At 53.5% G+C, this 55,411-nt stretch carries 59 protein-coding genes, 2 pseudogenes and 1 riboswitch (2 of these 62 running past the window's edge); of the genes and pseudogenes, 13 read left to right on the plus strand and 48 right to left on the minus strand.

What is annotated here, in order from left to right; genetic code table 11:
• The 8 genes in view from GE543_RS06745 to GE543_RS06780 are tightly spaced (at most 21 nt apart) and all read left to right on the plus strand, a layout consistent with a single transcriptional unit that may run on beyond the window.
• Nucleotides 1-1,080 carry the 3' portion of an ABC transporter substrate-binding protein gene (locus tag GE543_RS06745; protein ID WP_153221037.1) on the plus strand. It extends 522 nt beyond the left edge of the window, so the window shows 1,080 of its 1,602 coding nt (coding positions 523-1,602); the start codon falls outside the window, past its left edge; the stop codon is at nucleotides 1,078-1,080.
• Complete coding sequence (locus GE543_RS06750; protein WP_218571918.1) at nucleotides 1,077-2,105, plus strand: ABC transporter permease; 1,029 nt, start codon at nucleotides 1,077-1,079, stop codon at nucleotides 2,103-2,105. Before GE543_RS06745 ends, GE543_RS06750 begins: the two co-directional genes overlap by 4 nt.
• A gap of 1 nt (nucleotide 2,106) precedes the next feature.
• A complete protein-coding gene (locus tag GE543_RS06755) occupies nucleotides 2,107-2,958 on the plus strand; it encodes an ABC transporter permease (RefSeq protein ID WP_153221039.1) in 852 nt (283 codons plus the stop codon).
• Complete coding sequence (locus GE543_RS06760; protein WP_153221040.1) at nucleotides 2,955-3,920, plus strand: ABC transporter ATP-binding protein; 966 nt, start codon at nucleotides 2,955-2,957, stop codon at nucleotides 3,918-3,920. Before GE543_RS06755 ends, GE543_RS06760 begins: the two co-directional genes overlap by 4 nt.
• An 11-nt stretch (nucleotides 3,921-3,931) precedes the next feature.
• Complete coding sequence (locus GE543_RS06765; protein ID WP_178118552.1) at nucleotides 3,932-4,795, plus strand: ABC transporter ATP-binding protein; 864 nt, start codon at nucleotides 3,932-3,934, stop codon at nucleotides 4,793-4,795.
• Nucleotides 4,792-5,094, plus strand: coding sequence for a 2Fe-2S iron-sulfur cluster binding domain-containing protein (locus GE543_RS27770; RefSeq protein WP_081004065.1), 303 nt, complete (start codon nucleotides 4,792-4,794; stop codon nucleotides 5,092-5,094). Before GE543_RS06765 ends, GE543_RS27770 begins: the two co-directional genes overlap by 4 nt.
• On the plus strand, nucleotides 5,091-5,711 hold the full coding sequence (locus GE543_RS06775) for a nitroreductase family protein (RefSeq protein WP_153221042.1): 621 nt from the start codon (nucleotides 5,091-5,093) through the stop codon (nucleotides 5,709-5,711). The genes GE543_RS27770 and GE543_RS06775 overlap by 4 nt, the downstream gene beginning before the upstream one ends.
• Before the next feature lie 21 nt (nucleotides 5,712-5,732).
• Nucleotides 5,733-6,356, plus strand: a complete 624-nt coding sequence (locus GE543_RS06780; RefSeq protein WP_054078800.1) for a LysE family translocator — start codon at nucleotides 5,733-5,735, stop codon at nucleotides 6,354-6,356.
• Here the strand turns inward: GE543_RS06780 and GE543_RS06785 are convergent.
• The 12 genes from GE543_RS06785 to GE543_RS06840 all read right to left on the minus strand — a co-directional run bounded on the left by GE543_RS06785 (nucleotide 6,334) and on the right by GE543_RS06840 (nucleotide 16,519).
• On the minus strand, nucleotides 6,334-7,233 hold the full coding sequence (locus GE543_RS06785; RefSeq protein WP_153221043.1) for a LysR family transcriptional regulator: 900 nt from the start codon (nucleotides 7,231-7,233) through the stop codon (nucleotides 6,334-6,336). The genes GE543_RS06780 and GE543_RS06785 overlap by 23 nt on opposite strands.
• A 412-nt stretch (nucleotides 7,234-7,645) precedes the next feature.
• Nucleotides 7,646-8,332, minus strand: a complete 687-nt coding sequence (locus GE543_RS06790; protein ID WP_153221044.1) for a thioredoxin domain-containing protein — start codon at nucleotides 8,330-8,332, stop codon at nucleotides 7,646-7,648.
• Nucleotides 8,329-8,628 carry a hypothetical protein gene (locus GE543_RS06795; RefSeq protein WP_054994242.1) on the minus strand — a complete coding sequence of 100 codons (300 nt, stop codon included), beginning with the start codon at nucleotides 8,626-8,628 and terminating at the stop codon, nucleotides 8,329-8,331. The genes GE543_RS06790 and GE543_RS06795 overlap by 4 nt, the downstream gene beginning before the upstream one ends.
• Nucleotides 8,625-11,633, minus strand: coding sequence for a conjugative transfer ATPase (locus GE543_RS06800; RefSeq protein ID WP_153221045.1), 3,009 nt, complete (start codon nucleotides 11,631-11,633; stop codon nucleotides 8,625-8,627). The genes GE543_RS06795 and GE543_RS06800 overlap by 4 nt, the downstream gene beginning before the upstream one ends.
• Nucleotides 11,633-12,088 (minus strand): TIGR03751 family conjugal transfer lipoprotein, encoded by a 456-nt coding sequence (locus GE543_RS06805; RefSeq protein ID WP_153221046.1) that lies wholly within the window; start codon nucleotides 12,086-12,088, stop codon nucleotides 11,633-11,635. The genes GE543_RS06800 and GE543_RS06805 overlap by 1 nt, the downstream gene beginning before the upstream one ends.
• The gene (locus GE543_RS06810) at nucleotides 12,066-13,550 is read right to left on the minus strand and encodes a TIGR03752 family integrating conjugative element protein (protein WP_153221047.1); all 1,485 of its coding nucleotides are present in this window, start codon (nucleotides 13,548-13,550) and stop codon (nucleotides 12,066-12,068) included. Before GE543_RS06810 ends, GE543_RS06805 begins: the two co-directional genes overlap by 23 nt.
• A complete protein-coding gene (locus GE543_RS06815; RefSeq protein ID WP_153221048.1) occupies nucleotides 13,540-14,463 on the minus strand; it encodes a TIGR03749 family integrating conjugative element protein in 924 nt (307 codons plus the stop codon). Before GE543_RS06815 ends, GE543_RS06810 begins: the two co-directional genes overlap by 11 nt.
• Nucleotides 14,460-15,128 (minus strand): PFL_4703 family integrating conjugative element protein, encoded by a 669-nt coding sequence (locus GE543_RS06820; protein WP_024960171.1) that lies wholly within the window; start codon nucleotides 15,126-15,128, stop codon nucleotides 14,460-14,462. The genes GE543_RS06815 and GE543_RS06820 overlap by 4 nt, the downstream gene beginning before the upstream one ends.
• Nucleotides 15,125-15,517 carry a TIGR03750 family conjugal transfer protein gene (locus tag GE543_RS06825; protein ID WP_153221049.1) on the minus strand — a complete coding sequence of 131 codons (393 nt, stop codon included), beginning with the start codon at nucleotides 15,515-15,517 and terminating at the stop codon, nucleotides 15,125-15,127. The genes GE543_RS06820 and GE543_RS06825 overlap by 4 nt, the downstream gene beginning before the upstream one ends.
• 15 nt (nucleotides 15,518-15,532) lie before the next feature.
• The gene (locus GE543_RS06830; RefSeq protein ID WP_074952401.1) at nucleotides 15,533-15,901 is read right to left on the minus strand and encodes a TIGR03745 family integrating conjugative element membrane protein; all 369 of its coding nucleotides are present in this window, start codon (nucleotides 15,899-15,901) and stop codon (nucleotides 15,533-15,535) included.
• Nucleotides 15,902-15,920: 19 nt separating this feature from the next.
• The gene (locus GE543_RS06835; protein WP_153221050.1) at nucleotides 15,921-16,160 is read right to left on the minus strand and encodes a TIGR03758 family integrating conjugative element protein; all 240 of its coding nucleotides are present in this window, start codon (nucleotides 16,158-16,160) and stop codon (nucleotides 15,921-15,923) included.
• Nucleotides 16,157-16,519, minus strand: coding sequence for an RAQPRD family integrative conjugative element protein (locus GE543_RS06840; protein WP_371927107.1), 363 nt, complete (start codon nucleotides 16,517-16,519; stop codon nucleotides 16,157-16,159). Before GE543_RS06840 ends, GE543_RS06835 begins: the two co-directional genes overlap by 4 nt.
• Before the next feature lie 293 nt (nucleotides 16,520-16,812).
• On the opposite strand from GE543_RS06840, the gene GE543_RS06845 reads away from it, so the two are divergent.
• Complete coding sequence (locus GE543_RS06845; protein ID WP_198706144.1) at nucleotides 16,813-17,757, plus strand: HNH endonuclease; 945 nt, start codon at nucleotides 16,813-16,815, stop codon at nucleotides 17,755-17,757.
• Between the two features lie 32 nt (nucleotides 17,758-17,789).
• Nucleotides 17,790-19,361 (plus strand): hypothetical protein, encoded by a 1,572-nt coding sequence (locus GE543_RS06850; protein WP_371927110.1) that lies wholly within the window; start codon nucleotides 17,790-17,792, stop codon nucleotides 19,359-19,361.
• Nucleotides 19,362-19,396: 35 nt separating this feature from the next.
• Here the strand turns inward: GE543_RS06850 and GE543_RS06855 are convergent, their stop codons facing one another.
• Genes GE543_RS06855 through GE543_RS06890 form a run of 8 tightly spaced genes read right to left on the minus strand, consistent with a single transcriptional unit; the run spans nucleotide 19,397 to nucleotide 26,676 of the window.
• Entirely contained in the window at nucleotides 19,397-19,723 is a 327-nt protein-coding gene (locus GE543_RS06855) for a DUF4177 domain-containing protein (RefSeq protein ID WP_003425105.1), read from the minus strand.
• Between the two features lie 9 nt (nucleotides 19,724-19,732).
• Entirely contained in the window at nucleotides 19,733-21,196 is a 1,464-nt protein-coding gene (locus GE543_RS06860; protein ID WP_016567469.1) for a UvrD-helicase domain-containing protein, read from the minus strand.
• 9 nt (nucleotides 21,197-21,205) lie between these two features.
• A complete protein-coding gene (locus tag GE543_RS06865; protein ID WP_003425101.1) occupies nucleotides 21,206-21,955 on the minus strand; it encodes a TIGR03747 family integrating conjugative element membrane protein in 750 nt (249 codons plus the stop codon).
• A gap of 39 nt (nucleotides 21,956-21,994) precedes the next feature.
• Nucleotides 21,995-24,154 (minus strand): type IV conjugative transfer system coupling protein TraD, encoded by a 2,160-nt coding sequence (gene traD, locus GE543_RS06870; RefSeq protein WP_060400882.1) that lies wholly within the window; start codon nucleotides 24,152-24,154, stop codon nucleotides 21,995-21,997.
• Between the two features lie 11 nt (nucleotides 24,155-24,165).
• On the minus strand, nucleotides 24,166-24,672 hold the full coding sequence (locus tag GE543_RS06875; RefSeq protein WP_116894643.1) for an integrating conjugative element protein: 507 nt from the start codon (nucleotides 24,670-24,672) through the stop codon (nucleotides 24,166-24,168).
• Complete coding sequence (locus GE543_RS06880; protein WP_016567471.1) at nucleotides 24,669-25,226, minus strand: transglycosylase SLT domain-containing protein; 558 nt, start codon at nucleotides 25,224-25,226, stop codon at nucleotides 24,669-24,671. Before GE543_RS06880 ends, GE543_RS06875 begins: the two co-directional genes overlap by 4 nt.
• Entirely contained in the window at nucleotides 25,211-25,957 is a 747-nt protein-coding gene (locus GE543_RS06885; RefSeq protein WP_153221051.1) for a TIGR03759 family integrating conjugative element protein, read from the minus strand. Before GE543_RS06885 ends, GE543_RS06880 begins: the two co-directional genes overlap by 16 nt.
• Before the next feature lie 8 nt (nucleotides 25,958-25,965).
• Nucleotides 25,966-26,676, minus strand: a complete 711-nt coding sequence (locus GE543_RS06890; protein WP_153221052.1) for a hypothetical protein — start codon at nucleotides 26,674-26,676, stop codon at nucleotides 25,966-25,968.
• 318 nt (nucleotides 26,677-26,994) lie between these two features.
• Between GE543_RS06890 and GE543_RS06900 the strand changes: the two genes are divergently transcribed.
• Nucleotides 26,995-27,606 (plus strand): hypothetical protein, encoded by a 612-nt coding sequence (locus GE543_RS06900; protein WP_178118554.1) that lies wholly within the window; start codon nucleotides 26,995-26,997, stop codon nucleotides 27,604-27,606.
• Between the two features lie 43 nt (nucleotides 27,607-27,649).
• Here the strand turns inward: GE543_RS06900 and GE543_RS06905 are convergent, their stop codons facing one another.
• The 15 genes and pseudogenes from GE543_RS06905 to GE543_RS06975 all read right to left on the minus strand — a co-directional run bounded on the left by GE543_RS06905 (nucleotide 27,650) and on the right by GE543_RS06975 (nucleotide 42,768).
• Nucleotides 27,650-29,395 (minus strand): hypothetical protein, encoded by a 1,746-nt coding sequence (locus tag GE543_RS06905; protein ID WP_153221055.1) that lies wholly within the window; start codon nucleotides 29,393-29,395, stop codon nucleotides 27,650-27,652.
• Nucleotides 29,396-29,513: 118 nt separating this feature from the next.
• Nucleotides 29,514-31,772 carry a DEAD/DEAH box helicase gene (locus GE543_RS06910; protein WP_153221056.1) on the minus strand — a complete coding sequence of 753 codons (2,259 nt, stop codon included), beginning with the start codon at nucleotides 31,770-31,772 and terminating at the stop codon, nucleotides 29,514-29,516.
• A gap of 106 nt (nucleotides 31,773-31,878) precedes the next feature.
• Nucleotides 31,879-33,330 (minus strand): DUF6094 domain-containing protein, encoded by a 1,452-nt coding sequence (locus tag GE543_RS06915; protein WP_003317513.1) that lies wholly within the window; start codon nucleotides 33,328-33,330, stop codon nucleotides 31,879-31,881.
• A 29-nt stretch (nucleotides 33,331-33,359) separates the two neighbouring features.
• Entirely contained in the window at nucleotides 33,360-33,959 is a 600-nt protein-coding gene (locus GE543_RS06920; protein ID WP_029573114.1) for a hypothetical protein, read from the minus strand.
• A gap of 66 nt (nucleotides 33,960-34,025) precedes the next feature.
• Complete coding sequence (locus GE543_RS06925; protein ID WP_003425083.1) at nucleotides 34,026-34,550, minus strand: hypothetical protein; 525 nt, start codon at nucleotides 34,548-34,550, stop codon at nucleotides 34,026-34,028.
• Nucleotides 34,551-34,638: 88 nt separating this feature from the next.
• On the minus strand, nucleotides 34,639-35,250 hold the full coding sequence (locus tag GE543_RS06930; protein WP_003317516.1) for a DUF3275 family protein: 612 nt from the start codon (nucleotides 35,248-35,250) through the stop codon (nucleotides 34,639-34,641).
• 95 nt (nucleotides 35,251-35,345) lie between these two features.
• Nucleotides 35,346-35,681: a hypothetical protein gene (locus GE543_RS06935; RefSeq protein WP_054991125.1), complete on the minus strand. Its 336-nt coding sequence runs from the start codon at nucleotides 35,679-35,681 to the stop codon at nucleotides 35,346-35,348.
• Nucleotides 35,682-36,157: 476 nt separating this feature from the next.
• Nucleotides 36,158-36,313 carry a hypothetical protein gene (locus tag GE543_RS27080; protein ID WP_003317518.1) on the minus strand — a complete coding sequence of 52 codons (156 nt, stop codon included), beginning with the start codon at nucleotides 36,311-36,313 and terminating at the stop codon, nucleotides 36,158-36,160.
• A 70-nt stretch (nucleotides 36,314-36,383) separates the two neighbouring features.
• The gene (locus GE543_RS06945; protein WP_004409789.1) at nucleotides 36,384-36,956 is read right to left on the minus strand and encodes an STY4534 family ICE replication protein; all 573 of its coding nucleotides are present in this window, start codon (nucleotides 36,954-36,956) and stop codon (nucleotides 36,384-36,386) included.
• A 96-nt stretch (nucleotides 36,957-37,052) separates the two neighbouring features.
• Nucleotides 37,053-37,282: pseudogene (locus GE543_RS27085) on the minus strand (hypothetical protein).
• Nucleotides 37,283-37,586: 304 nt separating this feature from the next.
• A complete protein-coding gene (locus GE543_RS06955; protein WP_178118563.1) occupies nucleotides 37,587-37,829 on the minus strand; it encodes a hypothetical protein in 243 nt (80 codons plus the stop codon).
• A 307-nt stretch (nucleotides 37,830-38,136) separates the two neighbouring features.
• Nucleotides 38,137-38,685 carry a hypothetical protein gene (locus GE543_RS06960; protein WP_003425071.1) on the minus strand — a complete coding sequence of 183 codons (549 nt, stop codon included), beginning with the start codon at nucleotides 38,683-38,685 and terminating at the stop codon, nucleotides 38,137-38,139.
• A gap of 348 nt (nucleotides 38,686-39,033) precedes the next feature.
• On the minus strand, nucleotides 39,034-39,300 hold the full coding sequence (locus GE543_RS06965; RefSeq protein WP_017699420.1) for a hypothetical protein: 267 nt from the start codon (nucleotides 39,298-39,300) through the stop codon (nucleotides 39,034-39,036).
• Between the two features lie 819 nt (nucleotides 39,301-40,119).
• A complete protein-coding gene (locus GE543_RS06970; RefSeq protein WP_153221057.1) occupies nucleotides 40,120-42,141 on the minus strand; it encodes a DNA topoisomerase III in 2,022 nt (673 codons plus the stop codon).
• A gap of 132 nt (nucleotides 42,142-42,273) precedes the next feature.
• Nucleotides 42,274-42,768 carry a hypothetical protein gene (locus GE543_RS06975; protein WP_103392879.1) on the minus strand — a complete coding sequence of 165 codons (495 nt, stop codon included), beginning with the start codon at nucleotides 42,766-42,768 and terminating at the stop codon, nucleotides 42,274-42,276.
• A 266-nt stretch (nucleotides 42,769-43,034) separates the two neighbouring features.
• Between GE543_RS06975 and GE543_RS06980 the strand changes: the two genes are divergently transcribed.
• The gene (locus GE543_RS06980) at nucleotides 43,035-43,997 is read left to right on the plus strand and encodes a tyrosine-type recombinase/integrase (protein ID WP_003425065.1); all 963 of its coding nucleotides are present in this window, start codon (nucleotides 43,035-43,037) and stop codon (nucleotides 43,995-43,997) included.
• A 714-nt stretch (nucleotides 43,998-44,711) separates the two neighbouring features.
• On the opposite strand, the gene GE543_RS06990 is transcribed toward GE543_RS06980, so the two are convergent.
• The 3 genes from GE543_RS06990 to GE543_RS07000 all read right to left on the minus strand — a co-directional run bounded on the left by GE543_RS06990 (nucleotide 44,712) and on the right by GE543_RS07000 (nucleotide 47,468).
• Nucleotides 44,712-45,092 (minus strand): hypothetical protein, encoded by a 381-nt coding sequence (locus tag GE543_RS06990; protein ID WP_003317528.1) that lies wholly within the window; start codon nucleotides 45,090-45,092, stop codon nucleotides 44,712-44,714.
• Nucleotides 45,093-45,421: 329 nt separating this feature from the next.
• Nucleotides 45,422-46,414: a beta-propeller fold lactonase family protein gene (locus GE543_RS06995; RefSeq protein ID WP_003317529.1), complete on the minus strand. Its 993-nt coding sequence runs from the start codon at nucleotides 46,412-46,414 to the stop codon at nucleotides 45,422-45,424.
• Between the two features lie 157 nt (nucleotides 46,415-46,571).
• Nucleotides 46,572-47,468, minus strand: a complete 897-nt coding sequence (locus GE543_RS07000) for a LysR family transcriptional regulator (RefSeq protein WP_003317531.1) — start codon at nucleotides 47,466-47,468, stop codon at nucleotides 46,572-46,574.
• A 117-nt stretch (nucleotides 47,469-47,585) separates the two neighbouring features.
• Here GE543_RS07000 and GE543_RS07005 point away from each other — a divergent pair, with 117 nt between their 5' ends.
• Nucleotides 47,586-48,755, plus strand: coding sequence for a TDT family transporter (locus GE543_RS07005; protein WP_010428856.1), 1,170 nt, complete (start codon nucleotides 47,586-47,588; stop codon nucleotides 48,753-48,755).
• Nucleotides 48,756-48,763: 8 nt separating this feature from the next.
• On the opposite strand, the gene GE543_RS07010 is transcribed toward GE543_RS07005, so the two are convergent.
• From GE543_RS07010 to GE543_RS07055, 10 genes and pseudogenes are all read right to left on the minus strand, one after another.
• Complete coding sequence (locus GE543_RS07010; RefSeq protein ID WP_003317532.1) at nucleotides 48,764-49,366, minus strand: uracil-DNA glycosylase; 603 nt, start codon at nucleotides 49,364-49,366, stop codon at nucleotides 48,764-48,766.
• Nucleotides 49,366-49,911 (minus strand): inorganic diphosphatase, encoded by a 546-nt coding sequence (ppa, locus tag GE543_RS07015; protein WP_003317533.1) that lies wholly within the window; start codon nucleotides 49,909-49,911, stop codon nucleotides 49,366-49,368. Before ppa ends, GE543_RS07010 begins: the two co-directional genes overlap by 1 nt.
• Nucleotides 49,912-50,026: 115 nt before the next feature.
• Entirely contained in the window at nucleotides 50,027-51,310 is a 1,284-nt protein-coding gene (gene eno, locus GE543_RS07020) for a phosphopyruvate hydratase (protein ID WP_003317534.1), read from the minus strand.
• Between the two features lie 73 nt (nucleotides 51,311-51,383).
• A complete protein-coding gene (locus tag GE543_RS27090; protein ID WP_003317535.1) occupies nucleotides 51,384-51,725 on the minus strand; it encodes a hypothetical protein in 342 nt (113 codons plus the stop codon).
• Nucleotides 51,726-51,819: 94 nt separating this feature from the next.
• Nucleotides 51,820-52,086, minus strand: a complete 267-nt coding sequence (locus GE543_RS07030) for a hypothetical protein (RefSeq protein ID WP_003317536.1) — start codon at nucleotides 52,084-52,086, stop codon at nucleotides 51,820-51,822.
• A 42-nt stretch (nucleotides 52,087-52,128) separates the two neighbouring features.
• The gene (locus GE543_RS07035) at nucleotides 52,129-52,452 is read right to left on the minus strand and encodes a DUF190 domain-containing protein (RefSeq protein ID WP_003425060.1); all 324 of its coding nucleotides are present in this window, start codon (nucleotides 52,450-52,452) and stop codon (nucleotides 52,129-52,131) included.
• An 80-nt stretch (nucleotides 52,453-52,532) separates the two neighbouring features.
• Nucleotides 52,533-52,898: a hypothetical protein gene (locus GE543_RS07040; protein ID WP_003317538.1), complete on the minus strand. Its 366-nt coding sequence runs from the start codon at nucleotides 52,896-52,898 to the stop codon at nucleotides 52,533-52,535.
• Nucleotides 52,895-54,241 (minus strand): voltage-gated chloride channel family protein, encoded by a 1,347-nt coding sequence (locus GE543_RS07045; RefSeq protein WP_011267047.1) that lies wholly within the window; start codon nucleotides 54,239-54,241, stop codon nucleotides 52,895-52,897. The genes GE543_RS07040 and GE543_RS07045 overlap by 4 nt, the downstream gene beginning before the upstream one ends.
• Before the next feature lie 80 nt (nucleotides 54,242-54,321).
• Nucleotides 54,322-54,394: riboswitch (Fluoride riboswitch) on the minus strand.
• A 95-nt stretch (nucleotides 54,395-54,489) separates the two neighbouring features.
• Complete coding sequence (locus tag GE543_RS07050) at nucleotides 54,490-54,813, minus strand: DUF190 domain-containing protein (RefSeq protein WP_003425054.1); 324 nt, start codon at nucleotides 54,811-54,813, stop codon at nucleotides 54,490-54,492.
• Between the two features lie 115 nt (nucleotides 54,814-54,928).
• Nucleotides 54,929-55,411: pseudogene (locus tag GE543_RS07055) on the minus strand (arsenic resistance protein); its annotated part runs 156 nt beyond the window's last position; the annotation flags it as partial.

Raw genomic sequence — 55,411 nt, forward strand, 5'->3', positions numbered from 1 at the left:
GCGATGCCTTTCATGTCCATTCTGTCTGCTGAATACGGTGAACAGTTAATGGTGCGCGGTACACCTGATGAGATAGACCAGTTGCCGATCGGCACAGGTCCTTATCTCTATCGTAGCTACCAGAAAGACAGTGTCCTACGTTTCGCCTCGCACCCTGGCTATTGGGGAGTGCCAGCTAAGATAGACAACCTCGTGTTTGCGATCACTCCCGACCCTAGTGTTCGTCTTCAGAAGATGAAGACTGGTGAGTGTCAAATCGCTGTTTCGCCGGCACCGGCCGACCTTGACGCAATACGCAAAGATAAACGCCTGGTTCTCGATGAGGCTGAGGGAATGAATGTCGGCTACTTGGCGATGAATGTACAAAAGGCCCCGTTTAACGACGTAAAAGTGAGGCGCGCCATTGCCCATGCGCTGAATAAACAGAACTACATCAATGCGGTTTATCAAGGGACAGGTGAAGTTGCTATTAACCCCTATCCGTCCAGCCTGTGGTCATATACCCGTAATGTCTCCACTTATAATTATGATCCTGCTATGGCGCGTAAGCTATTGACCGAAGCCGGCTATCCCGATGGATTTAAGACCACGTTATGGACCTTACCCGTTAGCCGTCCTTACAACCCTAATGGGCGCAAAATGGGAGAGATGATGCAAGCAGACCTAGCTCGTGTGGGTATACGGGTGGAGCTTGCTACCTTCGATTGGGGTACCTACCTGGACAAGGTCAAACGCGGTGAGCATCAGATGGTCCAGTTAGGTTGGTCCGGAGATAATGGCGATCCCGACAACTTCCTCTATACCCTGCTAAGTTGTGATTCAGTCACTCGGGGGTCAAATAACTCGCGCTACTGCTCGGCAGAGTTTGATCGCTTGATCAGCCAGGCACGTGTCGAGTCGGACCAAGCGTTGCGCGCTAGCCTCTACCAACAGGCGTTAGGACTATTGAGCCAGGACGTACCGGTAATTCCTATCGCACACTCGAAGGTGTACAGGGTGCTAAGCCCTAAGCTGGCAGGGTATAAGATGAATCCATTCGACATGGATTACTTCTCCCAGCTGTCGTTGCGTGATCAATGAGGTGGTGGATGGCTCGTGTGCAAGGGCTATTCGGGGTGTTGCCCACTTTACTCGGCATCAGTCTAATCGCTTTCTTCGTGATACGCCTTGCGCCCGGCGATCCGGTTCTACTGATGATTGGCGAACGCGGTGCAGACCAAGCTCAGTACGCACAGATGGTCGAGCGCCTCGGACTCGATGAGGCGCTACCGCTGCAGTATTTGCACTTCATTGGGAACGCGTTGCTTGGCGACTTGGGTACATCCGTGGTCAGCGGTCGCACGGTGCTTTCTGAAATCTTATCGAGGTGGCCAGCGACTATGGAACTAGGGTTCGCTGCGATAGCGATTGCTCTAATAGTCGGTGTGCCAGCGGGAGTGCTCGCTGCGGTCAAGCGCGATACCTGGTTCGATCGATTGGTAACGGTGATTTCTCTGATCGGTTATTCGATGCCGATTTTCTGGCTGGGATTGGTGCTCATCCTGATGGTTTCAGTCTTGTTAGGCTGGACCCCTGTATCCGGCCGTCTTGGAATCGAGTATGAGGTTCCTGTTAGGACCGGCTTCCTGTTAATCGACACTGTATTTCCCGATGTTTTTCGGACCTATGGTCTGGCTGCGTTCTTCAGCGCGATGCATCACCTCATTTTGCCGTCTTTAACCATGGCGGCGGTACCGTTGGCCGTGTTCGCTAGGATTACTCGCAGCAGCATGCTTTACGTTCTCGGCGAAGACTATATCCGAACCGCTCGCGCCAAGGGCTTGGCCGAGCGACAGGTGATCTGGAAGCATGCGTTAAAGAATGCTTTGTTGCCGATCATCACAGTAGGTGGTCTGTTCTTCATCAGCGCTGCTATAGCCGGCGCGATTCTTACCGAGTCTATCTTCGGGTGGCCAGGTATAGGCAGCTACGTTGTCAGTAGTGTTAACGCCCGTGATTATCCAGTAATCCAAGGCTGCATCCTATTAATAGGGGTGCTAGTGGTCGTGACAAACCGGGCAGTTGACCGGCTCTATCGCATGGCCAATCCGAAAATGAGGAGCTGAGATGCGCAACGTCTTGCCATTGTTTCCCTTTTCTCTAAGTAGTTCTGGATCCCTTGGTCTGCTTACGATCTTAATAATTATTGCGTTCTGCCTCTTCGGTCCGGTTCTGTTTGGGCTAGAACCCTATGAGATGAGCGACGACCTACTTTCAGTTCCGAACTGGCTAGGTGGCAATGGCGGCGTCCTGGGTACCGACGACTTGGGACGCGACCAGCTTGCACGGCTGGTATATGGTGCGCGCAGCTCGCTGGCCATAGGTGTAGTAGTGGTGCTTATTTCCTGCACTGTCGGTTCGCTGCTCGGCCTCTACGCCGCCTGCTTTGGCGGTGCGGTTGATCGAGCTATTACGCGCCTTGTCGACGTGATTATGTCGTTGCCTAGCATCTTGCTAGCAATCGTAATCGTTGCGGTACTTGGGCCTGGGCTTGTAAATGCGATGTTCGCCGTGGCTCTTGTCTCCATGCCTCGTTTCGTAAGAATCGTTCGTGCAGTAGCGCTGGCGGAAATGCAGAAGCAGTACATCTCGGCCGCACGAACTTGTGGTGCATCGACGCAACAAATTATCTGGAGTGAGGTGCTGCCCAACTGTTGGGGAGCAATAATCGTCCAGGCGTCGCTGGGGTTCAGCGACGCGATCTTGGAGATTGCCGCCCTCGGTTTTCTGGGGCTTGGTGCACAGCCGCCCACCGCAGAATGGGGCGCAATGTTGGCCGACTCGCGCGCCTTCATTGCTTCCGAACCACAACTAATGTTATTCCCTGGGCTGTGTATCTTCCTGACTGTGATCAGTTTCAACCTGCTTGGCGATGCATTGCAGGATCTCCTTGATCCTCGGTTGGGGGGCAGACGATGATCCTTTCGGTGGAGAAGCTTTGCATTCGCCTGCCACTGGCAGGTCAGATGCGCTACATGGTTCGCGATCTCAGTTTCACAGTCGCCGCAGGCGAAACCTTGGGCATTGTAGGTGAATCCGGATGCGGGAAAAGCCTGACCAATCTCGCACTAATGGGACTATTGCCGACAGGGGCTGAAGTGTCGGCCGAGCGCCTCGATTTGTGCGGTCGAAATCTACTCGCATTGTCAGGAGCTAGCGACTGGAGGAAAGTACGCGGAAGTTGTGCAGCGATGATCTTCCAGAATCCGATGAGTTCTTTGAACCCCGTAATGACGATAGGCGCGCAATTGGCGGAGGCCTTGTGGCTGGCCGATCCGGACGCTTCTCGGGCTACAGTTCGCGAGACGTTGCTGTCGCTTCTTGACCAAGTCGGCATTCCACGTCCAGCGGCGCGCGCTGCGGCCTATCCCCACGAGCTTTCTGGCGGGATGGCGCAGCGAGTGATGATCGCAATGGCCCTAGCGCTAAAGCCAGCACTCCTAATTGCCGATGAACCGACTACCGCACTTGATTCCACTACCCAGTGGCAGATCATGGATCTGCTCTTGCGTCTTCGGGATGAGAAAGGTATGGCCATGATGCTTATATCCCATGATATTGGTTTGGTCAGTGCCTACGCCGATCACGTCCAGGTCATGTACGCCGGTGAACTCGTCGAACATGGTCCTGCTAACGAGTTGCTTGAGCAACCTAGGCATCCCTACACTCGTGGCCTGATTTCGTCTCAGCCTGGCCACGCGGGCAGAGCGCGCAAAACTCTCCTCCCTGCGATCGGTGGGCAAGTTCCTTCGCTTAATAGCGAAACAATTGGTTGCCGTTTTTCCAGTCGCTGTCCATCGGTTAGAGAGCAATGCGGCGTGGAACAAACGCTTCGTCGTCCGCCCGGTACTACGAACGTTATGGTCCGTTGCATTCATTGAGGAGAAGCAAAGTGCCTAGTCAAAATGTGCTGTCGTTCGAGGGGGTGACCAAAACTTTCGAAACCGCTTCTGCTACAGATGCAGTAAAAGCCGTGAGCGAAGTTTCTTTGCAAGTAAGGCGTGGTGAGACGCTGGCGATTGTCGGCGAGTCCGGCAGCGGAAAATCCACCCTAGTGCGTCTGCTGATGAAACTCGAATCGCCCAGCTCTGGGCGGATTTTTTTAGATCAAGGCGGCGTAGCCTGTGACATCGCTAAAATCGCTACGAGTGATTTCTATCGTAGGGTCCAGATGGTATTTCAGGACCCCTACGGTTCGCTGAACGGGCGTAGGCGCGTATGGGAGATAGTGAGCGCTGGAATGGCTTACTTGGGGTTGAAACGCACGCGCGCTGATCTTCGCGAAGCCGCAGAAGAGGCTTTGGCGTCGGTGGGGCTGCCTGCAGCATATCTGGACACCTATCCAGACCATCTGAGCGGTGGTCAACGGCAGCGGGTCTCCATAGCCAGGGCGCTAGCGGCGAGGCCCGAGATTTTAGTGCTGGACGAGCCGCTTTCCGCGTTGGACGTCTCGGTACAAGCACAGATCGTCAACCTGCTATTGGAATTGCAGGAACGTATGAAGTTGACTTATTTGTTCATTTCACACGACCTCGCCGTCGTCCGACACATCGCTGACACAGTCGCTGTTATGCGTTCTGGGCAGTTGATTGAGGTCGGACCAGTCGAAGATGTTATCGATCGCCCCGCACACTCTTACACCCAAGCTTTGGTAGGGGCCTCATTCGCTGTCCGATCAGTACGGTCTGAGCCTAGAGAGCAGGGGCTTTTTCCGGACGTAGAAGCTTCGTCTATGCAGATTAGAGGTATCGCATGAGTAAGACTTTGGCGCCTGCACTCGGGTATTTGACGTTACAAGTACGCTTCAACGGAGTGTGCCACTCAGGAGTCTGCGACCCCCAAAGAACTCTGCTGGAGAATATTGAGGCTATGGGGCTTCAGATCCGGAGCGCTTGCCGGCGCGGACGCTGTGGATCTTGCAAGGTACGGCTTGAGGTCGGGGGATTGCATCCGGAGCGGCATATTCTTGAAGACGGTTACGTCTTGTCCTGTTGCTCCCTTCTCACCAGCGACGCTTCAGTCGTGGTTGACTACACCTGTAAGGACTCTCAATGATCAATTTTCAAAGTATTCTCGGACGTCGCTCTCAGCCTCTGATCGGCGGCGAGATAGACCGCGACGAGTTGCAAAGTATTCTGTCTTGCGCTTTAACCGCGCCAGATCACAAGCGGCTCAGACCTTGGCGCTATATCGTATGCCATCCTGAGCACAAGGAGGTCTTGACTTGGTTGATCGTATCCAGCTTGCCGGAAACCTCTGCGGACCTGCGAGAGAATCAGGTAGAGCAGGTTCGGCGCAAGCTTAGCTTTGCTCCGCATATTGTAATCTGCTTGCTAGAAATTAATCGCTCTTGCACAGTGCCTGAGGTAGAGCAAGTGCTATCCGCAGGCGCGGCGATTCAGAACATGATCATCGCGGCCGAGGGACAAGGCCACAAATGCTATTGGAAGACAGGAGAGTGGGCATATAACATGAGATTACACGAGAAACTTTCTCTGAATCCCGATACCATCATTACTGCATTCCTAGGCTTCGGCAAGAATGCCGAGACTGCCCATAAGCCTAGGTCGGTCGAGCGTGCGGCATACGCCGACCATTTCATCTCGGTTGAAGAGCTTGTCACCCCGGCTTATTTAGCCGAGGCTGTTGAGCTTGGGGTTCCTAGATTCTGATCACGCTGCGGAGAACATGAAATGGAGTTTGCATTAATTTTGACGATGAGCATGTTTTCGCTAAGTATGTCCATCTCCCCTGGCCCGGTGAATATGGTCATAATCGCCTCCGGGGCGAACCACGGCTTCTGGAGGACTTTTCCGTTCGTCTCTGGGGCGACCATTGGGTTCACGCTGCTGCTGATCTTCGTAGGGTTTTGGTTCCTCAGAGTAATTGAGAGCTACCCCGTGTTTTTTGAGTACCTAGGCGTTGCCGGATCAGTCTTCATTATTTACGTAGGCTACAAGATCGCCTCGTCGCGTCCTGAGTTGGTGGTGGAGAAGGGTGATGTCCCTAGCTTCATGCAGGGTTTCTTGCTCCAGTGGCTCAACCCTAAAGCATGGATCGCCTGCGCTTCCGGCGCAGCGCTTTTCTCAAGCCCGCACACGCACACCACGCTGATAACCTTTATGTCGATTTATTTTGTAGTTTGCTACATATCGCTAGCTGCTTGGGCGGTGCTGGGAGATCGAGTTTCAGTTCTGCTGAACGGCACCATGCGCATTCGTATATTCAACCTGTTGATGGGCGGTATGTTAATAGCTACCGCCTTTTACATGCTCTACCTGCAGTTCTTCGCCTCTACTCCAGCGAACGGGAGCTGAACGAGTCGTATATGTTATTAATAAGCGTATATGCGATGCTGCTAGTTGTAATGTTTGGCGGCCATACAGCATACACTTTCAAGGGGTCCAGTATCCACTCTGGAAGTACCGCAACGATCTCATTTTGTTGAATGCCTTGGCTGCTTAGGAAATTCGGCGGAGCAGCGAGCCCGACCTTGAGTTGAGCAAACCGGTAGGAGGCCTCCACGCTGTCCACGCGAAGGTGAGGAGTATACTTTATTTGTGCTACCTCGCCGCTCCCCACGTGTCGGAACAACCTTGTGTTTGGGCGCATAGTAAGGCCAATCCACTTCATAGCTTCGAGATCGCGAGGGTGTTCAACTGGCTCGCTTTCGGCTAAAAAACTTTTGGATGCAATTACTTGGCGAGGCAATGTAAATAGGTGGCGCGCTTTCAGTGAGCTATCAGGTAGCTCGCCGATGCGGAAAGCAACGTCGATGCTCTCAGCAATTATGTCGTGGCGACTGTCGTTGCAGGAAATGCTAAGACAGACATCAGGGTGCTTTTCAATGAAATTTACTATGTGTTTAGTAAACTCACTGTTTATGAAAACGGCGGGAATAGAGATGCGTAAATTGTTTTTGGTTGAAATGGAGCGTTGTTTGAAGTCGATTACGCCTTTTTCGTAGAGCTCTAGCATGGATTTCGCAGTCTCTAAAAGCTTAGCTCCGTCGTCAGTAAGCGAAAGCTTACGAGTATTACGGTAAAGCAGTGCGCTGCCTAAGTTTTTTTCCAATTTGGATAGATGTAGGCTTGCCGTCGCTGTTGCAAGTCCTAGTGCTTCAGCCCCGCCGGATATTGATCCGACCTCTACGATTTTTGCGAATACTATCAAGTAACGTATATCTTCAATCATCGGTCTTCAACTCAGCAACTGCGCATCTACGTTAAGACTTTGAGTCCTTTCTACCGATAACGTAACATTCTTGATGATCTCAGGAAATGATTTCGCCAAAAAAAAGTCGTTTTTTGATAAGAGCTGGTCGTATGCTTCTAAAAAAGTCTTTTAATATCAATGGCTTAAAATTGCTTATGAATGTGAATAATTTTGGCATGATCGCACGCCACTTCTAATCACCGAGTCAGGAAAGTAAAGCGTAGGATTGATAATTGTAAATTTTCGTTGTGACATCAAATACCCAGCGGTAATGTTTCGCTGAAACCGCGCAGGAATTTAGGTCGTGTAAATGAGTGCGTGGGATCATTAGACCCACTACATAGGGCAGCTCGCATCGCGCTTGCAAAGCTTGTTCAAAGGCTGGATTAATTCATCTATCCCTCGTGCTGGCCAGCCAGTCCATTGCGGAGAGCAGCACGTCACCGTCAGGTGCTCCCTGCAGCTTGATCGAGCGACCAGATTGCTTGTCCTTAATGACCAGCGTAGGGGTGGCTGTGATGCCGTCCTGGCTCGCCTTGTGAGCCTGGCTAATGACGGCCTTTTGCACAGACGGGTTACTCGCAGCGCAGTTATCAATGAAGTGCTGTCGATCTTCAAGCCCAGGGATCTGCGGATTGCCAGCAGTTCCAGCACCGTTCGACCGAGTACGCTGATAAATGAGCTCGACTGCGAGCCAGAAGGCGTCATTGCCTCTCTCAATCCCTGCGCACTCAGCCCACCGAGCCTCATAGCTCGCTGCAGGCTCATGCATCGGTAGGGGCAGATGGCGCCACTGAAGATTGACGTCTGGATGCTGATCAACCCAGGCTATGAGCTGTGGGAAGTAATCCTTGCAGTAGGGGCATTCCAGATCTGCATATTCGACGATGGTGAAACGGGCGCCACGGCTCCCGTATACCCATCCGCCACTATGTCTCTTCTGATCGGCTGCCGGCGCCACGGGGTCACCTGTGACGCCAGGGTTATTCTGCATCGCCTCGGTCAGCAGAAAAGGTGAGATAGCCAAGGCGACTGCACCGATGCAGTAGAGGATTTGCCGGCGCGTCGGTCGCTTCATGCGGAGGCCTCTTTGTCGAGAATCTGTTTTGCCAGCAGCTCCTGATCCAGCAGCGTCAGAAGAGCTTTCTGAGCGCTTTCAGGCTGAGGGTGATGCTCAAGCCACTGATCCAGTGCTTTGTGCAGTTGGGACTGAATCTCTCGGCGATCTACCGCTACATGTTTGACGACTTGTAAGTGCTCGATCAGTACCGGCGCGCAGATCTTCAATGCGAGCAGGGAGTCTTCCTGCGGGCACTGAAGTATTTTGGTCAGACTGTCGATCAGATTTTGAGTCAGGGCATCCATGGCTCTCATGCCAGGTTCTCCAATGCACGGGGTGTTGGGAATGTAATGTTCAGGGGCTCAATACCTCGTTTCCGGTCGAGATCTGCAGCTACTTCCAGGGCAGCTCCCAACTCGTCGACACCCATGGACTGCATCAGGTCGTAACGCTGTTTTTTCTCTTCAGGCTCGGTCATGGCCAATGCCAGGTACAGGCTCGGCGGAACAGCGCGAAACAGGACTTCCATCGATTTCGAAAGAACCACGCCTTCGGTGTATTTACCGCTCTCTTTGCGTGCTGACAGCATCAAGCCCTTCTGTGCAGGTGTGAGCTCACGGAAACGGGAGATCTTCTCCACTTCGTCAGGCGGCATGTTCAAGCAGATCCACCACTCGATCATGTTGAGCATTGGTGCAGTTGAGGGAGGAAAGTCATCCATGTTCTGTGTTGCCAGCCAGAACCAGGCCCCGAGCTTTCGCCACATTTTGGTGATCTTCATAATGTAAGGGGCGAGGAGGGGGTTTTTGGTAATGATGTGGCCTTCGTCTGTCACGTTGACCAGAGGACGGCCCTTATACTGATCACGCTCCGCTATGTTGTTCACGGTGTTGATCAGCGAGATGTAAGCGATCGACAACTGGGCGTTGTAGCCCTCACGTGCGTAGGTGGCCAAGTCGACGATGGTCAGATCTGCCTCAGGCCAAGGCGTACCGGTACGGTTGAACATCTCCCCGTCGGCGCCCATGCAAAACATGTCCATGGCTTCGGCCATTTCAAGCATCCGATTGCGTCTGCCCTCCGGGATGGAGGTGTCTTCCCCGGCCGCGCGCAACGCATTACGGACATCTTCCGTCAGGACGGTGCGATCGGCGTCGGAGCAAATTCTGGCCGCTGCAAGGATGCACTGTCGGATTACGCTGCGGTCAGCCCGGGTCAGCCGAGCTTCCTCTTTTTCCTCACCGCCGGTGATCATCAAACGGGCTACGATTTCCATCTCGCCGAGGACATCCCGTTCATCATCGTCTTCATCGGGCTTGGCATTCATGTCCTCGTCAGAGCTCTCTAAGTCATCAGCGTCCAAGGTCTTGACCTGGCTCGGTGTGTTTACCAAGCGAATAGCGTCGGCGAACGGAGCCAGGCTAACGCCTGAGTTCGGGGCCAGCTTGATCCTGTTGACTGTCAGCCCAAGCTTTTTCGCGAAATCCCCGAGTAGACCGAAACTGTTACCCGCCTCGACGATGAACAGGCGGGGAGCGTAAACCGCAATGAGCTGGTTGAGCAGGTTATTCAACGTGGCGGACTTACCTGCCCCTGTGGGGCCGAACAGAAACATGTGGGCATTCATCTGACGATCCAGCTTGTTGAATGGATCAAATGTCAGTGGAGCCCCACCACGGTTGAATAGCGTGATGCCAGGATGCCCGGTACCACTGGAGCGACCCCACACAGGGCACAGGTTTGCAACATGCTGGGCGAGCATCATCTGCACGTACCAGTCCATGGCTCGCTTTTGATTGACGTCGAAGTTCCCGGGAAGCCAACGGAGGTAGCTGTTGAGTGGGGCCACCTCGTCGTCAGATGCTACGGGTTCCATACCGGCACCCAGCAATGCGTTGGTCAACTGCATGCTGCGCGCGGTGAGCTGTGCTTCGTCATTTCCCTTGAGGTAAAAGGCGATGCTGCCTCGGTACAGCTTGTGCTCACGACCGATCAGTTTCCTGGCATCGTTTACCGCTTCGCGGGTCAGTAGTGAAGCTTGGTTGTCACCCACCGACTTGCGTGCCAGCTTCTCAAGATGAGCCTCCAGCACGTCCTGAGGGGTGATGACCAGCGTGATGGCCAACACAGTGTCCTCAGGCAACTTGTCGAACAGGGCATGCAAGGCATCACCGCCTTTACGTGTTTCGCCAGTCAGGTGGCCGGTCTTCGGGGCTTCGCGCAGCCGATCCAGCATGATGACTCTGTGAGGCTGGCCATCGAAGTACCACAAGCCTTTTTGACTGTCGGATTTTGGCTCTCGATAAAAGAGTCCCTGTGCGAAGTCGTCGCCAGTGACCAGTGGGAGATCCTCTCCGGCATCCTCTGTGCGTTTGTTCACCAGTTGAAAGAAGCGATCAAAGTCTTTGAGCGTCGTTCCCAGGTGATCGGGGTGAGGGTTGAACCACTGCAGGAGCCAGTGTCGGATGTCGTAACCGTCCATCCGTTTACTTTTAATGCCGGCGTTGGCCAGACCTCCTGTGAAGCGCTGACAAATGTTGTCCAGGTGCATGGCAGGGGTTTGGCCACGGAACGCTGCATCGCCGACTACCCGGCGATACACGACTACCCGCACTCGGCGCTGCTGGCCACGCCAAGGCAATTTTGAAACTGTGGTGTCTTCAAAAAGACCACCAGGTTTGGCGATTGCATCGAGGTGATGCTTGAACAGATCCAGATACAGCTCCGAGAACGGGCTGCCTTTAGCCTGTGGTCGGATGTATTCACGCAAGTTCCGAAGGTAGTCATCCCAGCTGGTTTCGTCCTTCGCGTAGAACTGCACAACCCAAGGTGAAGTATCGAGCTCGTCAAAACTGTTTTGCAGCGCGTTCTCCAGGGCATCGCGCACCTTGCGAAGCCATTCGGGATCACGGCCTTCAGTGCCGATCGGAGTCAGTTCGAAGAATGCTGCCAAGGATTTGCCATCCTCAAGCAGCATCGCTTGCTCAGCTGGCAGGTACTCAATCCATGGAAGGAGGTCGACAAAGCTCGGCTTGACGTCGTACAGCGCGGCGACGTCGCCAACTGTGGCAGGCTTCTGCTTCGGGTTTCTCCAATCGCCGGGCGCGGGTATGCCCTGATCCTCCAGTCGCTTCAGGTAACGTTCAAGCGCAGCATCCACATCGTTTTGATCTGAAGCTTTCAAATCCTTAACCAGATCATCATCAGGCTGTTCAAGTTCGACCGCTGAAGGCTCGCTCAGCAGAGGGGCGCCCGCTATATCCGTCTGCGTAGCTGAATTGAGGGACGCGCGGCTTTTGAGCCGTTGAAAAAGAGTCATCAGTAGTCCTCGACCCGCTCGCCAGGCATGGCGTACTGCACACGCTGATAGAGAGGGAACACAGTGGTGTAGCCAGGGACTGGTGCTGGATCGGAGCCCGCAAGGTGCGGAAACACATACATGACAAGATCCGGATTGGGCAGTCGTTTGAACTGGCTGTAGATCTCGTTTTGAGCGGTACGGGTGTAGGCCGCGCTGTCCTGCAAGGGCTGGGTAGCGCGTACATCGATTGGACGGCGCAACTCCGAACGTGCATCGAGCAACTGCCGGCCACTAGCGCTCCCGGCCGAACCGGTCGTGCCTTGATTCCAGACGTCCATCATGGTGTTTTGACCATGTGGCAGCATTTGCTCTTTGTTTGTCGAGCATCCAGCCAGCAAGCCCGCGGTGAGAGCGCAATACAGCAGCGCGCAGCGCGCTGACCCCAAGTGTTCAATCCAGGTTGGCATTGGCATGGTTCGCTCCTGAGGCGTACTTGACCTTGCGGCCTTTGAGTTCGTAGTCAATTTCCAGCTCTTGATCGATGTGCAGCGAGACTTGCGCACCAGGCAGTACATAAATGGCCGCGAACGCTTGTCCGTAGAGTTTGTTAACCCAGCTCGAAACGTCCGTGACTCCTTGGGTCAGGATCTTTCCCATCGCCTCGTTACCAGACAAACCGGTGCTACCCAGCGTCCCAGAAGCGTTGGAGACGTATGAGGAGGTGCTTCCCTCGGTCTTGATCAACGATGCTGCTCCAGCGCCTGCTGCGGTGATGAGGGCTTGTGAACCGATGTACTGCTGCGCATTGCTGCGTCGCTCGCCCGCAATACATGGAATGCCGTATGGATCACTGATCCAGCCAAGGCCACCCTGGATGGGTTGTTGGTCTCCAGAGTTGTTCTGGTTGTTGTTCTGTTGATTGCCACCCTGAACCGGTGCCGGCAACGTGCGGACAGTGCCGTCGGTAAACACGAAGGTCAGACTTTTGATCTGCCCCCGCACGCATGAGAGGGTCCAGTCGCCGGACGCTGTACCGCTGGCCACCGCACCGGCTACGTCAGGAAGGTCGATGCCATTGGCAGTCAGGTTGTCCGGACCGATCAGCACCTTGAACGGGTAGGGGTCATTAACCGTCCCATCAACAGGAACCCGGCCGATCAACGCGGACATGGCCACCGAGCCCATCAACGTCGAGTTTTGAGGGAGGGTGTAGGCACGTCGTACCTTCTTACGCTCCTGTTGCTGGCCACCCATGTCATCGCGGACAGACTGAGCACCTGTCGTGAGCGCTTTCTGTCCTCGGTCCACGGACTCGCCGAAGGCTGTAGGAAAGCTGTAGGCGCTCGCGGGGACGCTATTGCCGGCAGTGATCGGTTTGCCATTGCTATCCAGGGCCGTCGCGTCCTGTGGATCGATCCACACGATGTCTGAACCGTTTGTTTCCGATTTGAACTGTTGGCCATCACCAGGCTGAACACCCAACCCAATCGGTAAATCCGAATTGGAATTATTGTTTTGTCCCATTCGGGTCAGTTCATCCATCTGTTTGCGCAAGCCCTCCAACACGCTCTGCTGTTGCTGCTGACTATCCAGCGTGAACTGCTCCTGGGCGTTTTTAAGGCGCTGGTCGACGGTCTGATCAATGTTTGCCAGTCGTTGTTTGAGGGTCTCGTTATCCTGTTTGACCGCAGTGTTCTGTGCGATGACGTCGGTGATCTGCTGCTTGAGCTCGCGTCCTTCAGCGACGACCGTGCGCAGCGTGTCGCTCGGCGTGTCGCCTTCCACACCAAGGGCTTTGGCTTGCTCAGCCGTCAGTTTTGGAGCAGGGGTTTCGGTACTTGGTGCGGAGGCACTTCCCAGTGATTTGATGCCGACGAAAATCACAAGCAGGAGGAATGGAATCACCAGGTACTTGAGCAGCGGATTACCTTTCATGCTTCGCTCCTTGCGCTGCACGCGGATCTGCTTGAGTCGCCGAGAATACGGCCGCCTGTGTCAGCCCGTGTCCTCGCGTGACCAAGTACAGGGTCGTGGTGTCACTGGCATCGCCGCGTGATCCAAGGTAAGGATGTTGAAACGCTGCAGTGACGAATTCACCCATGAGCTCGCGAGGGTCAAGCGTGATGCGCTGCGTCGTCTGATTCTGCAGCTTCACAGCAGTTACCCAAAAATCATCCAGACGCCATGCACCTAAGGGGGTGGACTTCACAGGTAGAGTGGGAAGCAAGGTCGCCAGATCAAGGCTGCGCTCAACCTTCACCTGGGCGATGCCCTCTACAGGCTCAACGGTGCGCAACGGCGCATAGAGCATCTGGGCTGCATAGCGGGTGAGGACGACTGGGACGGGAGTTTCACGCTTGACCACTTCCTCTGGTTCATCGTCTTCATCGCGTGAACGGCTGGATGAGTCCGTGCTCTTCGTAGTGGACTTGGCTGAGCGTGCTGTAGCAGCCCCTCCATAGCGTGCGGATGTTGTTTCACCTTCCACAATCTTCACTGGCTCCAGAGCTGGTTGGCCCGTAGGGGCCTCTGTAGCAGCGATGTCGACCAGAATGATCTCGCCGGTCTTGGCGTTCTGCAGCTGGAGCCGTGTGGGCTCAATCGCTTCCTTCGCAAACAGGTAGATCGCGCCGCCCGTACTCTGCACCCGCAGCTTTTCAGTCAGCGAACGCGGGAGTCCAACACGAACATTCTGATCAACGAAGATGATGCGTTCCTGATTGATGCGCAGAGGAATGGCCAGCGGCAACCGCTCCCAGCGGAGAATCTCGACTGCCGAGGCGACTTGGGCGTTGCCAGCCAACACCGCCAGTAATGTCGAGCATGTGATTACTCGCAGAACACTCATTTGAAGACTCCTTTCGACGGAGTTGCGGGAGCTTCAACATTGCCCTCGATGCGTTGTGGTGCGCCGTTGTAGCAGTCCCAGGCCAAACCGAAGGGATTGGTTTCAGGATCGACGTCCATACGTACAACGTGGAGCGGATATCTCGCGAGGGCACGCTTGACCAACTGCCCGCCGTAATACTCGTCTGCTGTGATATCGAGCGTCACAGTCCAATCGTCGATAGAGTTGGTCACCGTCCTGATCTCTGGCGAATCTCCATAGCCTCGACCTGGAATTTCGTACACGCCTCGGACGCGCTTGCGTAGCTCACCGCTAGACCTGCGCAGTTCAAAATCACTCTGCAGGTAATGCTTGCAAGATGGCGTGATGTAAGCGTCCAGACGGGTGATATTTGCTTGGTAATCCTGCTCGCCGTCGACCGGCCACCGGTTCATTTGCTGAAAGATGTACAGGCCGAATGTGTATACGGATTGGGGAGGGACATCCCACCACATTCGCGTGCTTCCAGACCGCAGATCTGGCGGAACGTGAACGGTCAATTGCTTCGGCGCACTCCACCAGCCGAAACCAAGACCTGCTGCCACCAGCGCGATCAAGACAATCGCTATCCTCAAGCTGTTGATGTGGGCACGTTGGGAGTCGGCCAATTTCAAGAAACGGCTCAATGTTGCTCGCTCCGGCGGCAAGTCCAGTTGCCTGATCGAAGGACCAGGTTGGCTTTGTTGAATGAGGTCGGGCCGAGCATTGCCGTCTGGAGCTGGACCCTGCGGTAGAGCCATGTCTCCGGTCTACCGCGTTTGAGGCGTCGCAAGACGCGAGATGCGATGAGCAGTCCCAAAACTCCTCCTATCAGGGCGCACACCACGGGCATTGACGGTGTGATGATGAATGCCAGCGGCAGACCAATCACAAAGGCTATGCCGCTGCAGCCGAATACGGTCGCCCACATCTCATCTGCCGTAAGACCACCAATCACCACGGGCTGGTTATTCAAGCGACTGGGCAGAAAACGCAGGGTGCCGTCTTCATGCTGATCTTGCTGGAGCTCAGTCATGGGAGCCTCTACGACTTAAAGGATGTTGGTAGCGGTGGTGACCAGGTAGATCGTGACGCCGATCAAGCAAACACCGACTACAGCGGTACTGCCCAGGTCAGCCCATTTGGCTTTGCCCATGTGGATCTCGTGGTAGACGCCCAGCGCATGTCGCCCCACCAGAACGATGCCGAACGCGCACAAACAGAGACCCAGCAGCATGAAGCCGTCGTAGGCATAGTTTTGGAAGGTCTGCAGGAAGCTGGTCCCAGTGCCGCGCGTGGGGGCTTGGGCACCCGGTAGGGCGGCAAAACTAGTACCAGGGGTAGCGGCCATCAGCAGGACCGAAAAAGGCCGGCGTTTCAAAAAGGCACGTGCCTGAGTGAACAATGAATACAGCGTCATCTTTATCTCCTTGGAAAAATCAACTCAACAGCATGAAAGTCATAATCATGAACAGCACTGCCCAGCGAACTGCGGAGGCACCAGCAACCATTCGATCTAGGTTTTGGGTGGCCCACCCCCGATAAATGCTTAGGAAGACCCAGACACCCCATAAGGTGAGGACGCCCATCGCGATCCCCGTCCAAAGCGTGTTGCTGTTGGCCGGTGAAAAGCCGGCAGCGGCCTGAAATGCACTGACCTGGGTGGAGGACATCGTCATGGCGTGTGATCACCGCTGACGTTGTAATGGCCTGATAGCTCCACGGGGTCGCGGGGCTGAGCTCGGGAGGGCGACAGGTAGTCCTGCAGGCCCTGGCGGATGCGAGCTATGTCGCTGACTAACCTGGAGTAATCCAGGTGATAGCGCTGAGCCGATTCACTTGGCAGGTCAGCGCTGCGCTGCGCAACGGCCTCTAGCGCATTGAGCTGGCGAATCATGACTTCCACATTGGCTTGCTCGGAAGCCGTACCGGCTGCTCGGGCATGCGAGGAAAGCAGCGGTGTGCATATGAGGACTGCAGACAGGCAGATCTGCATGCTTGAAAACGCTGGTTTGATCGCGGGGAGTTTGATTTTCACGTCGCGGGCCTTGGAAGCTGTAGGAATCTATGCCCACAGCATGACCAACGGCCCGGAAGGAATCAGCATGAAACCCTTTTTAGGTCTGGGAAGGGTTGAATCGGGTAGGTGCATTCGGTTGATGAGGTGAGATTGCTTTTGCTGAGCTATATTCTTCGTAGAAACGTACGTTGGCGTTATGCTGGCCAGCTAGGTAGAGCAATAGTGATGAACGGTGAAGTGCTATCAGGTGCTACGGCTCTTATTTATATGAAATAAAAAAACGCAACAATAATTCATTGAAGGGGGTACGAGTGTCTAGAGCAGCAATACCAGCAGAAGTTAGGCGAGCTGTTTTAGTTGAAAGCGGGCATCGTTGCGCTATTCCGCGTTGCAATGAAACAGAGTTGGACGTGCATCATATAGTTCCTTGGGAAACCTGTCGTACGCATGATTATGCCAATCTGATTGCTCTTTGCCCTTTATGTCATCGCAGGACACACAAAGGTGAAATTGATCGGAAGTCTTTAATGATCTATAAGGCGAATTTAGCCAAAGAATTTGGCAGGCAGGACACCGGGACCTTTCAAGCCCCAGTGGTCGAAAGTCGTAGACGCATGATCGAAGAAAATAGCGGCCAGCCTGGATTCACATTTCAATTCGATTTTCCTGATTTTCCGTCGACTGTCGAGAGGATCGTATCTCGTAATATAGAGGCTTGGGGTTACGAATTGCTTGCAGGACTCCAGGACTCTCAAGAACAGGCTGAGATTGACTATCCGAATGAAGATAATCCATTTGGGACGCTCAAAAGCGAGTTATTTGGTAGTTATCGTGTTGTGAGGCGCGATGAACGTGTCATTAGTATTGAATATACAGTTGATTTCTACCCGTCCGGGGCGGCGCACGGAGGGCGTGAAACAAAGGTGGTAAATTATCTAATAAAGCCGTTTAATCCTATCACTTTAGAGTACCTCCTGGGAAATATGGAGCGCCTTCCGGAGCTTTCTGAGTTTCTACGTCAAAAGCTGGCTAGGACTGGGGGTTACGATCTGGGTTGGCTGGCGACCGGCACTGCAGCGATTGCTGAGAACTTTTCTTTATTCAATATTGAGTCCTATGGGATTACATTCACCTTCTCTGAGTACCAAATTGCATGCTTTGCAGCGGGAGAACAAAAGGTGTGGGTCGGCTTTGATGAGATTAGGCATATTTGCGATTCTAAAGTGATCGCATTGATTGAAAAGAATGCCACCTAGGGTCTGCCAAATTTGCATAAACTTTAATGGAGGTGTCGTTGTTGAGTAAAAGAAATAGAGATAACTTTACTGTCAAAACCACTACGATCATGCGGCAGCGAGCTGGTGAGGTTTGTTCCAATCCTAAGTGCCAAGTTTCTACAGCCGGCCCTTGCGGTCGTGATAGGGTTACCAGCATTGGTGTAGGTGCCCATATACATGCGGCTGCTCCAGGTGGGAAGCGTTATTTGGCTAGCATGACCAGTGAAGAACGCATGGCCATAGAGAATGGTATCTGGCTGTGCGCAAATTGCTCAATCATGATAGACAGGGATGCTGACGTATATACTGCCGAGAAGCTTCGGCAATGGAGATATGAGGCTGAGCAGAGGGCTGCGGATGGGTTAGGTAAAAGGCTTGGTGGTTTGGGATTCGATGTAAAGTCTATTATTGATCATCAATATTCGAAACACTCTTTGGTAGAAGCTATTGCAAAGTCTCATCGGGACCAAGAAGGTTTTCTTGAAGGGTTGGATAGCAGATTTTGCGTTAGCTCTGGGTTTGTTCAAGGGCGCCAACGTATAGAGCTACGAGCTAAAGAGCCAGTAAGTATGCAGCTCCAGGTAAAGGCTAAGTCTGGAAGTGGGTATATGGAAGGGTTTAGAGATTTTTTTGATCATGGTAAGAAACTCGAGTTGGATGTCGGGGACGTTTCTATTCATGGATCACGTTTGCTATCACATATATTAATGGAGGAGGCTCAGGGTGGTGGGAAGTTGGTCTTCAGTCCTGCCGTGCATGCAGTCTCCGCTAGGATAGAGGTTGTGAATCCGATAACAGGTAGTTCCGAACATGTAGCCGAGCTTGTTGGTGAAGTGTCTGGCGGTAGCAAGTCTATTAGGTTTGTGGCGGAAGCTTTTGACGGGATTCTTTCGATCGGGTTCACTCAAGATAATCTGATCGACTCCCCCAAAGTCCACACTATCAACATGCATATGAATCTTGATCAATGGGAAAAGCAACCGCTGAAGTCCTTGCCGTATCTTCGCAAGTTGATTTCACTGTTCCGGCGGTTGCAAGATGGCTGGGATGTATCTATGACGTTAGAGCACAAGGGTGAGACCATGTTTGCCGGTAGGGGGGGCTTTCAGTCTTGCCAAAACGAGATCCGCGACGTGGTTAGATTTCTAACTTACACTTCAAGAGCTCGAAGTGTGTCAATGTTACTTGGTAAGCAATTATTTTTCACCAAGGCCGCAATGTTCAGTGATAAAGAATCTTCGGAGCTGGATGAGATTATCCAGCTTTTGGAAGGCAGAGGACAGGTGCCGGTAGAGTCGTTGACGAAAACAATAACAGTGGATGTGGCGTATGACGAAAAAGCTGATCAGATTGGGGTGCTTGATGAAACAGAAGGTGTGCGGAGATTTGCTCGGTTTATAGAGAACGAGACTCAAGTAGTCGAAGTTTTTGGTCAATGGATAAAGCTCCCGCAAAGGTCGGTAGAGATCACAGGCTTTACTCCGAGGATAAAACACAAGAAAAGGATGAAGAACGGAGACTTTATAAAGCTGACCTTTGAGCCCGCTCAAGGATTTTCAGTGGTGCGTGGTTATGCTCGGTGATCACTGCCTTCGCAGCCTGATAATGTTCTGGATCATCAGTGAACCCCCACTTCGTTAGTCTGGGTTGACATCACCCGTTTAAAAATGAACAGAAAGCCGATGGTGATGGCATAACCCAGTGCCCAGCCCTGGGCGTTTTGATTGCCCAACTGCTCATGGCCACGACTGAGTTGTTGAACGCTGACCAGCTCCCATCCTTCTCTGCCATGGCGATTCAATACGGCCAGAGTTCCCGGGTCGCTCAGATACCTCTCAACATCCGGTTGAGTTGTCTCATCTGTCGACTTGAACATAAACACGCCGCTGGTCACGGTTTTGTAGGGGAGGGGGACGAAGGTCTGGGTGTATTCAAAAGTGGTCATGGGTCAGCCTCACGCTATGGCCGCGATTACGGATCGGTTGTCTTTGAAGCGCTGCATGATGTCAATCACCAGCGAGTTGACGGCCAGAATCTTCATGGCTCGTGTGACAGCGACGTATAGAAGGTTCAGCTCATCGTCGCGTTTGCCTGCGTCGATGTCAGGGGAAAGCGGATCCGCAGAAAAGTCGTCATAAAGTCCAACGAAGTCCCACTCCAGACCTTTGGCTCTGTGCGCGGTGGTAAGGGTCACGGTTGCATCGAGCTCCGACGTGACAGATGCAGCACGCAGCTGCTCGATGCGTTGGGGCAGATCTGCATAGTTTTCGATGATTTTGATCGACCGCAGCATCTCAGGATCCTGCGTGGCCTTCGCGATCACGACATACTGGTCGTAATCGGCATAGTCGGTCAGCAATTTGCGCTGTTGGACCTGGTCATTCATATGCCGGCTGAAATAGAACAGGTCCTCCAGATCGCGCAAGGAATAGCTGTCGATCCCTCCGATCCACTGCATGCGGTGGTTTTGGTTGACCAGGCGCAGCGCGTTCTCGATCACACCGCTCACAGTACGGTGCAGGTAGGTGCGGTGAGGGAGGTCGTCCGGTAAGGCTCGTTTCACCAACGTCGGCTGTCCCAGGCCTTGCAGGGGGATCTTTTCACCCTTGAAGGAAAGGATGACGTTGGCCACGTAGGCAACTGCCGGTCCAAATCTGAAGCTCTGAGTCAGGAAGTGTTTCTCTGCGTCCTTCATCGCCGGGCTGTTTAAAGCATCCACAGCGCCTCTGAACCGATACAGCTGCTGATGCCGATCACCTACAGTGACTTGAGTTATTGTTTGGATCTGGACCAGGTTCGCGATGACCGGGTTCACGTCCTGCCCTTCGTCGAGCAAAATCGCACCGAAACGCTGGCTCAGATCTGGCTGGCTCATCTGGTACAGCTTCAGATAGCCATCGTGCGTCATGGGGACTGAGCGATCGTTGATATCGACCATCTTCTCCCAAACGCCTCTGGTCAGGTTGAGCGCTTTACTCATGTACTGCTGCTGGACCGAGGTCAGTCTGCGGTTGCTCTGGAATCGCACAAAGTGGTCTTCCAGCAGCTCCAGATCTTTGCTGGCCATGAAAGCATTGAGGGTCGAAACGATGTCTTTGGCCAGCTCCCAATCCTGGGTATTGATCGTCCTCGCGATGTCGGTCAAACGCAGATTGCCAGCCTGCTTGTGTTTGTACTGGCTGCCATAGACAGCGTAGGCAAGGCCGTGAGCTGTTTTGCAGGTCACGTTGCGTGGAAAACGGTTCTTTGCCGCGATCTCAACGGCTTTGTTGTAGCAGAGGTACAGCATTTTGACCGACGAATTATGCGTGGCGTAACCGACGAGTGTCGTTGTCTTCCCGGTACCGGCAAATGCCTGGACCAGTAGCTTCTTCGCGAAGGAGTGAATAGCTGGCAGTTGTTCTTCTGTCCATTGCATGGAGGGCACCTAAAGGTATTTTTTGAAGCTGGACGCCGTAATGCTGACCGCCAGGCCGAGCAGTGCTGCGCACGGCAGGAGCACCAACAATGGGCTCACGCTGAATGGCAGAGCCAGGTAGAGGCTCCAGGGGATGATCACCAGCGGCACCATCGTTGCTCGAGCTTTGTGATATAGGTAGCTGGACTCGCGGCCGGCACCGAACCGCCGCAAGTCTCTGCGTACCAGTCCGTCCACAAAACCAACAAACGCCGTCATCACAAATAACGGGATTGCGAGGGTCAGGATCACCAGGCGCACGCAAAAAACCAGTGTCGTGTAGAGCGCCGCAAGGCCGTAATCCTGAAACTTGCTGACTCCCACGCCGAGCATGTAGCGCATATCGAAACCGCGTGATCGTTGTCCTGTCGCAGCATAATCAGAGGTGTGTTGAACCCAGTCCTGAAGCCCGGTCTTGACCACCAGCCAGTCATATGTGGTTTGAACCAGCCATGTCGCCGTTCGGCCTGGCTCTTGAACAACCACACTCTGCAGGAACCCCTTGGAGAGCCAGCTGAGTTCATGATCGAGCATTGCACGAGCATGCTGCCAACCGGCCTCCGGCCAGAAAAAGTACATGCAGATCCATTCGACGATGATGGCTCCCCCCAGAGAGAGGAACATCACTGCCGCGAATCGGAAGGGCAGGGTGAAAAGAGATCCTATGAACGACTGTTCGTGATCTTGTTGCTGTTTCGCGCGATCGGCAACGTCAGCCATATCACATGTCCCCTTGCCGATCGCTCAACCCGCCGAGAGTCATGCCGCATCCTCAGGTGCAACAGCGATTTTTTTGAAGTCGTCGAGCAGATCTGCAGGCAGGGACTCGTTGAGCGTCTGATAACCAGGCGCTGACCACCAACCCGTGTCGTCGACCTTGCCCACCTGATAGGTCTGACGCATGCTTTCCGCCAAGGCCTGCAGATCTGCCGGCATCACCTCATCAGGATCATGCCCAGGCAAAGGCATTCTGACTTTCCACAGATTGCCGCCTTCCATGAGCGCAAAGCATTGGCCCTTGGGCAGGCCGACGACATGCGCTGGCTCAATCATTGGCACGCTGACCTGTTGCACCTGGTCATGACTGGAGGACGTGAACGCGGTATTGCCCGTTGCACTGTCATTCGCCGAGCTGGCCGGAGTGGCCGTGAAAACCTGAACCTTGGGCAACTGGTTTGTCAGCAGCTCGGCGGTGGACGTTTCGCGGACGCGCAGCATAAACACGTTGTTGAAGTTGCCGATCACCTGGCCGGCCTTGGCTTTGTTGCCGATCTTTGCTTCGATATCGCTCATGGTCTGGGTGTACGCAGTTACCTGCATGCCGGCACCGCCGCCCTTGTTGATCATCGGTATGAATTCCTCACCCATCAGCTCGTTGAACTCATCGGCGTGGAGGTTGATAGGCACCTTGGTGCCAGGGACGCCGCCCGGTAGTCCGTCGTCGACGCCGAATTTGTAGATATGGCCTGCGACCGAGACCAGGTCGGAGAACATCGAGTTGCCGACGGCAGCGGCGACCTCCGTGTCCGACAAAGCGTCCAGGCCGATATAGACCACGGCCTTTTTGCGGACCACCTGCATCCAGTCAAAGATCGGTCGAGGATCGTTCACGTCCTGATAGTCCGGCGAGATCAGTTCCGCCATGCGGCCTGTTGTCAGCTTCTCAAGCAGTGGCAGCAGCGAGGCGACGATCTTGTCGAAATAGGTCTTGTCGTAGCGGACCGCGCTGCGCAGTCCATCCATCACTGGATCTGCCACGCGCGTCTGAGACAGGTATTGATCGATGGCCACCACACGGAACGGCCGGCCCTTCATGTTGAACGGTACGTTTTTTTCGTTGAGCTTGCCCTCAATAGCGACGATCGCCTCCCAGGCCTTTGGATCATATTCATCAAAGTATTTAGAGGCATACTCCTGGAAGATCCCTTCGATGTTGATCACGTGCTGCTGGATCTGCAGGTAGTCAGGTCGACGGCCCAGCGCGACGAGGGCTCTTGCGATGATGTTCACGAATCGCCAAGCGAATTCACGGAATGCTGCTGAGTTACCTTCCCCGGAGAGTTGCCCAGCGATCCTGGTGGCCACCTCCGAAATCCGCCCAAAACGCCCAACGGCGTTGTAGCGTGCCGAGTGATCTGGCCAGCCCAGGTGGAACACATAAAATTCGTTCAGGCGGCCGGCGCGTTTGGCTTCGAGATACATGCGCTTGAGCAAATCTGCATCGCCCTTCGGATCAAAGACGATGACGACCTCGTGCTGGCCGTGCTTTTTCCGCCGAATGTCCTGAGTGATGAACAATTCAGCCAGGCGCGTTTTTCCGACACGGGTAGTGCCCAGGACAATTGAATGGCCTACTCGCTCACCCAAAGGAAGAGAGACGTTCTCCTCGTATGGTTCGATGCCGTGCAGCCTTGGCAAACCGCCGACGGGGGGCAGAGGTCGCACAGGATTGATGGGCACGTCCCATGATGTGGCTCTGGCCAGAAGCCGGACCGGGTATGGGGCGAACTCAGCTCTTTCCTCAAAACGACGCGCTGCGCGAAAAAGTGGGGTAGCTTCAACGTAGCTGGCGTACTTCGGCAGGTAAGTGTCCATCAGCCGCTGGGTATGGCGCTGCTGCCAGCGAAAGCCAAGACCGATGAAGAGACGTTGATTGCTGACCGGCACTTCTTTACTGGTCATCGTGTAATGAGGCAGTCGACGGATGTTTCGGCGATAGCGCAGCACCTGCCATGCTTGTTTCAGACGCACTAAACCCAAAGCGAGAAAGCCCGCGGAGGTCACGATGCCGAACAGCGGAGTAAGCGCAAACGCCCAGGGAGCGAACACGCACAGGAATGCACCTGCAGCGCACACGCACACGGTGTACAGCTCTACGGCGGGTCTGAGCAGTGATTCAATGGCGTAATCGTGAGCCATAACCCGACCTCCTATTGCTCGATGGCGGTTGGGGTGATCAACACCGGATAGTGATTCAGGCCGAGTCGTTGAGAAAGCTCGTCACCTGATGCGGGGGACACGAGCGCGTCGGGCAACCAACTCCTGACTACGGCAAGTCGTTCTTGTGTGGCCACGTTGACCACCAGTCCTACGGCCTGCATCTGCTTCAGCACCGCACCGCGTTCTTGTAGCCATCGGCGTGAAGTTTCGTCGTCACCGATCAGGAACAAAGGCTGCAGGCCTGGCGCGTTGATGATTCGGCCCTGAACTGTCCCCGGAGTCATTCGAGTGGTGCGTACCGGCAAGCCCTGTGCTGCTACAGGATCCAGTTGCGAGGTCAGGTCATTTGAGACAGAAGAGGACGGCTCGGGATTGAGAGATCGATAGTAAGGCAGCGCTGAGTCACCCCCTTTGTCTTCAACCACGGTGAGCTCTGCAGCTTGGCTGATCATAAATGGCAGGCAGAGCGCTGCGCCGAGGATCACTGATCGGGTCATGGATTGGTCACCAGCATTTGAATGCCGGTTACCCGGCTGAGATGTTTGGCAAAGGCCTTGCGGTAATTGGCGGCTGGAGCGCCGCCGGCAGGCCGGTGATAGCGTCCGGCTACGGTGATCCAGTCACCGCCAAGCGCGCGCAGTTCGGCGAGCATCTGTGCAGCCACATCGAGGTTCTTGTAGGGATTGAGCGCGTCGCACGGATTGCTTGATTTAAATCTCTGGCCGTTCCAGCCCATGTTGACCTGACCTAATCCGACGTCGACCCGCTTGGGACCCGCCTGCGCGAGTGCGATGATAAGTGCGGTGCAGGCATCGGCACGGGTTGCAAAACGATAACTAGCGCCGGCAACGTTCAGCGTCCAAGGCCACGGGACCAGTTGGCCCCGCAGTGGCGTCCCACTTTCCTGCAGTGCCACCGAGTAGAGCACTTCCGACGGAATGTTCGCGGCGTGGGCAGCCAACTGATAAGCCGGTGGGGGAAGCTCGGCTGCATGGCTTGTCAACGCGAAGCACAGCAGGGCAAGGCCTGCCCACGTCACTGACGCAGCCATTGCCCATTCACCTCTCGCACAACGGCCGGTAACTCGCCACCCAAGCTCAGGCCAAGCCAACGTCCACCGTCATGGTTGAGGGTGATTTGCCGGGATCTGACATTCGCAGGGTCGATCCCCGAGACAATCGCCCAGTTGCGAATTCGCTCATCGTCGTTCTGGCTACCCACCATGTAAACGTCAAAAGGCTGCTTCTGAGCTTGAAGGGCCTTAACCCGAACTGAGCACTCCGGGCAATCGTCCTTGACGAACACTGCCAATCGGCCATTGCCCTGGTTAGCAGGGCTCGCGGTCGCCCCTTGGGATGCCGAACTGGCGATGGGCATCAGATTGGGATAGAGGCGTTTAAAGGCATCGTCATATGCGCGTTGATAAGCCAATTCTTTTGCCGTGCGCTGAGCCTCGGCTTTGACCTGGAGCTCTGCATACCGCCGGCGCTCTTCATCATTGCGGGCTTCGATACCCAACGCAGTCAGCGGATCCAGCCCGGGGGAATACACACCTCGTGAACTCTGCATCAGCGTTTGATAGCGCTGCCATTCTTGAGGGCTGAGGTTCCAATCTCGTGCCAGCATCTCGTCGCTCGATTGCGATTGGCTGTCTAGCAAGGCGCTCTGCTGCTCTCTACTGGTGGACTGCGCTGAACTATTGCTGGCGGCGTTGGCCATGCCAGTTGCTGAGAGCAGGATGACTCCCGTCAGTGTGAACATTCGCAAGGTGTAAATGGACATGTGAACCTCTAAGGGCGCAGGGGCAGAATGCGGGTGGAGCCGTTGATGCTGAACAGGGCGCGCGAGTCATCCAGGCTGTTGAGCTGCCAGTTGCTCCCCGCGACCACGTCGCCCGGGCGTACCAAGTTCAATTGACTCAGTTGAGTGCTGCCAGGCGGGGCAACTGACAAGAAACGTTCGCCCCCGCGATACTCCACACCCACGACCGAAAACGGTGGAGGTGCCTCCGGTGCTTTGGTTTGTGCTGTTGTTTTGCGGGAGGTGGGTGAAGTCTTTGGCTTGGCTGCCGTGACTTGAACAGATGCTGGTTTAGCCGCACGCAGGTCTTGGAGTTTCACCTGCAGCTCCTCGATACGAGCGCCCATGACCACAACTTCTTCCATTGTGGCACCCTGCTGAGCAGCGTCCTTCGCCGCCTCCTGCAACTGCTTCAGTAGGACTTGAACGGCATCGATGCGGTTGGACAGCGCCTGCTGGGCGGCCCTGAAATCATCGATGGTTACGGACTTCAGCTGGCTGGCGGCATCGAGCCGGTCATCCACGCCATTAATGCGTTGGGTGATGGCGTTGACGGTTTCCAGGTTTGCAGCTGACTCAAAACCTGTTTTCAGGTGGAGAATCTGCCACTGCTGGTAGACCAGCATGCCGATCAGGACGATCAGGGCCAGGATTTGCAGGACGGTGGCGCGGGAAAGAGAAGGGCGCAGTGGCAGCTTCATGGAGGACCTCACTCAAGTTGTGAGGCACTTTCGCAAAACCGGTTTAGCCTTGCAGCTGGAAAACGTTATTGACCTGAAATGGGTTTAGATGGGAGAACGAGGCTCGCTCATCTCAACCGTGTGCAGGGAACTCATGAAAACATACCGGCCCTACGGCCCGGCACCAACAAAATTGGAAGCCGACATCTTGAAACTTCGAGCTCTTGAAATGGTGCTTGTCCTCTTCTACGTGGAGGAGCTGAAGCAATACATCCTCAAAAGTCTGGAAATGACGGCTCGCGTGCTCAACGAATTTCCATCATTGCCAAAAAAAACAAGATGGAAGCAGCGAGGAGCCTTCTCGTATCAGAGGGTTGCATAACTCAGGCTGATGCTGATGAACTTCGCAGGCTTATTGATTATCGAAACACAATCGGGCATGAGATACATCGACTCGTCTTTGATATAGGTTCCTACTCTGAGTTGGGAACGGTGAACGCCGAGAACCTGCAGCTTGCCTACAAGTATGATTTCTCAGCTGCGCGGGCGGCAGCAAGCCTAGCTGAGAGAGTAAGTGCGGGGATGTCTCAAAAACTGTGCTCAGTAATAGGTCTTAATGCATTACGTTTTGATGCTGCGGAGCGTGTATACCTCGCTGAAATCCGTCGGCTGAAAAATAAGATCAACTCGGGTTTGAAGAAACACAGGACTGGGCTGGAAAAAACCCAGTCAGTCATCGACCAAATTCCCGTTAGTGTCATTAATAGTGCCCAGCCTAGGCACCCGATGAACCTGAAGGCCAACGGAGCCTTGACGCATCGGGGCATGCTAAGCATCTTCCAGCTGTTCGAAGCTGGAGCTACATCCATCGCCGCTGCCTATATCATGAGAATTTCAGCCCGCTCCGCAGCGTTATGGTACAAGAAATGGTATGGCCAACTCAGGAAATAATCGCTTTATTCCTTGAGAAAAACCCACCCAGAAGTTGGACGGTTCAAATGTGAACCTTAGCGAGGCTCCGATATAGCTTTTCATAGCTTCTAAACTTGCTCATTCTTGACTCATTTAAAGGCGAGCGCGACGCTAGGTCTAAGAAGCTCTTGTATGTCTTGAGAAAAGTAGCTTCGTACATTTTCTGTATCTTCTCATCGGAGGTTGACATTTGACCACACTTTAGTAGCATTCTTGCGATCTTGGTGTAATCTGGAGTGTCAAGGAGCTCAAAGTATGACAGGTACTCCATCTGATCGAAGCTAGAGATCTTTTCTAACACGCCTTTAGATTGCATGCCGTGTTTGTGTTTGTACGCTTGATCTATAATAGCGCTAAAGCTTAATGTGTTTAGGTGTGTATCTCTATTGAAATGCTCTTTTAGTTTTTGCGAAAGGTAATAATTTGAAGGCCAGTTGAAAACATCGTCCTCATCCTCGAGATCAGATGCTTCAATAACATTAAGAAAGTAATCATCAATGACAGGTTCGATTTCTGACGCCCGGTTAAGCTCGTAGTAGAGGCCAGCTACCGAGTCTAGTTCATTCAAGCTAAAAAAGTGTAGTCCTGATTTGATTGCATGATTAAAGGTGTCGATTACAGTTTGTTCATTGTTTAGAAAAGATTTGTGGTACTGGCTCCAAGCGTTGCTGAGTTGGTAGGTGTGTTTTTCGTGCTCAATCTTCTCTTCAAACAGTTTAATCAACTCGTCTAGCTTTGTTTTCTCAACGTATCCATTTCGAACCAGGTTTATTATCGATAAGTCAAACTGGTCAATATTTGCAAGCCCATATTCTGCGAAAAGCTCATCTTTTTTGATGCGGGCAGCAAGCTGTTCTTGCACTAAAGGGTTCGCATCACTATCGTCTGGATGAGGCTTCAGGCGTTCATGTAATATATAGTCCAAGTCTATTATAGCCTTTTTGCCACCGTAGATTGCCAAGATTGCCAGAGGAAGTATCTGAAAGGCTCGGTCGAGAATTTTTGTGTCTGCATGGGTGATTGAATTCAGAATAATGCTTGCGTAACGATTGATCTTTTTAAGCAAGCGTAAATTATTAATTTCTAAAGCTACACAATTAGCTTTTAACGTTTCAAATGAGTTGGTTGCGTCGTCGAAGGCTATGGACGCGGCTTCCTCTGCTGTAGGCTGGAAGCTAACCTCATAGTCAAAAACTTTCTCGTGGTAGGTCAGATACTCATCGCTAAGATTTTGCTCATTTAGCAGCATGAGCACCCGGCAGCTCTTGCTCTCACATAGCAGCGAGATCAGCCCGAGAACTTCTTTATCGTGAAGTGATGCACTCTTTCGCTCGAAGTCATCAAGCACAATAAGAGTGTCAGTAACGCGAAAGAATTGCAGGGCTTCAATCGCTGGTCCAACTCCACGGAATCCAAATGCAGTAAGATCAGTCATGAGTGAAGAACCTTTTTTCAACCACCCGGTAGTTCTGACACCTAGATCTTGGAAACTTTCTTTGAGAGTCTCTGCGCTTGGTTTTGCGTTAGCATTTTCACGAAAGACCTTATTTTCAAAAAGCGCACGCTTCAAATCTTTGAGTGTACTGATACCAAATAGTGATACATAACTGTAGTTTCGATTCTTGAAGCGCTTTCCTTCTGAATTGACGATCTGTTCCCACAAAAAAGTTTTGCCTGTTCCCCAAGCACCTTTTAGCACAATAGAGCTGTTAGTCTCTTCTGTCGCGAAGTTTTTAAGCGTTAACTTTATGCTTTCAATATGATCCAAGCGGGACTCCCTGTTCAGCACTGATGCTGACTTCCTAGCTGCAAAAACAAACTGCACACAGCCTATCAAATGGGCTCCCAGTTTTGGAATAAAAAAGACCACCCGAAGGTGGCCATGTTCAAGCGTTGATGAGTTGTCTGGCGAGTGCCATCTCTACGGAATCGCCATCCTGGTTCAACGAGTCCAGCCCAGACTCTGGAACATCCCCTGACGTACTCTGCGATACCGCGATCTTCTTGGCCATCAGCTGCAGGCAGGTGATCTGAGAGCTTCCGATGAAGCCGAAAAAGATCACTCTCACGTCCTGCTTCTGTCCGATCCTCCATGACCGCCTCGCCGCTTGTTGCACCGTGTAGACGTTGTAACCCGTCTGCATGAACGCAATGGTCGGAAAGTCCAGCAGGTCCAGACCTGTTTTTACGAGCTCCGGGTTGGTGATCAGTACGTCGACGCCTCGATCAACCTGGTCAAGGATCCAGTCCTCGCGCCTAGCGGTGTCCACCGATGCACGCAACACTGCCACCTTCAGTCCCGATTGCTCGAGCACCCGCTTCATGCGGCTCGTGGTGTCTCTGGTACCCGTGTAAACCGAGTAGGCCAGAACCTTGCGGTTCCGGGCTTTTTCAGCAAGACATAGGTCCAGAAGGGCCTGTTCCTTCGGCATGAGCTCGTCATCATCGAAGACCGACGGCACGAAAGCCAACGTGTCTCTGGATCGAGGATGTTTCACCACCTCAGCTCGAAAGCAGCAGTCCGGCCATGCCAACAGCACGTTCAACACCACCCCTAACAGCGTCGTATCTCTACGGGCCAGCGCCTGTCGAAGCTCGGCGGTCAATGTCTGGGCAAGCTTACGGTGAGCCGCCTCCTGGTCTGGAGACATCGGTACGTCAATGAACTCCTCCCGGTAACCAGGTAGCACGTTGCCGCCGATATCCTTGAGTTTCAGGAACACAGTGAAGGGTAGAACGAAGCGGTGAATGCCTTTCGGGCCGAACCCCGGAGCTTTGACCGTCCGCACTGAGAGTTTCTTACCTTTGGCAGTCTTGTGAGAACTGCCATCACGCTCGGTGTAGATATCCTTCAATACCCCGTGATCCCGCATAAAAGACATCGCCGCCGGCGCCATGCTTCCTCGCGCGTTGGGCTGATAGCCGTCCTCGATCATACGTCTGGTGAGGATTCGGAACAGGAGGTAGAACAGATCGTCTGCATACCCGCCCATTAGAGTGCCGGTCAGCAACACAGTCTTTCGTGCTTTGGCTGCGAGCACGCCCATAGCCTGACCTTGTGCCGATCCACTGTTTTTGTACTCGTGCCCCTCGTCCACGACCAGTAGGTCGAAGCACCCATCAGGTAGGTAGCGCTTGATGAACTCGGTGGGTTGGTAACCCCCTTCGCCGAACCCGAACTCGATGTTCGCCATCGCACGCTCCATGCGCTTGGCCTGGCGGTCGCTGAAGATGAAATTGCCTTTGGCGTCCATCAGGTTGATGAACTCAGAGACATTGTCCAGGAGCATCGAGGCGAGAAAGTCTTCGCCGAAGTCAGATAGAAGCCGTTCTGCACGAACAGGTCCGATTGTAGGGATGCGACACATCGACTTTAGGATCGCGTTACGGCGGCTGCCGCCATCCGATTTGCCCGGGCGCATCAGCGTCCATAAAGCGGCATCACAGTGTTCGCAGCGTCGACGTCGCTCTTCACGCTGAAATTCCTCAGCGGTGATCAGATTGCCTTCCTGGTCCTGGAGCAGACGCCCACAATCTGGACACGCTGCCAGGCTCCTTCCACCGCCGGCACGTCGCTGCCAAAAGGCCAGACGCCAGTGGAACCCCATCCGCATCCGCACACGGCCGAGAATAAAGAACTCCTGACGTCCGTCGTAGGTATCACCCAGTTGATCGCGCAGCTTCAGCAGCTTGACCAGGGTATCCGGTCCGTTGAGCACCCAGACGCGAGCGTCTGGGATGGTTTCGAGGATCTCGCGCCGCCACTTGTAGACCAGGTGCGGAGGCGCGATGACCATCGTCCTGCGATAACCAGCTCCATGCATGACTGCAGCGAGAGCGATGGCCATCATTGTTTTGCCTGTCCCCATCTCGGCATTGATGATGCCAGCCTGCTCATTCTGATCGAGCAAAAGCGCGGCAATTGCCTGGACCACTTGAGCCTGGGCAGGGAAGGGCTGTCGTTTGAGGCCGTCCAGCACCCACTGCCGAGCCGGATTGTCGATGCCGGCGTAAACCGGTGGGTTGGAGCGGTTGAGTGACTCCAGGAGTTCGTCGCCAAACTCTTCGATAAACTCAGTGAGCCCGATGTTCAAAGTTGGCACACAAGGGTGGCCTGCAGGCGCAGCCAAAGGCAGGTCGTTCATGATGTTTCTCCACTATTGGGTTAAACAGGGCATGCACGACACCACCAAGGGTATTGTTCATACCCTGAGGTGCGGTTAGATGATTGAAAGGTGTTGGTAAAGTTTCTTAGTAGTCAGATGGCAACATGACTGTTGTTGCTGAGCGATCAGACTCGGTAATGATCCAGAGTCTGGTCTCATCCTCTGCGTCGATGTCATACCCGGAAAACAATCGGCCATCAGCACTCAGTGCTTGCTGGTTGCTGTCCCAGTCGTCGTTCGAAATCTCGCCCCAATCGCCCGTCGCGTGACGCCGCAGGTACTGCCTCACGTCGAGAGAGCTATTTTGAAGCAGACTTTGAACGCTGTGCGTGACCATCACACGGCCCAGTTCAATTGAAGCGTTCTGACTACTTGCAGCAGTGTTTGAGGTGGTTTCGTGTGTAGCTGGTGTTGTCGCATCCGAGCTGATGGTCAGTGCGTACCCTAGATAGGATGAGCCTGGCGTCATATCCCATGCCCGAATCCTGGGCACAAAACGATCAGTCAAGATCCGTGTCTCAAACACGTTGCCGTCCTCGTCCTCAGTGAATTCGGTCTTGGGAACCTTATCCTTGTAAGTGTCGCCCTTGAGCACCAGGACACGCCCGGAACGAGAGGTCACTACACCAGTTATGGCTCCAGCAGCGAGTGCCAGTGCCAAGTGCCACCGTGAAAGTGCCTTCACCGGGGCCCGCGGTTGAGCGCCAGTCTGGCCAAAGTGCAGCGTAAAATCAGGCCATAGGCCTCTCAGACGAAGAACCTCTTCACTGAATTGCTCGGGTTCAAGAGTGATTCGGTAGAAGTGTTCCAGGTCATTAGCGATCGGTAGGACAGCGTATTGCTCCCATGGCCAAGTGGCCGGTAGCAGATCAGCAGCTTCTTCCCCGGATCCGATTGCCCGCAGATACTCACGCATCGCCGCCAGTTCCCGGGATCTTGCCAGATCCTGACGCCGTACCCTGATTCCGAATATCACGACCTGTTTGAACGTCCGGTCTACCGCGGCGCAGATCCGCAGCCCGGTAAAGTGATTGGTGAGCCAGCCACACAGCTCGTCGTCCAGCACGTAGTGAGGAACGATGAATACCATCACCCCTCCGTACTGAAGCAACGGCAGTGACCGTTGGTAAAATGCCTTCTCCAGCCTTTTGCGGCCGCTACCCTGGTACTGTGAAGCGCCAGAGTGATCAGCGACCAGATCCCCGTAAGGAGGGTTGAGCCAGAGCAGTCCGAAGGACTGTCGAGAGATCATGGTGTCCATCAAGTCACCCTGCAGCACTCGGTCCAGCAACGTTTTCGAGTGATCAGCGCGCTCTTTGTCGTACTCAACCGCATATGTCTCTGTTCGGTCTCGCTCCAGCCGGTGTGCGACCTCAGCCAAAGCCACTCCTTCTCCCGAGCACGGATCAAGAATCCGCATCCGTCCCGAGGTCGCCGGCAACAATGCCTGCAGAGTGCGCTCCAGAGTCAGTTCGTCAGTCGGGTAATAGCCGTTGCGTGCAAAATTACGGGCAAGCCGTGAGAACATCAAAGCCATGGTTGGCTCCTTGGACTGGTGGGCGTGAACTACGCCGTAACTTCAGTGGTGAGCTTCCCTGCGCGAATGAGTTCGCCGAGAGCTTTTTCGAGCACGTCCAGCTGCAGCGACAAACGCCAGGCTGTCACCGAGCCAATAGCTCCCGGTAGCGGGTGCAACATGTTGTGCGCAGTAAGGACCTCCATCACCGGCTCACGCCAATGTGGAAGGAACGGAAGAGGGCAAGTGTCTACGATCAGCGGCCACAACCTATCGAACGGGTCTTGGGCTTGATTGATGAGCGCGTAAGCAGAATGGTTTGCTCTATCCGGCTGCGAGCAACGCTGATCGAACAGCCATAAGTGCAGCAGGCTGCCGAAGAGCGTTCCGCGAAGCTGGCGAGTGGTGCGTTTTTCCAACAGATCCGTATTAGGGAACACCGGGATGCGTTGGTCATTCATGACGATGTGGAACTGGTCCAGGCCGTTCTCGGTGGTACCGAGTGTGAGTCTGGCCAGAAACTCCTGCATGGCCGTGTCGCGGCCCCAGGCTGATAGAAATATCAGGTTTCGCTGCTCGTCACAGACGCACGCGTCGACGTACAGATCCGGGCATTCTTCGATGTGAAAGAGTTGAGTGCGGTTCGGCATTAGGTCCTCCAGAACACGAGGGGAACCGCCCTGAGGGGCGGTGATGCCCCTCGGGATTCAATGTGTTTAGCGGATAAATTCGGGTTTATCGATTGCCGCCCGAGTTTGTTCTTCTGTCTCGTACTGCCAGCGACCATCAACGAACGCATCGCGGTCGAAGTCGTAAACTTCAAACATGACGTTTTTGTCGCATGGGTTTAGATGGGTGCAATACAGCTCACCCTCTGAATTCAAACCGGCTGCCCAGTGAGCCCCCAGTTTGAGTCGGTAACCCGGTCGACTCTTCAGCAGCATCGTGTATATCTCTAGGATCTGATCGAAACTCAAAGGCTCAGCAGCCACGAGTTTTTTCTCAAGCGGATCGAAGGTTACGGTGTTTGTTTGATACAACGGGCTTTGCCCAGCAATGAATATCTCGCATCGGAAGCGCGGTCGCATTGCTATGGCCGCGTCTGCCTGTTCTACGGTCAAGTCAAGTTCGTCGACCAGAATGTTCCAGATTTCAGAGTCAGGCGCTTCTTCGTTGTTGGTGAGTTGATCCTCAATGATATCCAGGATCGCTTTCTTGATATTTATGAAAAGCGGATGCATGTGATGCTCCTTCAGTTAGTAATGAGGAGCACCCATGAGGGAGCCCTCAGGGGATGTAAAAGTAGAAAACGCTCAGTTCTGAGCAAGGTCAATAAGTGCTGAGATTCCAAATCTGCAGCTTGAAGTCAAGCTCATACCCGAGCTCGCCAAGGCGAACACATTGTTGCCGCAGACGCTTACGGTCTACAGTTGTGTCCAGCTTGACTGAACGTCCAATCGGCCAGATCGTGCCGAACAGCTCTGCATCAGCCTCATGTGCGGTGACCTGTTTCTCAGGCTCGGATCTCGACATCCCGAACGGTGCGTCACTGCCAGCAGAAACTGATCTTCTCGGAGTTGTTTGAATAGTCGGGCGAGGTTTGGTTGACGACGAGCCTCCCGAGGCTTCTTCGTCGAGTGGGTCAGTTTCGTTGTTGGACAGCCTCTCAGCCTCGTCTGCGCTCAGGTTGGCCACATCGTCCAAAGACATGCTGTCCAGCCTGGCGCGGACTTCTACCACTAATCTGCCGCCGTTTGTGTAGTAGGAGGGACGAATTTCGGTGATAACAAAATCACCTCGATATTTGCCCTCGTGGTACTGGTCCAGCAGCGCGTCCTTGATAACGAACTCACCGATGGACGTCGAAAGTCGCCCAACGTTGAAAGCGCCGTTGCGACCGCTGATGGTGCGTATGGCCAAATAGCCGGGCAGGTTGATCATGACTACTCCGGATTATCGGGCAGGCCACTAATATGGGAGCCCGAAAAAAAGCCCGAATATTCGGGCTTGTTCGTGGTTGCAGGTTGCTAACTGGGTCAGCAAAGATAGAGCGGCTTTTCATCCCTCAGCGAAATACACAGGTACGAATTACCGTGTACTGCATCAATGCGATGGAGTTTTAGCTCCAGCCATTCACGCCCTGAGCGGTCACCGTTAGGTGGGAAACGATAGATACCGAAGTCTATCTGGGTTTCATCGGGTTGCAGGTGGAGTTCACGATACGCTTCGAGTACGACTTCGCCTAGGCGAGTGCCGACTTCTGCAATATGTGATGGGGCTTCCAGGTGAACAGATTCATTCCATGCGGAAGGCGTCAGCACAACTGGCAATTTCAGCAAAGTGGATGGCAAGTGGTTTATGGCGGTGGACATAGTAGTTCTCCAGGTGCGGGTAACCACCTGGCCCGACCGGGTGGTGAATTACCCGGTCAGGTTGGTTTTCGTTCTTGAGAACGTTTGGTTAGAGTCTTTCTGTTACAGCGGATGGGCTATCAGGATATATATCTATCCCGCACCATTCCCGAAGAGTCCAGTAAGACCTGAGGAGTGCAGCATCATCAATATACGAGCTGTGGTCCGGTGTGAAATTCTCAACGTGGTCCAATAGGGCCAAGTCTTCGAGCTTGTCCAGGACATCCTCCCAATACAAACTGGAAAAGCGATCCGGAGGCGTATCTTTGTTCAAAACCTGTTGATAGATACTATCTTGAGTGTGTGCTTTTGAGATCAGCAAAGCGAGCTCAAGTCGCAAGGTAAGTCTATTAGTATTACTGTCCATAGGAGCTCCAATATAAGGGCCCCGGACCCTTAAGGGTGGGGGCCTTAAGGGTAAAGTAGAAGGTTTAGTGTCAAGAAGTGATCACCATACCTGTCATTGCAAGAAAAGTGGCGACCAGTCCTCCTGCGCCGATCTGTGTCAGTAGTTGAGCGGAGAGCTGTTGTCCAAATTCCAGAAAAAATATGCTTAGCACGGTAAGCACGAGTGTAGCGATAGCGAATTTCATGAAGTCGTTACCTACTATGTGGAGAAAAGAAAAGGCGCCTGCAGGGCGCCTTGAGGTTGTAAAAAATCTATCAAGCGGCTTGTTTCTCTCCTCGTCCTGCGCGAGCTGGTTTTGCTCGTGTTGGCTTAGGGGGAGTAGCAGCTGGAGTAGCCACATCAGTTGGTTCGCTGGAGGCAGACGCCTCGGATTGAACGACTGGGGTAGCTTCGGACTCTGAACTTTCAGAAGAGGCAGGTGCTTCTTCTTTCTGCGGAGCCTGATAGACGTATTCACCTTCAACTTTGATCCAGGCAAGGTACAAGAGACGGCCTTTGAGGCTGACACCTGCTTGGCCCTGCTTAGCACCACTGCTGTAAGTAAAAACATCAGCCCAGATATCGCCTATCCGGAAAGAGACAAGAACCTTCTTCTCGGCAGCAACAGCTTCCTGGCAACGGCGAATCAGCTTGTCAGCTTCAGCACCAACCACGTTGCAGTCAATGTAGGCGTACTCAGGTTTCTCAGATGTGCCTTTGAGGGCAGCTACTGTCACAGCCATGAAAGGAGCGCCCTTACGAGGCTTCACTTCACGAATGCGGTTGAGATAGCCAATGCCGACGGTGTGCAGGTCGAAGTATTTGGTTTCGTTGGTAGAATTGCTCATGATGTATCTCCAGTTTTGAGTGTTCAAAGCGGAGATACACTTCGCCCAGGGGGAAGGTATTCCCCGCATGGGTGGTAAAGCGAAATTTTACGACAATCAATGCATGAATCTGAACGCAGTAAGCATAACGCCTACGCAGCAGTCAGCATGACGGCCATACGAATGGTGAGTTTCAGTTCGAGTCTAGACTCGAGAGTGTCGATGTCGGCTTTTGTCGCGAGTTGCGTTTGCATATCCGACTCCAGAGCATCGACGACTGCAGCGGCGCGGTCTTCCGGAACATCGATTGAAATCAATGCTTGGTACAGCGCAATACTGCTTTTCATGAAGGTCTCCTGCTGGGCACGAGACCAACCCTACGGGAAAGGTCCCGATGGGGTGAGAGAATCATTGTGCATCCATCAACCAGATAAACTGATCAACCGTTCGCGCTTCCGAATGCTTTGCGAACTGGGGGTTGGATTAATGCGAAAAACGCATCGTAGTCATGAAATCCAGACTACCTCGGGCATGTTGCTGACAACGTCAGCGGTACATGGCTTTAGAATCCTTTAAGGGCGATTCGTTTGTCAACCCTCCAAATGAAAAAAGCCCCTCAATACATGAGGGGCTTGCCAAGGGTGGGGAGTATTAGGCAATGAGCTGGTCCAAAGGACCCATCACAGGGGCCTTGACTGGTGGTTCAGCATCCTGCTTTTGGGATGTTTCAAGCGCCTTCGATGCGCGAGGTTTCCGGGGTTTCTTTACGGGTTTGGCTTGAATTTCTTGCATGTGGTGATCATACCAGCCAGCAAGATCGACGTGTTTGCATCGAGCCAATGCCGGCAGGCGGTATTGTTCCCACTGTTCGTTGGACATCACAGGTTCAGGCATTGTCCTGACTTGCTGTGGTGCGACTTGCACTGGTTCAGGATTAGGCTTATGAGTGACTGCACGGATGCATTCACGCAATGCTGTACCAACCATAACGCCAAAACGAAAGCTTGCTGTACTCATGATGTTTCTCCAGGGAAAATTGCGGAGAACACCGCCCGAGAGGGGAGTGATTCCCCGCTGGGTGAGTGACGCGTTTAATGTGCATCCATCGGCGTTTGAAACACCGATCGTTCGCGCCTCCGGAAGCTTTGCGAACTTTAGGTTGGATCAATGCGTAGAACGCATCGTAGTCGTGAGATCCAGACTACCTTCGACGAATAGTTGATAACTCCAACGCCTTAATCCACAAAGCTTTGAGGAGGTTACGGATAGGTTTGCTTGCGTATAACATTTCTTGTTGACGCCATTGTTCATTCATAAGCTCCCATTCCTCATCACTCATCGCGAGGGCTGGATCACTTATTTCAAAGACTTCAGCATCAGTAAGGTCACAATCTTCAGGTCCATAGTGCTCATAAACCTCTGGCCCAGTGAACTCAAAACAACCGCATGGGCAGGTGTCTTCAGTAAGACCGTGACTGCAGATTCCATGGCTTCGATTAATTTCCCTTGCCGCCTTGATTTCTGACGGGGAAAGATAATCATAGTCCAAGCGTGCATAGGTAAACGCATCTGCTGCTTCAAGCGCCAGTTCGTCATCGCCGAAAGTCTCAATCATCTGAGAGCAGAAATGCTCAAAGACCATCGTTTCGTATGTCGGAAATTGACGGCATGCCTCGCCATAAAGCATATCAACGCGTTTCGTGATTTCAACATTCTGAGATGCTGAGTGCATAGCCGTGTGATTCGACATGGTCAGTCTCCGTTCAAATAGTAGAAAACGGAGAAACTTGTCCCTAAGGGAAAGTATTCCCCGAGGGCAGGTGAGTTGTATGACATGACTCAGCCAAGCCGAGTGCAGCGTTGCGGGCGATGTGAAATATGCATCCATCGGTAACCAATACCGATCGTTCGCGCCTCCGGAAGCTTTGCGAACTTTGGGCGGGATCAATGCGTGGGACGCATCGTAGTCGTGAGATCCTGACTACCCGGGCATGTTGCTGACAACGTCAGCGGTACATGTCTTGAGAATGTGAATTCTTTGAAGGCTTGTCAAGCACGAGCTGTCGGGTTTGGCCACGACCAGCGTGAGATGCTTGTGTCAGAGCTCTCTACGACAGTATCTTCCTTCTGCTTGACTTGGTTCGCAGGCAGCAACCACGGCATTTGTCGCATCAATCACGGACTGCAGTCGACGTGTGATCATCGGGATCTCATCATGCTCCAAGGCTCCCCCTACTCTCAGAATCGCAGCGAGTTCTAAGGCTGCCTGAGCCGCTTGGTTCTCAACTGTTTCTGGTCTTACTGGAGATTGCTTAGACGCAAGTTTAGTGATCATCCAGTCAAGCACTCCCTTCAGCACACTCATGTTAATTCCTAATATTGATGAACGCAAAATACAGCGTTCCTTACTGACTCAGCCCCGCAAAAGCGAGGCGTAATTAGAGCTTGTTTTATTCACGCGAAAGAACAACCTGTTGGAGGAATTTCACGCGAACAGACGCTTTATCTGGCTGGAGAAACAATGTTGTTCTAACGCTGACTCAATGGGAATCGTGCTGAGAGCTATCTCATTGAAGACGCTAGCTCTCAGCCGATGTGTACTTTGCAACAACTTGTAAAGTTTGCCACCTGTGAGCGCTAGCTCAGCGAGGATCCCTGGGCATTGATCGCACGCATTGCTACATCGACATCACCCGGCCCGTTGTCGTGGCTTGGGCCAGTTATCAAAAGGCACGCATTCGCGCACAAAGGGAACCCGTTTTTTCACCGGTGGGCGCCGGCAGCGAAAAGTGGCTACCTCGGAAGGTAACCTGGTCATCCAGCGTTGCGAGATGACCAGGTTACCTGCCGAGAGAGTCGGAAGCGTTTTTAAAAAAAAGTGGACCGCAACACCAGTGCGGCCCTGAGACGACTATGCATCGAACCTTCTGTGAACTCTGTGTGCCTATGAACCCGCTTTCACGAGTTAGACGGCTGCGTGTCTGCTACTGAACAGGGAGACACAGGGAGAATTCACAACAAGATCTGTACGCCCCTCCCGATGCTTTGCGTACTTTGGGGGAGGAGAATGAAGGCAAGGCCGACTTCTCCAGGGTGTCACTGATGACCGTCAGTGACCAGCGGGGTGGAACTGGTAGTAGCCCCATTGTGGCACATCATTTGTAACCCCGCTATCACCAGCCTCTCAGCTGCTCTTGACAGTAGCGGCTCGGGGCTTGGCTGACTTGCCAGGTGATTTTTTCTTCCCTGTACCAATGTTCACCGTACCTTTGCATTCGGGGTAGCGGGAACACGCCCAGAAAACGCCTGAGGATCCTTTACGCTGCGAGGTTTTCGCACTGCACAAAGGGCACTTGGGACCTTCGGGCACTTTGATCGACAAGGTGGTGCCTTTGTATTGTTCGACGAGCCTGGTGATCCAGCTCGATTGTCTGGCGATAAAATCATCGAGCGTCAAGGTGCCTTGCTCGATCATCGTAAGCGCTTGCTCCCATATCGCAGTTGTGCCGGGATCGGCCACAGCAGGAGGGACCGCATCAATTAGCGAGAATGCTGCTTCAGTTGCTCGCAGCGCGCTACCTTTCTTGATGAGTGACCCTCGGTCTATCAAGCCCTGAATCGTGCCTGCGCGAGTTGCTTCAGTACCAATACCGGTGGTTTCCTTGAGCTTTTGAGCCAGTCGTGGATCCTTCACCAGCTTGGCAATGGTTTTCATCGCTTTGATCAATGTACCTTCGGTGTAAGCCTTGGGCGGCTCAGTTTTCAGCGATTTGAGATGCAGGTCCTGAACGTCACACCGAGTGCCAATTTGCAGCACTGGCAGGATCTGAGAGCGGCCGCCACTGTCATCAGCCTCTTCTTCGGACGATGCAGAAAAAAGAACCTTCCAGCCTGGGACCACGATTCGCTTGCCCACTGCTTGCAGTAGAACGGCATTGCATTCGAAGGTGGCCACGGTCCGGTCGTACTCATGGGTAGGCAGGAACTGCGCAAGGAAGTGGGCGCGGATCAATTCATAGACCTTGCGTTCCTTCTCAGACATTGCTGAAAGGTTTGCAGGTTCAAGCGTGGGGATTATCCCGTGGTGGGGACCAGTGATTTTTTTGTCATTCCATGCCCGGGAACGTTGCTCCGGGTCGATCAGTTGCAGCGTCTTGCCGATGGATGGATCAGTTCGATTCAGAGCATCGAGGACCATCGGCACTTCGTCAAACATGCTCTCCGGCAGGTACCCGCAATCGGTCCTTGGGTAGGTCGTCGCCTTGTGAGTTTCGTAAAGTGACTGTGCTACGTCCAGCGTCTCTTGCACACCCATCCCAAACTTTGCAGAGCACACCTCCTGCAGGGTGCTCAGATCGAACGGGAGCGGAGCTGGATCCTTGCCACGCTTTGTATCAACAGAAACTGTTGAGGCAGCCTGACTACTTTTCAGCGCGGCCAGTGCAGCAGCTGCAGCAGCTTGATCAAGGCAACGGCCTTCCTCATCTACCACGTACTCATCGGCGACCCATTTCGCCAAGAACGATTGTCCTGCCGTCCAGAGCTGAACCTCGACACTCCAGAACGGTTTGGGTATGAAGTTCGAGATATCCCGGTCGCGGTCGACCACCAGGCGAAGGGTCGGTGTTTGGACACGGCCCACGGAGAGCACACCGGTGTACCCGGCCTGTCGGCCGAGCAGGGTGAATAGCCGCGAAAAATTCATACCGATGAGCCAGTCCGCTCTGGAGCGAGCGAGCGCCGAGAGGTACAACGGGTAGGTTTCTGAGCCTTGCTTGACGGTGTTGAGCGCTTGGCGGATGGATGCTTCATTGAGCGCAGACAGCCATAGCCTCTGAATCGGTCCTCGGTACCCACAATACTCGATCAGTTCGCGCGCGATCATCTCCCCCTCGCGGTCAGCGTCTGTCGCAATGACGAGCTCGGTAGCCTGCTTGAGAAGCTGCTTGACGATCTTGAACTGACTGGAGGTTTTCGGCTTTACGAGCACTTTCCATTCAACAGGCAGGATTGGAAGTGTATCCAGGCTCCAGTTTTTCAGGTGATCGCCATAGACATCCGGTGGAGCCGTTTCCAGCAAGTGCCCAATTCCCCAGGTCACGGCCACACCATTGCCCTTGATGCAGCCGTCACCTCGTGTCTTGGCACCGAGTACGGCGGCGATGTCTTTACCCTGGCTGGGCTTCTCGCACAGATACAAACGCATAAGGACTCCGATGAGGTCGTTTTACTCAAAGGAGAAACATTGCCTGCTTGAGAAGTTATGCGCCTTAGAAAACCCTATACTGGTCCAACAGGGTTATCTGAAGCGCCTCACGCGTCCACCGAATGCCGTCATTTATCCTATGATGTTGATTTGAACCTGCTCAGGTCTAACATGGTAGAATTTCGAAACCGCAAGCTTTGCATCCTCCAACGACATTGCCTTCCTTAAAACTCCGTCTAGGTCGAAGACCTCTGGAGGTTTACGAGATCTATTTAGAAAGGCGTCAAAGTCTGTCACTTGAGAAGATGTCAGTTCCGTACCTGGACGGTAAGTATCCAACAAGTAATTTACCTGCTCCTTGGATAATCCAACTGTCCCCCCTATTCCCAGAGTCCAGTCAATCATCTTTCCTTGCGATCGGTTTACTATCCTCCGGTCCCATCCTGTAACTTTGTAAAGTTCTGCGTCCCCATCTTTATTATATTCAACTACATATTGAATGCGAAGTGCATCCTCGTCCTGAATCTTTTCTGGAAGCTTCATCTCCCAATCTGGAACTGAAACAAATCCATAGGGGTACTCATTCTTTTCATCATATTGGATAACGTAAACTCTTGGTCCAGTCATTGACGCAATTCCTTTTGATAGTGGCGATTTGATAATAGCAGTGAGATTCCTGATAGCAAGCCTGATGACTCTGCACTTTTGATGATCGGTAGGAGGTGCGCTTCGAGAGAACCTCCGATCCAAGCGAAAGCTAATTTAGGGTGATAAAATAGGTTATCACCACTTATTGCCGTTTATCGGTTTTAGCAACGGCGGACTGATATAGCGATGATTTTGTGACCGAAAGCTTTGAGAGCGATTGCAGGATAGCCAATGATGAGAACGATATGCAGGAACTGACGAAAAACCATACGAATGATCAGCGTCGGCTCACGGCGGTCGAATTTCAGACGCTGGCCAAGGTTCCAGCCGCGGTCGAGTGGTTTGCCAACCTGGACAACCCTCGAACACGACGTGCTTACCAAAACGACCTGGAAGACTTCTGTAGTTTTATCGGCTTGGCTTCGGCCGATGAATTTCGGGTCGTGACCCGATCGCATGTTTTAGCCTGGCGAGCCCACCTCGAGCATCGCGGTTTGGCCGGAGCCACGATCCGGCGCAAATTGGCCGCGCTGGCCAGCCTCTTTGATCACCTCCTGGAGAACAATGCGATCGCCGGCGGCAATCCAGTGCATGGGGTAAAACGTCCCAGGATAGAAAGCAATGAAGGCAAGACGCCGGCGTTGGGTGACCACCAGGCGAAGGCGCTGCTCGAGGCGCCGGATGAAACAACACTTAAAGGGCAGCGCGACCGGGCGCTATTGGCTGTTCTTCTCTATCACGGACTGCGCCGTGAAGAAGCGGCGCTGCTGCAGGTGAGCGACATTCAGGAGCGCCGCGGTATTCAGCATCTGAAGGTTCACGGCAAGGGCGGCAAGGTGCGATACCTCCCGTTGCACCCGATCGCAGCCGGGCGTATTCATCAGTACCTGGAAAACTCAGAGCATCATCTGGCCGAACGGAAGGTGCCACTGTTCATGCCGCTGCGAGGTAAATTGACCGGCGCCGGTATCACGGCAAACGGCATCTATGCCGTCGTCACGGCCTACGCGAAAAAGGCCGGGATTGAGGTCGACGGCCTTGGGGTTCATGGACTCCGAGCAACGGCAGCCACCAACGCCTTGGAGCATGAAGCCGATATCGCCAAGGTCCAGGCCTGGCTGGGTCATGCCAACATCAGCACGACCAAGATCTACGATCGGCGGGAGAACCGGCCGGAGGATTCACCCACCTATAAAGTGAAGTATTAATTGAAGTGATCGAGGCCTAAGCGGCAGCTCACCCACGCGCACTGCCAAGGATGTGGTGCAACGCTGCCCATGGATGATGACCTTCCACATCGCTGGCTGGACAGGTGTCGGCATGTAGAAAGGGGCTTTCGCAGTCTTCCAGCGCTTGGCTTTCCATGCAGCCAGTGCATACAGCACGTCCGGCAACGATCGACCATCGACCGTTCCGTTCCTCAACACCTCGTTCAGTCTCCACTGTTTCGACTCCTCAGCGTACGTTTGTTAGATGCTGAAGGTAGCGCTGTGCGGGCCGATTTGATACGCCCAAAACCATACCCTTGTTTGAGTTGTAAGCCATGCGCACCAACCAACAAAGCGACGCCTGTTGGTCGGCTTATTAACGGCAGCTTTCGGCCATAAGCAGACCTTCGCCCGCATATTTACGATGCCCTACCGTTCTAATTGGCGTTGCCTCAGAATATCGGTCCACTAGCGGCTGGATGGAACCACCATGCGCATCGTCACAGACTCCCGGCCAAACGAAATCCTCAGGCTGGCGTTACGGGAATACGTCCAAGGTGTACCGTACCTCGGCCCCATTTTTCGTTGAAATGATCCATCAAAGATTTATGAGGCGCGGCGGCTGTATGTTGGCGAAAATATCAGGTGTGTATTCTTCTGGTTTGCGCCACTGACAAAGCCAGTGGCGTAAGCCAGCCTATTAATTATTTGACGTTACGGCTTGGCAACGTGCCAGACTTGGTTGACGCCGTCACCGGTTGTATCCCCTGGCTTGGTATCTTTGACCCAGCTGTAAAGTGGCATGCCTTTGTATGCCCATTGTTTTGTGCCATCGTCTCGAGTGATGACAGAGTAATCATGACCCGCTTTCGCGTCTGCGGATACCGGTAGAGGTGGCCAGTTTGAAGCGCATGGCCCATTGCAGACCGACTTGCCCGAGGTGTCCTTACCGAAGGTATAAAGAGTCATACCTTTTGCGTCTACGAGTACTTTTCCCTTGTCCGTTTCAGCAAGCTTGACTGGCGCATCGGCGAGCGCCAAACCCGACATGCAGCTGGCGGCAACAGCGACGGTGAGAATCATCTTTTTGAACATATGTATTTCCTTTGGTCATTTTTAATTTTTAGAAGACCCACCTGCCTCTGAAACGGCAAGCGATCAGACAATAGACGAGCCACAAACAGGTTAATTCGACTCCATAGAAAAAACGTCCCGATATCATTTTTTGCTGGAATGCTGGGCTCTCCCCCCCCCCGGACCCTGTGCCTTCCTCAATTGAGCAAAGCGACGCTCACGGTCAAGCATCATTGGCTCATCTCAATGAGCGACGGCGATCCATCATCCAGGACTCATCATTTTCACTCATTATTATTCACTTGGTCGTGGAGTATCAGCAGGCCCCCATGAAGGCCTGCGCTGTTCAATCAGTCGGCCTTGAGCGTCGACACCACCTTGTTGCTGGCGAGATCGACTGTGGAGATACTCAAGTCCTCATTGAGGACATACGCCTTCGACTTGTCTTTGGTGAAGACAATGGCCTGGCGGGGTGCCTTCAAACCGGTCACAGTGGTGGTCACTTTCAGCGTTTTGGTGTCGATCACTGAAAGGCTGTTGTCACCGAGGTTACCCGAGTAGACGTGCAGCCCGTCTGGAGTGAGGGCTGCGCCGTAGGGGTCTTTGCCAACAATGACGGTGGTTGTGATGGCGCGTTTTTGAGTGTCGACAACTGCGATGCTGTTACTGCCGCTGTTAGCCGCGTACAGCGTATTGCCGTCCGCCGATATGGAGATGGCGCGCAACTTGTTGAAGCCAGTGATCTCACCTTCAATCGTATTGGTCTTGCTGTCGACCAAGGTAATTTTGTCCCCAAGAAAGTTGGTGACATAGACGGTTTTGCCGTCAGGACTTACTCGGATGCCCTGGCGCGGTTGGGAGAAGCCAGGTACCACAGCTACTGGCCGCTGGTGATCAAGGTCAATGACCGACAGCGTGCTGGCCGCTTCATTGTTGACGTAGAGCAGGCTTCCGTCCTTGCTGAGTGTGGTACCAAAAGCACCTGCGCCCAACGGAATATCTGCGATCACTTTTAAAGTCTTGGTGTCAATCTTGCGCACGACCCCCAAACTGCTGTCGGAGAGGTAGAACACATCGCCAGTTGGCGAAAACACAATATTTCGCGGCGTGACGTAGCCGGTGAGAACCTGGCGAACCTTACCGGTTTTCAAATCATAAACCACTACATCTGGACGCTGACTGTAAGAGACCACCGCCGTCGTTTCATCAGGGCTGACGGCCAGCGAGTTGTTGTGAATATCGCCGTCAAACGTCCAGCGATCTTGCGCGGCCCACGCGCTCATCGATGCGGCCAACGCAACACCCAACGTCAGGGCTGTGACGGTTTTCTTTATCACATTCATCAGAATTTCCTCATAGGGTAAGCAAGGCACCCAGTCGCGCCTTGGCATATACAACTCGTTCATCGCTGCAGGGCAATGAGTTGACTTTATGCGTCGTTGATAAATTCCGGAAACAACTTGTTTTGGTAGCTCTTACCTGTTTTATAAATAGGTCTAGCTACTCCTGGCTCACGAATTGACTGCATTTTTCCCAGAATCGCTCAAGCCCAGGCGAGATGTATTTGTCCCGGTGACGGATCAGAAAAAAACGTCGGGTCAGTGCAGGCAACGCGTGCGGCAGTTCAACCAAGACTTCAGAGGCCAGTAGATCCCGAACGACCCAGCGGGACAGGCAACTGATGCCGATGCCTTGTGCGAGGGTATGCTTGATGGCCTCTGAACTGCCGATCTGGCGCGTTTCGGCGAGATCGTGCAAATGACGCAGCAGCAATTGTTCGACTTCTTCACGGGTACCAGAACCTGGCTCGCGCAGTAGCCATTCAGCGGTACGAAGATCATCAAGTGTGACCTGCTGCTTTAGTGCCAAGGGGTGCCGTTGGCCTGCGGCAATAAGCAACTCATCAATTAGCCAAGGCTCGGCACTGAGTTCGGGCAGGTGGCAAGGCCCCTCGATCAGGCCCATATCAATCTCGAAATCAGCGACTCTTCTTGCGATAGCCATGCTGTTGGCCATGTCGACATCGACCCTCAAATGTGGTGTTGATTGACGTAGCTCACCGAGAATCAATGGCAGAACATAATTGCCTATCGTGGTACTGCATCCTACCCGCAAGCGTGTCTTCAGCCCGGCATGGCCGGGTAAGAAACTGGCCTCTATCTGTTGTGCATTCTCAAGCATCCTTCTGGCTTGAGGCAGTAAGGCATGGCCGTTATCGTTCAGCACTAAACGCTTGCCTACACGGTCGAACAGCCTGGTATCCAAGGCGCTTTCCAACTCGTTCAGTGCGGCGCTGGTTGCAGATTGGGACAGTGACACCGAAATGGCGGCGCTGGTGGTGCTACCGTGCTGCGCGACGGCGCAGAAAATTTGTAGCTGGCGTAGGCTTAGCTTCATGTAATCTACCTTCTTTATAGGTCATATAAACCTATACTATCCGTTTTTACCGCTATTCCCATCAAGCTATACTTCAACCATGTCATATCGAAGGCACACTGAAGCGGGAGCGCGAAAATGAGTGAGACACGACTCGCAGCTATAATGGGCGGCAGCCATCCACTGGCGGCTTTGTCCAATCCACGAGAAGCGATCCGGCAGTTCACACCCAACTGGTTCGCCGCCACGATGGGCACCGGGATTCTGGCGCTGGCTCTGGGCCAACTGCCCTTTGTTGCGCAGTGGCCCAAAGCGTTAGGGGAAGCCTTGTGGTTTTTTAATATCGTGCTGTTTTGCCTGTTTACGCTGATGTACGCGAGCCGTTGGGTATTGTTCTTCGATGAGGCCAAACAGATCTTCGGCCACTCCACTGTATCGATGTTTTTTGGAACTATCCCCATGGGATTGGCGACCATCATCAACGGTTTTCTCCTTTATGGTTTGCCACGCTGGGGGGGTGGGGTAGTCGCTTTAGCCGAAGTGTTGTGGTGGATCGATGTCACCATGGCATTGGCCTGCGGGGTGCTGATCCCGTATATGATGTTTACTCGCCAGCAGCACAGCATTGATCAGATGACAGCGGTATGGCTGCTGCCAGTAGTTGCGGCTGAGGTGGCTGCCGCCAGTGGCGGTCTATTGGCTCCGCACCTCGCTGATGCGAGCGCACAGTTCACCATGCTCATCACCAGCTACGTGCTGTGGGCCTACTCGGTGCCCGTCGCCTTGAGCATACTGGTGATCCTGTTACTGCGCATGGCTCTGCACAAACTACCTCATGAAAGCATGGCAGCATCGAGCTGGCTGTCTTTAGGGCCGATCGGTACCGGGGCTTTGGGGATGTTGCTGCTGGGCAACGATGCTCCAGCAATCTTTGCTGCCCATGGAATGGCAAGCATCGGCGGCGTAGCCGAGGGCATTGGCTTGATCGGTGGTGTGCTGTTCTGGGGGCTGGGATTGTGGTGGATGGTATTGGCGCTGCTAATTACCGGGCGCTACTTCAGGGAGGGCATTCCCTTCAACCTCGGCTGGTGGGGCTTCACCTTTCCGCTGGGAGTGTACGCCGTAACAACCCTCAAATTGGGCTCTATGCTGCACCTCACGTTCTTTAGCTTCTTTGGCGTGGTGCTGGTGTTGATGCTGACTGTCATGTGGATGATCGTCGCGGCTAAAACCCTGGCTGGTGCCTATCGCGGCAACTTGTTCGTCTCGCCGTGTATCCACTCGCTGAGCAAGGCGAGCAAAACCTGAGCCTTTGGCTACTTGATCGACTGTTTGGCGTGACGCAGTGTGGACAAAATGCGCTGCCTAACATTCGGGTGAGTGCAAACGGAAAGGGGGCTTGGGTGTGGCATTTCCAGCAATGAAAAATTAGGGAAGGCGAGCCGAACACGCGGTATGGCTTTCTGGGCAACACGTCCGGCAAACACGATAGTGACGAGATCAGGGAAAAGCGTCAGTAGCGTGATCAGCATCTCGATACCTTCCTCAATTTGCGCTCTGCGGAGCGGACCCTTGGGCTTATCGAGATCTGGTAACCAAGGGTACAAATTCCAAAGGACGGTTTTGTGACGTGCCAGTCCAACCTGCTCAATGAAACCTTTCAGGTTGCGTTGTGCAGGCCCCGGATTGTCTCTTGAGACATACCGTGGAAGACTGACCGTTCGAGCGGGCGATTCCAACAAGATCAATACCCTTGCGAAGACGCCGCCATCCAGTGGATCGAAATACGGTAATGTTCTTTCGCCCGTGGACTGGGCCATTACCCAGCGCGTCAATTCAGCAGTTTTCGGCAGCAGCAAAAAGTCTTCTCTTACCTTAAGAGAAATTTCCTGCTCTGCGCTTTTCTGATTGAGTAACACTACTTGGAAGCCTCCTTCTTCAGGTTATAGGCCGCTACCGATTTACGAATATCTTCCCGCGCTTCGTCTGCGCTCCCCCAGCGGCCCATTTTCACCCACTTACCCGGCTCTAACGCTTTGTAGTTTTCGAAGAAGTGCTGAATCTGTGCGAGGAGTAACGCAGGGAGGTCAGAGCATTCCTTTACATTGCTGTACATAGAGCTGAGTTTTTCATGAGGCACTGCGATTACCTTGGCATCCGCACCAGCTTCGTCCGTCATGTACATCACACCTACTGGGCGACTGCGGATGACAACGCCAGGTGATACCGGGTAAGGGCAAATCACGAGGACGTCCAAAGGATCGCCGTCATCGCTCAAGGTATTTGGAATGAACCCGTAGTTAGCCGGGTAGAACATCGGCGTGCTGAGGAAGCGATCAACGAAGATCTGTCCACTTGGCTTGTCCACCTCGTACTTGATCGGCGAGTGGTTTGCAGGAATCTCGATAACGGTGAAGAAGTCATCGGGGATCGCGTTACCAGCTGGAATATCCGTGTAGCTCATGCTCATATCTCCAAGCGTCTAGGAAAGGCCAATGCCACTGACGTTTTTGCCAACAGCTATACGTGGTTCGTTTTTTTACGGTAACCAGTCCAACAGGTTTACCGGCGATAGGCCGTCAGCGCACGAATGCATCATGTCCTGCATAAAACGCACGGCTGCCAAGATCCTCTTCTATTCGCAGAAACTGATTGTATTTCTCGACCCGCTCCCCCCGGCATGGAGCTCCTGTCTTGAGATGGCCAGTCCCCATCGCGACAGTCAGATCAGCGATGGAGCTGTCCACCGTCTCCCCGCTACGATGAGAAACCATCGCCCCCCAATTTGCCCCATAGGCCATTTCGATGGCGGCTTTGGTCTCAGTCAGCGTTCCGATTTGATTAGGTTTGATCAATACGGCATTGGCGACGTTTTCTGTGATGCCTCGCTGAATCCGTTCGACATTGGTGACAAATAGGTCATCTCCAACCAACTCGATCCGGTCACCCAGAGCTGCATTCAATAGCTTCCAGCCTGACCAATCGTCTTCCGCGAGTCCATCTTCCAGTACCGCAATCGGATACTTGTCGACCCAGGAGGAATAGAGATTAATCAGCTCTTGAGCATCGACCTTACGACCCTCAGAGCGCAGATGGTAAAGGCCGTTTTCATAGAAGCCGCTGGATGCTGGATCGATAGCGATCTCGATCTGAGATCCAGGGGTGTAACCAGCCCTCTCGATTGCCTTGATGATCAGCTCAATGGCGTCTGAGTTTTTCTTGAGTGCCGGCGCAAAGCCGCCCTCATCTCCGACCGCTGTTGAATAGCCGGCGTCCTTAAGCACCGCTTTCAGCTCGTGGTACACCTCGGAGCCCCATCGCAAGGCTTCCTTGAAACTGCCAGCCCCTGTAGGTGCAATCATGAATTCCTGAAAGTCAGGGCCTTGCCAGTTGGCGTGAACACCGCCATTGAGAATATTGAACATCGGGACGGGCATTCTTGCTGCTTGCTCGCCGCCCAGATATTGGAACAAGGGCAAGTTCAGCGCAGAAGCCGCCGCTCTGGCAACGGCGAGGCTCACGCCCAAGATCGCGTTTCCTCCAAGCCTGGATTTATCAGAGGTTCCATCCAGCTTAATCATCAAATGATCAATTTGTTCCTGGTCAATCGCATTCATGCCCCTCAGAGACTCAAGTATTTCGGTATTCACATTGCTAACGGCCTTTAACACTCCCTTGCCGGAGTACCGCTGTGTATCTTTGTCACGCAACTCAACTGCTTCGTGAGCGCCTGTAGAGGCACCGGACGGTACTGAAGCCCGGCCCATGGCGCCGCACTCCAAGGTGACGTCGACTTCAACGGTAGGGTTACCGCGTGAATCGAGAATTTCACGTGCATGAATGGCCTGGATTTGCGTTTTCATTGATCTTCTCCAAGTAACGATTCGGGAGCGTCATTAACCATTTGAATCCGTTGAGAGGCCTCTATGTCGGACGTCAGCTCTCCATGAGTATCCTGAACAGCTGCACTGCCGACACCGCAATTGCGGGAACCAAGAAGCCTCCAATAATTAGTTCAGGAATCTCTCCCACCAAGGGCATGAACTGCCCTCTTTTTGCCATCTGGAAAAGCTCCATCATTTGGTTTGAAGCAACCATTACAGAGCAGCAATACGCCGTCTGGGCTTGTAGCCTGACGCGCCTTTGATTTAGCAGATGAAAGGTCAGCAAGGACACTCCAACGCTTACGATGAAAAGCGCGGCGAACTCATAGACGGATCCTGTGAAAAACCTGCCCATCACAAGCCCGAATACGATGCTCAGCGTCACTGCGCTCATGTGGTCTCCCAATTCTCTAAAATGATTTTGATGAGCCGACGTCGGTGAGCTCCATTTCGCGATCTCATCTTTGGATTGCCAACCGCCATCGCGCTCAATGTTGCTGTGCTCTCAGCTCGTAGCCCGGTACGCAGGTCTGGGCTACGTCGGCCTTGCAGGACTTTTCACTGGGCATACGCATCGTGACTAATGCGCCTTCGAGCGGGGTGACGACGTACCACCCCTCGCTCGAAATCTTTTGATTGTCTGCGATGCCCGCCAGAAAAAGCGACCAAAAAACCAGTCCTACGAGGAGCTGCCTGTTGTCATGAGCCCAGTTAGCGGGGGCTGGCTGTGGACGTAGGTTATAAACTCGGTACATGGCGTTTATCCTTTTTATCGGTTGTCCAACAAGGTGCGTTTTTTAGTTTTTCGCCTGGCCCACTCGACCGTATTCGATGGGCAATTTGATATAGCTCAGTGAAAACGACTCCTTGGCCAATGCCTCCAGCAACCTGTCGCACCCAATTTCATCAGTGGATATAGTCACCGTGACGGGATGGTCGGCACCGCCGAGGAAATGCGCCGTATGCAAATGCCCCAAATGATCTAGCCCCTCTGTACCGCTCACCAACGTCGCACCCAACGCGCCCTCTCGCTTGGCGAACTCGACCAACCACTCTCCCAGTGGAAGGTGCTGGTAGTTGGTACTCTGTTCGGTGAAAAACGTCAGTTGAAAGCCGTTCATAGCTACATCCTCTAATGTCGCGAGTGACCGACGCTTCGGTCGGCCTTACCTCTTCATTTCCGAGCTGTTTTCAAACTGAATTACGACGCGTCAGTGAGCGGTAACTCACATAAGAGAAGAACTGCTCGCACCTTGCGTAACTCGTCAGCGTGGTCGCGCAGGTATGCGCGCAGCTTGTCCTCTGTATCTAGCAATTCCAGACACTGGGGATGACGCATATCGCCAAGCTCCGGGTGATGATGGGAGATGCGATGGCCTGGCAAATAACCTGCAGAAATCGTCTTGAGCATGACCTGCTCAATTCTTGCTTTTTGAGCAACTTTAAGGAGGTGCTGGGCTAGTGCAGGTGCGCTTAGGTGGTGCCAGAAGCTGGTCACGCGAGCCCGGCTAGCGCCAGGAAAATAGAGTTGCAAAGCTGTCAGGCGATCTTGGTGATGTTCAATCATTTCTCTTCCCCCGCAAGAGTCACTTTCCGCTCGCTGGCGGATTCACTTTGAGCATGAAATTGCTTGATATCAGAGAGCCGGATTTCCTCCGGAAGAGGACGGTGATGCTTGCTGTGGCCGACGCGCTGGGCGTGATAGATCCCGGTGTGTCCGGATACGAGGTAACTTGCGATACAGGCAATGGCTGCAAGCGGAGCAATTTCGGGCCCGAAGAGCTCCATGGCCATAACGATGGTTGCCAGTGGCGTATTAGCTGCACCGGCAAAGACGGCGACAAAGCCGATACCAGCCAGCATGCCGAAGGGAAGGTGCAAGAGGGGAGCCAGCGCATTCCCCAAGGTGGCACCGATGTAAAACAGCGGTGTGACTTCGCCGCCCTTGAATCCAGTCCCCAGGGAGACAACGGTGAACACCATCTTTCCAAGCCAGTCCCAAGGGGCCATTGGCATTTGAAAGGATTGGACGATGCTCGGAATGCCTAGCCCGATGTACTTATCAACGTCGATGTAATGGTTACTACCGAGCGCCCACACTGCGACTGCGATCAGCAGGCCGCCGGCGAAGGGTCTTAATGGTGAATAGGTGATAAGCCGCTTAACGAAGGCTCCGAGCTTGTGGGTCGCAGTCGCGAATAGCAGGCCGGTAAGGCCAAAGACAATCCCAGCTGCCACCACAGCCATGACGCTCCACAGCTGCACCGGAACCACTTCGCCAATGACGTAATGCGTGTGAACCACGCCCCAGGCTTGCCCCACCTGGTCAGCAACGATTGCCGCAACCACGCAAGGGAAAAGCGCGTCGTAACGCATACGTCCAATGGCCAATACTTCAAGTCCGAATAAAGCCCCGGCAAGAGGGGTGCCGAAGACGGACGCAAAGCCAGCACTGATACCGGCCATGAGAATCACCCGACGGTCTTCGCGGCGCAGACGGAAGACATGCGTCAGTTGATCGGCAAGGGCACCGCCCATTTGCACCGCCGTCCCCTCACGTCCCACAGATGCACCAAAAAGGTGGGAAACCACGGTTCCGATCAGCACCATCGGCACCATGCGCAAAGGCACGATCTTCTTAGGATCATGGATCTCATCGATGATCAGGTTGTTTCCGGCATCAACGGGTTTGCCTATCAAGTGATATGCAAGTCCCACAGCAAAGCCGGCCACTGGCAGGAGCCAGATTACCCAGGGATGGGTTTCTCGCCACTGGGTGGCATGATCCAAAGAAAGCAGGAATAACGCAGAAGCAGAGCCTGCCAAAAGAGCTACAAGACCAGCAAGCGCAAGCCATTTCGCTATATAGGGCAGTAAGTCGAGTTGTTCAGGTCGTCGAAATTTAGACATTTGGCCAGCCACAAAAAATAAGTGGGCCTGACCAAAGAAGGGATTCTAAGCGCGAACGCCTACAGACCTGGTTTGATCAGGTTTCTGTAGGCATCATCAGCTGCTACGGGCGCAGCGGTTTGTTAATGGAGGAATGCCATCTCCAATGCGCCGATCTTAGCTAGGTCTGTCCAAAATGTAAAATCGTGTTTCGGAGTACGAGGCAAGCGAAGGCGTCTTCGAGTCACCGCTTACGAAAGAGGGCCAAACTAGGTGACCTCTGTTCCGACGAAGCCCAGCTCAACTGGGGTTTTTATGTAAAACAACGAGATATCTTCAAGCTCCAATCGCTTGAATAACTGTTCAGATTCGTCCTCGGTAATGGCCATACGAATTTCGGTAGGCTGATCCGCTAGTTCAAAAAAATGCGAGGAATGCAGCCGGCCGGTATGCCCAAAGCCTTCGATACCTGTGGACAGAGTCGCACCCCGCAGTCCCATTTCTTTCGCCAAATCAACGACCCAGTCGCCGAGCATCTTTCCCTGATAGCGACGATTCTGTTGAGTAAAGAAGGTCACCAGAAAAGCTTTCATGTTCCTCTCCTCAGCGCGTGTTGATTATTTGATAGGACAGAAGCCCGGCAGCCGTCATTACCAGCGAGCCCACGACGTGTAGTGAAACTGAGCCTAGCGCCCAGGGCAGCCTACCCATCACGACCAATACAGCCGCCATAGCCGGTACAGGCATCCAGGCCCATGCGTTGTTCCAGCTTTCAACGATGCGTGATCTCTTTGCCCCGGCAGCTGTTGCTACCGCTAAGACCAAAGGCAAAGCGATCAGCATCACAAAGGCCTCAACAAATGGGCCTATAGAAATGACCACTGTTGAGTCGTTACCCAGCATGAAGGTCAGGTACACCGGCAGCAGTACAAGCTGCATCAAAAGAAGCAATGGGGTGGCCGCCAGAGTGAGTTTGGAGTCGCCTTTACCGATATGGGTAAAAACCACCACATAGTCGATACAAGGCGTCAGCAAGACCAACAGGGCACCCACCAAAATCGCCGGGTGATTGGTTATCCCCATCGTCAATGCCCAAACCAGCAAGGGGATGGCCACGAAGTTGGCTGTGAGCAGCGCCGCCATGAAACGCTTATTTGCGAGGCCATTACGGAGATCCAAGAACGGGATCTG

The organism is Pseudomonas sp. SZ57, assembly GCF_009495975.1.
In the GTDB taxonomy this organism is placed as follows: domain Bacteria; phylum Pseudomonadota; class Gammaproteobacteria; order Pseudomonadales; family Pseudomonadaceae; genus Aquipseudomonas; species Aquipseudomonas syringae.

Excerpts from the sequence above, each read along its gene's own strand:
- GE543_RS06750 (WP_218571918.1), top strand. The coding sequence starts at position 1,077 with ATGAGGTGGTGGATGGCTCGTGTGCAAGGGCTATTCGGGGTGTTGCCC.
- GE543_RS06755 (WP_153221039.1), top strand. The coding sequence starts at position 2,107 with ATGCGCAACGTCTTGCCATTGTTTCCCTTTTCTCTAAGTAGTTCTGGA.
- GE543_RS06760 (WP_153221040.1), top strand. The coding sequence starts at position 2,955 with ATGATCCTTTCGGTGGAGAAGCTTTGCATTCGCCTGCCACTGGCAGGT.
- GE543_RS27770 (WP_081004065.1), top strand. The coding sequence starts at position 4,792 with ATGAGTAAGACTTTGGCGCCTGCACTCGGGTATTTGACGTTACAAGTA.
- GE543_RS06775 (WP_153221042.1), top strand. The coding sequence starts at position 5,091 with ATGATCAATTTTCAAAGTATTCTCGGACGTCGCTCTCAGCCTCTGATC.
- GE543_RS06780 (WP_054078800.1), top strand. The coding sequence starts at position 5,733 with ATGGAGTTTGCATTAATTTTGACGATGAGCATGTTTTCGCTAAGTATG.
- GE543_RS06785 (WP_153221043.1), bottom strand. The coding sequence starts at position 7,233 with ATGATTGAAGATATACGTTACTTGATAGTATTCGCAAAAATCGTAGAG.
- GE543_RS06790 (WP_153221044.1), bottom strand. The coding sequence starts at position 8,332 with ATGAAGCGACCGACGCGCCGGCAAATCCTCTACTGCATCGGTGCAGTC.
- GE543_RS06795 (WP_054994242.1), bottom strand. The coding sequence starts at position 8,628 with ATGAGAGCCATGGATGCCCTGACTCAAAATCTGATCGACAGTCTGACC.
- GE543_RS06800 (WP_153221045.1), bottom strand. The coding sequence starts at position 11,633 with ATGACTCTTTTTCAACGGCTCAAAAGCCGCGCGTCCCTCAATTCAGCT.
- GE543_RS06805 (WP_153221046.1), bottom strand. The coding sequence starts at position 12,088 with ATGCCAATGCCAACCTGGATTGAACACTTGGGGTCAGCGCGCTGCGCG.
- GE543_RS06810 (WP_153221047.1), bottom strand. The coding sequence starts at position 13,550 with ATGAAAGGTAATCCGCTGCTCAAGTACCTGGTGATTCCATTCCTCCTG.
- GE543_RS06815 (WP_153221048.1), bottom strand. The coding sequence starts at position 14,463 with ATGAGTGTTCTGCGAGTAATCACATGCTCGACATTACTGGCGGTGTTG.
- GE543_RS06825 (WP_153221049.1), bottom strand. The coding sequence starts at position 15,517 with ATGACTGAGCTCCAGCAAGATCAGCATGAAGACGGCACCCTGCGTTTT.
- GE543_RS06830 (WP_074952401.1), bottom strand. The coding sequence starts at position 15,901 with ATGACGCTGTATTCATTGTTCACTCAGGCACGTGCCTTTTTGAAACGC.
- GE543_RS06835 (WP_153221050.1), bottom strand. The coding sequence starts at position 16,160 with ATGACGATGTCCTCCACCCAGGTCAGTGCATTTCAGGCCGCTGCCGGC.
- GE543_RS06855 (WP_003425105.1), bottom strand. The coding sequence starts at position 19,723 with ATGACCACTTTTGAATACACCCAGACCTTCGTCCCCCTCCCCTACAAA.
- GE543_RS06860 (WP_016567469.1), bottom strand. The coding sequence starts at position 21,196 with ATGCAATGGACAGAAGAACAACTGCCAGCTATTCACTCCTTCGCGAAG.
- GE543_RS06865 (WP_003425101.1), bottom strand. The coding sequence starts at position 21,955 with ATGGCTGACGTTGCCGATCGCGCGAAACAGCAACAAGATCACGAACAG.
- traD (WP_060400882.1), bottom strand. The coding sequence starts at position 24,154 with ATGGCTCACGATTACGCCATTGAATCACTGCTCAGACCCGCCGTAGAG.
- GE543_RS06875 (WP_116894643.1), bottom strand. The coding sequence starts at position 24,672 with ATGACCCGATCAGTGATCCTCGGCGCAGCGCTCTGCCTGCCATTTATG.
- GE543_RS06880 (WP_016567471.1), bottom strand. The coding sequence starts at position 25,226 with ATGGCTGCGTCAGTGACGTGGGCAGGCCTTGCCCTGCTGTGCTTCGCG.
- GE543_RS06885 (WP_153221051.1), bottom strand. The coding sequence starts at position 25,957 with ATGTCCATTTACACCTTGCGAATGTTCACACTGACGGGAGTCATCCTG.
- GE543_RS06890 (WP_153221052.1), bottom strand. The coding sequence starts at position 26,676 with ATGAAGCTGCCACTGCGCCCTTCTCTTTCCCGCGCCACCGTCCTGCAA.
- GE543_RS06900 (WP_178118554.1), top strand. The coding sequence starts at position 26,995 with ATGGAAGCAGCGAGGAGCCTTCTCGTATCAGAGGGTTGCATAACTCAG.
- GE543_RS06910 (WP_153221056.1), bottom strand. The coding sequence starts at position 31,772 with ATGAACGACCTGCCTTTGGCTGCGCCTGCAGGCCACCCTTGTGTGCCA.
- GE543_RS06915 (WP_003317513.1), bottom strand. The coding sequence starts at position 33,330 with ATGGCTTTGATGTTCTCACGGCTTGCCCGTAATTTTGCACGCAACGGC.
- GE543_RS06920 (WP_029573114.1), bottom strand. The coding sequence starts at position 33,959 with ATGCCGAACCGCACTCAACTCTTTCACATCGAAGAATGCCCGGATCTG.
- GE543_RS06925 (WP_003425083.1), bottom strand. The coding sequence starts at position 34,550 with ATGCATCCGCTTTTCATAAATATCAAGAAAGCGATCCTGGATATCATT.
- GE543_RS06930 (WP_003317516.1), bottom strand. The coding sequence starts at position 35,250 with ATGATCAACCTGCCCGGCTATTTGGCCATACGCACCATCAGCGGTCGC.
- GE543_RS06935 (WP_054991125.1), bottom strand. The coding sequence starts at position 35,681 with ATGTCCACCGCCATAAACCACTTGCCATCCACTTTGCTGAAATTGCCA.
- GE543_RS27080 (WP_003317518.1), bottom strand. The coding sequence starts at position 36,313 with ATGAAATTCGCTATCGCTACACTCGTGCTTACCGTGCTAAGCATATTT.
- GE543_RS06945 (WP_004409789.1), bottom strand. The coding sequence starts at position 36,956 with ATGAGCAATTCTACCAACGAAACCAAATACTTCGACCTGCACACCGTC.
- GE543_RS06955 (WP_178118563.1), bottom strand. The coding sequence starts at position 37,829 with ATGCCTGAACCTGTGATGTCCAACGAACAGTGGGAACAATACCGCCTG.
- GE543_RS06960 (WP_003425071.1), bottom strand. The coding sequence starts at position 38,685 with ATGTCGAATCACACGGCTATGCACTCAGCATCTCAGAATGTTGAAATC.
- GE543_RS06965 (WP_017699420.1), bottom strand. The coding sequence starts at position 39,300 with ATGAGTGTGCTGAAGGGAGTGCTTGACTGGATGATCACTAAACTTGCG.
- GE543_RS06970 (WP_153221057.1), bottom strand. The coding sequence starts at position 42,141 with ATGCGTTTGTATCTGTGCGAGAAGCCCAGCCAGGGTAAAGACATCGCC.
- GE543_RS06975 (WP_103392879.1), bottom strand. The coding sequence starts at position 42,768 with ATGACTGGACCAAGAGTTTACGTTATCCAATATGATGAAAAGAATGAG.
- GE543_RS06980 (WP_003425065.1), top strand. The coding sequence starts at position 43,035 with ATGCAGGAACTGACGAAAAACCATACGAATGATCAGCGTCGGCTCACG.
- GE543_RS06990 (WP_003317528.1), bottom strand. The coding sequence starts at position 45,092 with ATGTTCAAAAAGATGATTCTCACCGTCGCTGTTGCCGCCAGCTGCATG.
- GE543_RS06995 (WP_003317529.1), bottom strand. The coding sequence starts at position 46,414 with ATGAATGTGATAAAGAAAACCGTCACAGCCCTGACGTTGGGTGTTGCG.
- GE543_RS07000 (WP_003317531.1), bottom strand. The coding sequence starts at position 47,468 with ATGAAGCTAAGCCTACGCCAGCTACAAATTTTCTGCGCCGTCGCGCAG.
- GE543_RS07005 (WP_010428856.1), top strand. The coding sequence starts at position 47,586 with ATGAGTGAGACACGACTCGCAGCTATAATGGGCGGCAGCCATCCACTG.
- ppa (WP_003317533.1), bottom strand. The coding sequence starts at position 49,911 with ATGAGCTACACGGATATTCCAGCTGGTAACGCGATCCCCGATGACTTC.
- eno (WP_003317534.1), bottom strand. The coding sequence starts at position 51,310 with ATGAAAACGCAAATCCAGGCCATTCATGCACGTGAAATTCTCGATTCA.
- GE543_RS27090 (WP_003317535.1), bottom strand. The coding sequence starts at position 51,725 with ATGAGCGCAGTGACGCTGAGCATCGTATTCGGGCTTGTGATGGGCAGG.
- GE543_RS07030 (WP_003317536.1), bottom strand. The coding sequence starts at position 52,086 with ATGTACCGAGTTTATAACCTACGTCCACAGCCAGCCCCCGCTAACTGG.
- GE543_RS07035 (WP_003425060.1), bottom strand. The coding sequence starts at position 52,452 with ATGAACGGCTTTCAACTGACGTTTTTCACCGAACAGAGTACCAACTAC.
- GE543_RS07040 (WP_003317538.1), bottom strand. The coding sequence starts at position 52,898 with ATGATTGAACATCACCAAGATCGCCTGACAGCTTTGCAACTCTATTTT.
- GE543_RS07045 (WP_011267047.1), bottom strand. The coding sequence starts at position 54,241 with ATGTCTAAATTTCGACGACCTGAACAACTCGACTTACTGCCCTATATA.
- GE543_RS07050 (WP_003425054.1), bottom strand. The coding sequence starts at position 54,813 with ATGAAAGCTTTTCTGGTGACCTTCTTTACTCAACAGAATCGTCGCTAT.